We start from the raw sequence: 57,380 nt of genomic DNA, 5'->3' as shown, positions 1-57,380 counted from the left end.
CATCGATGCCATATTGCTTTAAAATTTGGCGGGTCCCTTCATGCGGCGGCTTGCCGATGTGCCAATCTCCAGTACCTGCAGAATCAACTTCGATCCGATCCGCTAACCCGGCCTCATTCACCTGGCTGCGAAATACCGCTTCTGCCATCGGAGATCTGCAAATATTGCCCAGACATACAAATAACACTTTAACCATTACGTACATTTCCTCCTCACTCGTACCATGCTATCTCTATCTAATAAATCACCACAAAATGCGCTTCTGTTAACTGTACTATTGAACGGGCACTTTTTCAATGTCCTAACTCGGCAAATACCAGCTTGGGACCGAAGTTTCGAAGCTATGATACCATTCTAGCACCTGCTCCGCCTGTTCCAGCATGTATTTCACTTCTGCTTCACCATAGGGGATCGCCCAGGGAACAGATGCTATCTGATTGCAAGCTATATATAACGCCATTAATTTAAAAAACGATTCAGGCACCTCATCTTGAAAATACCCGTGAATCCGGCCCGAAGCGAATTCCGCACTTTCCTTGGCGCACCAAGTAATGCGATTGAACTCCTCCCAGGGATCTCCATCATCTAAGCGATTAAAATCAATGATACCCAGCTCCCCGGAGCCTGAAACGACCATATTTCCGAGATGATAATCGCCATGCTGAAAGGTCACCGGCCTGCTCTCCAATAAATAACGATGCGCTTCAATATAGTTTAGAATTTGTTCCGCTCCCTTAAAATGAATCCCGCACGTCCTATAATTGGCGATATATTTATCGATTTTCAGATTATAGCGCTCAGCCCAAGATAAAGACTGAATCTGCGCCGGAATTTCATGCAGAGATCTTAATATTTCTCCCGACTTCAAGCCAAGCCGATATTGTTCTAAGGGACCAAGCCTACGAATAGCTTCTCTTGCATCCTCACCTTCAACCCAAGTAAACAGGATATAGACTGACCTGCCTTCATTGCAAATGCCAAAATCCACCGGTCGGGACATAGAGATATCCATATGTATTAGCCGACGAACCGATTCATATTCCCATTTTTTCCGTTCATACTTAGATATGTCCGCCAATCTTAGCAGCAATTCCCTGCCGTCGTTCGTCTGAATATAATACTTCTTATCATCCGACCATCCTGCGTGAATCTGCTTTATTCTCGTCCATGTTCTTGCATCCGGTATCTCTCTGTACATCAAGTTCACCTCTTCTCTACTCGCTGCAGACCCCGCCCAAAACCTAACAAACGTTCCTGCAGATGATTGGTTAAGTTTGCCCGTAATTGGATGGGCCAGTCGGACTCGTTTGGCCGCTTCTCTTCCATGGACCATAGGATGCGAACATAACTGTATACATTGGCAAAACGCCGGCATGCAGGCATCATACATGGACGCTGTTTCACCGGAAGTTCATCCTCCGCTCGGTATCCGAGAAAACATTGTTCCTTACGGCTGTATTCTTTAACTGGAACGCATTCCTGCCAGCCATCCAGCGCCTGCACCATATCCACGGCATACCAATCATCCTGACCTGGATTGTATTCCGATCAAAATTTCCCGTCACCTCAAATAGCAGCCATTATTTAAATCAAAGGTAGCTCCTGTATAATGTCTGGATTTTTCCGATAATAGGAATGTTACCGTTTCAGCTACATCTTTAGGAAGTACGGGGGAATCGATTAATTGGTGGCTGAGGTATTCCTGCTTTCTCCAATCGGGGATGACATCCATCATGGACGTGTTAACCATCGTCGGTGCAACGGCATTAACGCGTATGTATGGCGAAAAATTCATTGCACAGCTTTTCGTTAATCCGAGCAAAGCCGCTTTAGATAGCCCATAGACGGCATCTGAGCTTCCTTCGATCCCCGATACGGAAGAAATATTCACAATCGTTCCCTTCCGCCTGTTGGATTCATTTCCAATCAGCAGCTTTGCGAACATCTGAGAGAAATAAACCGCCCCCTTAATATTCACGTCCATCACCGTGCTGATCTCATCCTCCTGGTAATCCATAATGCTTTTGGCCAAATAAATGCCCGCATTATTGACTAAGCCGTTGACATCGCAATGCTTCTCTGCAACATACGCAAAAAAAGCAGCAACCTGGCTGTAATTGCTGACATCCAGATGGTAAGTTGTGAGAGTTACCGGTGCATCCATGGAAGACTCCAGTTCATGGAGCGAATGCTCGTTGATGTCACAGGCAATAATTGAAGCCCCTTCACGCAGGCAATGCTGTACAATTTCTTTTCCGATCCCCGAAGCCGCGCCTGTTACGATTACTTTTTCATTTAACAGCAAATTGAATCTCCTCCTGTACTCCCTGTCAGAAAAATAAAGCATGGCAGCGCCGCTTGCGCCAAGATGTCCCCGCCCGAAACCTTCCTCAGGCCCTGCAAATCGAATCGAGATGATAGCGAATCACGTCAATGACACGGCTTCGGTCCACCCGATCAGGATCAAGTAGGGCATGCATGGCTAACCCATCTATCAAAGCGTACAGCCGTTCAATTTCAAACTCCAGGCTCAAGCCTTCCTTCAACCACCCTGTGGAATGCAAATAGCCGACCATTTTTTGGAACGCTTCAAATAGTCCATCATTAATTAGTCCGACCGTATCCTTCCGATGCTTCACATGGGCAACAAAGACAAACCAGACGTCCATTTCAATGCGTGTTTCCTCATTAATCGGCACGATTTCAAGAAGCATTGCCATGACCATTTCCTTCGGCGGCAAACCCCGCTTCATAATGGCCTCAATGCGCGCAGTGACTCTATCTTTGACCAGCGTCATCGCATAGACAAGCAGATCATCCTGGTTTTGAAAATAATGGCGTAATGCCCCAAGCGAGAGCCCCGCCTCCTGTGCAATATTACGCACTGTCGCCCCTTCCATTCCTTTATCCAGAATAACCTGCCACATCGCCTTGGCAATGCGCTCCCGTCGTTCTTCATGATCTACGATTTTTGGCATAAATTCAGTGTAACCAAAAAAGAGAACATAAGCAATTAAATAATACACTTGTATTAAATAAACTAATTGTGATAGTATGTTTTTTAAATAACACAACTGTACTAAAAAGAGAGGGGAGAACTGTGATGTCAAATCAAAATAAAAAAAGCAGTATTCTCAAACAAAGCAAGCCATTAACAAGGCGGATGGCGTGGCTATTTTTAATCGCTGCGGGACTCATAGAAATTTACTGGGCTGCTGCTCTTAAGAACAATTCGCTGGGGATTCTTACCTTAATCGCCCTTCTTCTCAGCTTCGAGTTATTAATAAGAGCTACGAAGATGATTCCGATCGGAACAGGATATGCCATTTTCACCGGAATTGGTACGATCGGGACGATACTCGTTGACATGTTTTATTTTCAAGAACCTTTTAGATGGGTCAAAATTCTATTGATTCTTCTATTGGCGGCATTCATCATTGGTTTGAAAATTTCCGATGGCGGCATGAAAAAGGAGGGGGCATAAATGGCATGGGGCTACTTGATTATCGCAGGGCTATTTGAAATTATCGGTGTCATCGGCGTGAAGAGAGTCGCTGAACGGAGCAATTTTCTAAATAACTTGATATTAATCGCCGGATTTATCATCAGCTTTACTTTTTTAACCTATGCGATGAAGGATATCCCTCTATCGACGGCATATGCAGTTTGGACGGGAATTGGCACGCTTGGCTCTACTTTGATCGGAATATTGTTTTTTAAGGAGCCGCGAAATGCGTTAAGAGTCTTTTGTATTCTAGGCATTATCTTCACCATTATCGGTTTGAAGCTGGTGAGCTAACGGCCTTTCGCATAGTGGCTCACCATCCTAACGCTCAAGCCAGATTGGCTTGAGCGTTAGGTACTCCCGCATACTTATTCGTGGTGTAGCTGTGCTCGTTCGTGCTCACATGACTTAGTCTTACTTAGTCTGACGAATCCTGATCAGCTCCGGCGGACAGCAAGAAACCGGATAGACCGAGCAGGGCCATCTATGTCATTCGCTCCGCTGCATAGCATGGCATGACAGGAATTTGAACGACAAACGCTTTGCCGCTCCCGTTCTCTGAAACTATAAAAATGGCTCCTTCATGGAAATCCACGATTTTCTTGACGATGGACAAACCTAAGCCATTGCCATCTATATTTCGGTCTCTAGCCCGATCCGCTTTGAAAAATCGTTTAAATATTTGCTCTCTATCTTCAGGCGGCACTGGAGGGCCATTATCATAAAAACGAATTTCCGCCTGATCCTTGTCCGCCAGCAGCTCAATAATAATCCTTCCATCGGCAGGAGCGAACTTAATTGCATTTGACATAAGATTGATCCACACCTGGTTCAGAAGCTCCTCATCTGCATAAACCATCGTTCGAGCCCCTTTCATCTCCACCTCCAGCTGTTTATCCGACCAAAGCGGTTCAAAGGTGAGGACTGTTCTCCGGATCTGCTCAGCTAAGTCGAAGTATGCCGGATTAATTTCATACCTTTCCGAGTCCAGCGCAGCCAATCGGAGTAAATTGTCGCTTAGCCGCGATAAGCGTTCACTTTCCTGCATGATAATTTGGAGGGCTCGCGTTCGCTCCGAGTCTTGAAGCGACCCTTCAAGAAGCATGGCGGAGAAGCCTTTCATTAAGGTGAGCGGGGACTGGAATTCATGGGACACGTTAGCGACAAACTCCTGCCGTTCCCGGTCCAACTGCCCGAGCTCCGCAGCCATGTGATTTATAGCTTGGGACAGCGTCCCCATCTCATCGCGCTGATTCTCAGGCAGCCTCACATCGAAATCACCGGTTGCCAGCTGCTTAGCCGCAGCCGTTACCGTCTGAATAGGAGTAACCAAACGCCTCGCAAAAAATAAAATAACGAACCCGCCCACGAGCAGGACAATTAATAAGATAAGTCCGATTTCCGTGAAGCCCGAGGATTCACTGGAAGCGGCCTGTGCAAGCTCCATCTGGTACGTCCCCCCGTCTAATGGCCATGGCAGTGCGACTGATATATCGCAGTCGCAGAAATGGTCGGCAGCAGCCCAGTTATAAAATTGAATCTCCTGCGAGTTCGGAGCAGTTACCTTCATTTTGACGGATGAGAGCTGAGCCGCGCTTTCAAGGAATGTCCGCCGATCCTCCGGCTGCGTTTGACTGTACAATTGAATAAGCTGCTGGCCTTTTAGAGCAAGCTCCTGTTCTGTGTAGCGTTCGGTGGAATCCTGAAATAGGAAGATGGCCGCAGCCCAAGCGGTTACCACACCGAGGAGTACGGCAGCAAGATAATAGACAACGATGCGTACATAGAGCGTCTTAAACATACTTAACCTCCAGCCTGTATCCAAGCCCCCTGACGGTTACGATTTCAAAGCTGTCCGTCAGCCCGGAGAACCTTTCTCTTAGCCGCTTCACGTGTACGTCTACAGTTCGTTCGCCCCCTTCAAAATCACCGCCCCAAACACGCTCAATAATTTGCTCTCGGGTTAAAGTCCGATTGGGCTGCGAGGCTAGCCGATACAACAGCTCAAACTCTTTAGGAGGCAAGGATATGACTTGCTGGCCAACAGAAACCTGTCTCTCGGCATTCATGTATAATTGACCCACCTGAAGAGAGTATCCCCGGTCCAGCCGGTATCTCCGCAAAAGAGCTTTTACCCTATAGCTCAGCTCCTTCGGATCAAACGGCTTCACCACATAGTCATCCGTACCTGCCTGAAAGCCGGTGACCTTGTCGAGGTTCGTCCCCTTGGCCGTCAGCATGAGCACGGGGATATCCAGATACCGTTTGATTTCGCGGCACACTTCGAGTCCGTCCGGGCCAGGCATCATGATGTCCACGATCGCCAGCTCCAGTCTTTCATCATGGATCATGGCGATCGCCTCTGTACCATTAGCCGCTTCCAGAATGCCGTAATGATCTGACCGCAATGCAAGTCTGACCAATTCGCGAATAAAAGGATCGTCGTCCACTACCAATATTCTTATCATCCGTGTTCTCCTCTGCCATTTCATCGTTATTCTGCGGAATGAACATGTTCAGCTTTCACATAATCATCGAAAAACCGCAACAGCTTCTCATTAACCTTTTCAAGCAAAGATAGGTCGCGGTTGCCAAACAGAGGCGAATACAGCACGATATCGGAAAAGCTCATATGATCAGCCTCGGGAACCACCCACTCCATCCCGCCATTTTTTAAAATTCCTTCCTTTCGCTGGAGCAGCTCGGCCGCCTCCCTGGCATATTCAATCTTAAGGTCGAGTCCTGAGTATTCGTTAGAACCTGACCAATCCTCATCAGACAGCTCTAAATTGGCAAAATCATCACTATAGCTTGTTTGAATGTATAAGAACGGATTGGGCAGTCCGTCATCAATCTTTGCGCCAAATGGAAAACCATCCATATTTACACCAGACAATACCCGGGAATCCTGGTGCATAACCTGCGCTGCAGCTGCCCCGCCAAAAGAGTGGCCGAGCATGCCGATCCGATGGAGATCCAGTCTTCCGGCTAAAATATTATGCGGATCTTTTTCATTCAAATCATACAATCTATGGAGAACAAACTTGATATCATCCACCCATAGCTGCATATGTTCATCCATATTATCCCAGACCAATGATTCTTCCGCTATAACTACTTTTTCTTTCGTTACTCGTCCATCCGGAAACAAAGTCGGGATTTCCGTATAATACGGATGCTCTACCGCTACTACGATGTAACCGTGGCTCGCCAAATTTTCAGTCATACTCGTGTACATGAAATTAGAGGCTCCAAAACCCGGAGAGAAGAGAAGAACAGGGTACCCGGACTGGGCTGATGAGACCGGCAAATGCAGATAGGAATGTGTCTTGACGTTTTTAAAAGAATCTATGATTGCATTTACATACAATGGTTGACCTTTGCCTAATAATTTCAGCTGCCGGGCAGGATGAGCATAGGGAGCGGGCCGCATATTATCCACTAATTTTGCCGGGTACCAGACCCGGACCATAACCTCCCGGTTGTCGCCTTCCGCAGCAGTCCGCACCTCTGCACGACTGTCATCGATCCAATGGTAGTTGACCGTACCCACATGATGGGTTCCCGTTGGACTTGGCAAAACAATGAGCGGGAATGCATACAGAGGGACAGCAAGCGCAGCGGCCACCGTCACGATCCCCATACTCAGTGCGGTAATCCTTTTCCATAACTTCGGTCTTTCATTCATTTCAATCGTCTTTCTGAACAACACGCCAAATATGAAGCCTGATAAGATTACAGCGAAGAGAGCATAGAACAATATCATTTGCATCCTATAACCTTCCAGCAGCATATGTCCTCCAAGGATCAAGATGCCTGTGCCGACCACGGCAAACATTCTTTTGCCCTTCACTAGGACGCCTGACACGTATCCAAAAATAATCAACATGACGACCAGAGCCATCCCGATCTCCAACCACTTCATCTGAAATCTCTCCTTTCGATATATAAGGGAGGATAGCAGGAAGTTATGAACATTTGATGAATAAAAGGGCATTCTCGCCGAAATACAAAATCCCAACTTCAACGGGGATGTAAGTTGGGATTTGTATTTGAATTCATACATAAAAGAATGCTTTTCCGATCCACCAAGCCGCTCCAGTTACGATCACTGTTTCATTTAGCAGCAAATTGAATCTCCTTCTGCTAAGGCTCTAACTCCCACGCCGGATTCCAGACTATCTCCCACAAATGGCCGTCTGGATCAAGGAAGTGAGCCGAATATCCTCCCCAGAACGTATCATGCGGCGGATCGGTGATCGTTGCGCCTGCCTGCCTCGCCTGCTCGATCACCTGATCGACTTCCGCTTTGCTGCCTACATTGTGGCCGATCGTCATTTCCGTTGAACTGGGCGCTGCGAGCGGTACCTTGGCCTCGTAAGAAATATCCTTTCGCCTCCAAATAGCCAGCTTGAGACCTGCATGCAGATCGAAGAAGGCCACTGCCCCGTGCTCGAACTCTTGCCCAACAATGCCTTCTGTAGGAAAGCCGAGGCCATCCCGATAAAAATGCAGCGATCTTTCTAAATCATCTACACCTAATGTAAGCACGGTTATTCGCGGTTTCATATGTAAGACTCCCCTTCCTAAGCTTCAAATTTAGTGTTGTGCAAGCTCTGGACTCACTTTTATTAAAACCTTTTCCTTCCAGGATGGCAATGCCGATTTATTTTTCCAATGCATACAGTTAACAACATTATACGAAACGCTGCCGCTTTGGACTTCATCCTGAATATGAAGTGCTGGATTGGCGCGGACGCTCTTATTTTTGTGATTTTGCTTGGTTCAACCTGGCTGCAAAACTGATCATTGAGATCAAGGGATTCGGCCCCCATGTTAGAGATATGGACAGGCAAAAATACTGCAACGAGCTCAACCGTGAAACCTTCTTATCCGCCATGGGATTCCAGGTCATCTCTTTTGCATATGACGACGTGGCCCGCCGCCCTGAGTTATGCATTACGCTGCTGCGCATGGTGCTTAGCCGTTATCAGGCGGATATTTCGCCTGCCAGCCTTATCCATATAGCGGAACGTGAAGTAATCCGCCTTGCCTGTAGCCTTGCTCGTCCTCTGCGTCCTATTGATGTCGAAACTCATTTAAACGTCAATCATCGAACGGCTGTATGAACGCTGCAATCGCTATGCGCCAAAGGATACTTCACAACTGCAACAGGGCGGAATGGCAAATACATTGTAAGATACGAGATGCAGCCCAGCGATATCCAGTGACTATAAAATGATAGGGATTAAATTCCGGTTGAAATTTCGTATTCACGTACACCTTCTGGTCCACTACGGGTAAAATTTCTGCAAAAGTGCATCATTCCTGGGGGAAAACTCAAAAACCAGACATAGACTGTCCAAATTCCCGTATTATTGCAGTATCATTTCTCGATAGAGCCAAAATCTAAAAATATTGCTGCACTTTTGCATCATTTGAAGGTTAAAAACAGCTTTGTGCAGCTTTAGCAAGGGGTTATATCGAGAATGCTTTGAGCAGCTATGCAGCCTCATAATTCCAGGCAAGCTTGAATCAGACAGCCGTAACGTCAGCCGGACTCAGCTATCTTTGGAATTAAATATAGTTTTTTGGTGAAAAACAAAACATTTTTGGGGTCTATCTTCGCTGTATTTTTGCTAAAATAAAAATAGTCAGCCTATTTTTCTAGGACGCTACCAAGGAGGAATTCCAATGAGCAAACCAGTAAAGCAAAACGAGCCTTTAGTTACTCATATTTATACCGCAGACCCTTCTGCCCACGTATTTGAGGGCAAGCTGTACATCTACCCTTCGCATGACCTTGATCATGAAATGGAATCCAATGACAACGGCGACCAATACGACATGGAGGATTACCACGTCCTATCCATGGAAGATACTGATTCCCCTTGCGTCGACCATGGCGAGGTTCTGCATCTTCGCGACATTCCATGGGCCAAGCAGCAGCTGTGGGCTCCCGATGCCGCCTACAAGAACAATACATATTACTTGTTCTTCCCAGCCCGGGATCATGACGGTATTTTCAGACTCGGCGTAGCAACCAGTTCTTCTCCAGCCGGGCCGTTTACGCCGCAGCCGGACTATATCCCGGGAAGCTTCAGCATCGATCCTGCCGTTCTGGTCGATGAGGACGACAAAGCATATATTTATTTCGGCGGCCTGTGGGGCGGACAGCTGGAGAAATGGCAAACCGGCACCTTCAAGCCTGACGCAGAGGGGCCTGCTGCAGACGCGCCTGCACTTGGACCAAGGGTGGCCGAGCTCAGCGAGGATATGCTGACCTTCAAAGACACACCTGTAGAAATATCCATCGTGGACGAGGACGGAAATCCGCTGCTTGCCGGGGATGAGGATCGCAGATTTTTCGAAGGACCATGGGTTCATAAACATAACGGGTACTACTATCTGTCCTATTCAACCGGTTCTACACACAAAATCGTCTATGCGATGAGCAAAAATCCAATGGGTCCTTACGTTTACAAAGGGACGATTCTAACGCCTGTTCTCGGCTGGACCACCCACCATTCTATCGTGCAATTCAAGGACAAATGGTATTTGTTCTACCACGACAGCTCCTTGTCCGGAGGAGCCGACAACAAGCGCAGCGTGAAGTTCACGGAACTGAAATACAACGATGACGGGACGATCCAGACGATCGATCCATATAAATAAGACAATGTGACGGGATCGAGCGGCCAAGCTGTCATTGGCGAGCACGGTCCCGCATTTTGTTATTGTTAAATTTTGCTGGGTGGGGTATCATTTAGCCGTCCCGAGTCGCGTTCTTGGCGGCGGGGTTACATCACAATTTTATGGGGTTACATGACAATGCTGAACAAGAAAGCGCTCTATCTTCTCTCGGTCGTTTCACTAGCCTTTATCATTTATGTCGTCTATTATAACTTTGTCTACGACCCGCAAGCGGCGGGCTTTCTAAGCCACAAAACAAATCTTAAACGGCCTCTCCAAATACCCGTTTGGCTTAATGTCATGTATTTTCATGTCATTTTTGCCTGTCTAGCCATGGGATCGGGCATCATCAATTTTTCTAGCAGCTTATTCGAGCGCTCCCGCAAATTTCATAGGATCAACGGTTACGTCTATTTCGTATCCATGTTTCTCGTCTCCTTGACGTCCGGCTATATGGCTCCATACGCCACAGGCGGGAAGCTGACCAGCATTCCCTTCAATCTGCTGAATATGATCTGGCCCGGCATGACGGTGATCGCGCTGTATCATATCAAGAAACGGGACATGATTCGCCATCGTAACTGGATGTTCCGAAGCTACGCCTTCTGTTTTACGAATCTGTTCATTCATCTGATTTCCTTACTGTGCCATCATGCATTTGGCCTTGCTTATAAGACCAGCTACATCCTTGGGGTGTACGGCTCAATCACGCTGCTGCTTATTTTGCCATCGCTGGTGTTAGCACGCAAGAAGAGGTTATTTATCTAACTCGGAAATAGCATTGTATGTACGTTCATATATGGTCAATTTTTAAACAACGGATGACCAGGCAAGAAAAAATGCCCAAGCCGGTTAGGCTTGGGCATTGACTATGAAGATGAACACAGCGCATTAATTAGATAACAAACGCACGGGAAACAATAACCAACAGAATGAAGAGCACAAGGATTACGCCTGTGCTAGTAAACAGGCCGTGACAGCTGCCGATTCCACCCAGTTCTCCCATAGTTCATCCTCCCTTCCAGGTTTCTTCTAAATTTTATGATGAAGTACCGTTCAGGGATTGGACTGGTATCTAAGATAAAAAAACTTGATAATTTGCCTAAAAGAAGGGCTTCCGTTACAAACACTACGGGAATGGATGGGGAAAAGGGTTGAGATCTTCGGGAGTAAGCCTGCGGCTTGCGTATCCTAGCTTCATCGGAACATCCAGAACCCGGTCCAGACCATTCAGCCGGGTAAAATGATGGCCGAAGGTCATCGGCAGCATTCCTGGAATCAGCACTTTCACACAGTGCAGTCCATGACGGAGCGTCTCCTTCGACGATTGATCAACAACAATAACATCCAATTGTAAATCATGGAACACTTGAAGGACAGATTTTAAGTCCTCCGTTAAATCCTCGTTAGCCGGGAAGGGACGGAATTCTTCAGCAAAGGTCCGGAGGGGGCGCTGCCCACCCAGCAGAAACCGCAGCCTTTCCTCCGCTTGCGGCAAGCTGTACAGCAGAGAATGATCTTCCATGTGCTCGACAAGGAACGAATCATCCAGCATCGCCTCTGCCTCCTCCTCGCGCGCTCGCCGCCTCTTCTCAGCAAACGGAAGCAGGCTAGCGAGCTCGTGGACAGCGCTCTTGGCTGCCCTGACCGGGTCTAGATGTGCACCCGCCGCACATAGCAGATTTACACCCTGCTCGCTGCTTCCTTTAGCCAGGGCCCATATGCTCGGGATTCCGTTTTCCATCGTCGTATTGTACAAATGTACTTCGTATCCCATAACTGCCTGTACGCGGCTGATCATCAGGGAGAGCTCGGGGTCACCCGACGAGCTATGCTGCAGTCGCGGCACCGGAAGCCTTGCATACCAAGTCATCAGGAAGGAGTCCCGCTCGACGACCTCAAGAATCCCGTACAAAATCGCTTCCTCCAGACTCCCCCCCACGGCGCATCCGTTTGAAGTTTCGTAAACGAATCCTCCTCCGTCGCTCATGCTGTAATAAGCAAGCAGCTTAGGAATCAGAATGGGACGCTGCTCCAGGAACGAGTAACCCCAAACCCATTCCATGGGAGATTCCGGGTCAAACCGTTTGAAGGAAAAATCCGCCTGCTCATATTGCTCCTCGGCATGGAAGCCCACCCTGGCAGGGTCGATAGCGACATCCTGCAAACGAGCATAGCTGTCGAACACGACCGTTCGTTTACCCCGGGGTTCGATGCCGCAATACCGTTCCAGCCCCTCTAGCAGGGCTGCAAGCTCACTGCTCTTATAGGATTCAGAACGCCCCCCCGTCACTTCATCATAGTAGCCAACCGGCAGGTTAAAGGCAACGCTGGCAAATGGAGACGCCATATCCCAGTACTTGTCATTAAAAAAACCGGTACGGCGATCCCAATAATCTTTGGTCAAAATGTCCTGTAGATCATCCATCGATCGGCAGCGGTAACTCTGCCCTAGCTTGCGGCAGGGCTTCAGCAGTATTTCGGCCGATTCCGGCGTGTCATCCGGCATATGGCTGCAGGCCGGACATGCTCCGCGAGGGAGAATATAATGAATGGTGCACTCCAGCGTGCCGAGATGAACAAGATAGACATGCTCCTCGCAATTTGTCCTGTCGCCCCGTATCATCTTTACTACTTCCCTCGCAACGATATGTGCCATGTAAGTCAATCCTGCCGCTAGCGGCCTGCCCTGGAAGGAAGGAATATAATCGGGATCGACCAGCTTCATGAGCATTTCCTCTACTTCTTCCCGATGGCTTCCTGCCAAAGACAGCCTTGTCTCAGCACATTGAAAGCAGCCGGTTCCCCCTGGACGAACCAGCGGGCCAATTACGCCTTCTCCCAAAGATATATAAGCACATAACCAAGGGATTCCCAGCGGCTGTAGAATTCTCTCTGCTTGGCGTGATAGAGAGGAATCCTCCTGCTCCTCTTCCTGCAGCACCAAAACGAGCTTTGCTTCCGGTACGCCTTCGCTAAAATCCGGCCTCCGAATGATCGAATAACCGGACAAATACTGACACACCGTGTCCGCAAGCCTTCCCTCCCCAACGATGAACACGGAACTCACAGGATCTCCTCCTCTTCTTTGAGGATAACTCCATATAATACAAAGGGTCCTTCTCCAAGGAATGACTCGCTTCGCAAATCGAATACCTTTAAAGCAGCAGAGGACTGCTTCAAATTTTGAACCGCCTCCTGTGTCAACGACGAATAATCCATAGATTCGCCGTTAGTAATCATGGCCACCCCGTTACCTTGATCCTCCTCAATCACAGGCGCTATCTCCGCAGACTCCGCCTTTTCCAGTGCTTTCTGGAGGGAACTGCGAAGTGCCAGCGTAAAGCTGAGGTCTGCGCTAACGTACCATGAAGTGCCCGAGCAAACCCAAACTACAGAAAAGCCAAGCAGCGGCTGGCCCGCAGCAATCAGCACTTCTCCTCCCGTAATATTTAGAGCTTCCAAGTAATAACGGCAGCGGACATCTTCCGCTTCCGTCCATGCTATGCGCCTTACGTGTTGTCTCCGAGATTGCAGCCGTTCGGCCAGCTTCTGCTCCAGGCACAGCCTGAGGGCACGCCCTACCGCTTCCGCAGCCGTGCTCCCCGCTCCGACGAACACGCTCTCCTGCAAATGCTGGGGCAAGCCAGCGAGCTGCAGCGGCAGCAGCCGGACAGCGTGAGCTTCCAAGCCCGCCAGGGCCGACTCTCGCCGCGCTTCATCATGCGTCAGCCCGCTGCGGACGATCGCAGGGAGAAGCTCTGCGGGACCTTCCGTTAACGGGTCGACAGGTTGAACGAGACACTGCGCCAGCGGGATTTGAATCAAGTCGCCTTCCCCCCAGGCATGGAATATGCCTGCCACCTCTGAAGTCAAATTATTAAAATAAACGAACCACTCGTCTGAGGACACAGGCTCCGCGCTGATTTCAAGAATTCGGTCAAGCTCCGGAGTTTGGATCTGCCGTGCGAATTCATACCCGGTTACAAGAGGATGTGGAACAATCACATGCCAGCTTCCGGTTAACGTCTCCGGCTCCAGAATAAAGCATTGATTCCTGCAATCGAGCTCCTCATCTTCTCTTCTTGCTTTTTGCCATTGATGCACGACAACATTCGTTAACACGGCGGCAGCCGTGGATGAGAGTCGCTCCTGCTCCCGGCTCTTGGGAACAGCCGTGGCATGGATACGCCGCCAAGCTGATTCCCAGCTTCCGCTTCCGCCAGGTTCAGCCAGAGGTCCTATCCATCCCAATCCATGAGCGGCAACGACGGGAAGCATCGGTCTCCTTTCTGCTATACAAGCCTCCTGAAGCTGCCGAAGCTCCCCCCAATCATCTGTCTCTGCAGCATAAATAATAAATTGAAACGGCCCTATGATCCTCCTCCAATCGGGTTCCTCGTTTTCTACGGCTGCAAGGATTTTTAGCGAAACCTCCAGGTTAACGCGACGCGCATTGTCCCGGAGTTGTGTCAATTTTGCCGTGTCTGTGGCCTCCATGTCGCTTATGAATACCGTGAGCTTAGATAAACCGGATTCGTACCATGATTCGGCAAATGCCAGGAGCATGGGACCGGACCCAACTGCGAGCGTACCTTCTTCCTGAAGAGGCATTCAGCAGAACCTCCTTCCCTAGCTTTTTTGAATTTGCAGCATTTTTAAAAAAATCGACATGATCGTTTTCCCGAACGACAAAATTACTTCAAGATATGTCGCCGCCTTTTTTTCTATGACTACGTCCTCAATCGTCGCGGCAAAAATTACGATATTAAACGAAAAAAGGCTAACCAGATCATGGTTAACCTTATGAATACAAAAATAACACCGGAAAAATTCGTACTATTTTGATATATTCAAATATTACGAATTAATTACATTTAATTAAATATTTGAGTTTTATTCGACTATTTCGATAATTGCAAAATGAAGCCGAATCAATTATTATGGATATCGTAGATCCATAACTAGATAATTATTAAAAAAGGAGGGGAATCAACATGCAGTTTTCCAAAAGCACCGATTACGCCCTGCATGCTTTAATTCATTTAGCTCACTCGGATCGTCAGAACCATGTGGGGATCAAGGAATTATCCGCCATGCTCGGTGTTTCAGAGAGCTATTTATCCAAAATCATGTCCAAGCTGCGGCAGGATGGCATTGTACGCGCCGTGCCGGGAGTGAATGGCGGTTACGAGCTCGCAAGACCGGCGGGAGAAATTACGTTTCTTGATGTCATCCATGTGATCGAAGGCCGGCAGCAGCTGTTTGAATGCTCGAATTTGAATTCGCAGCAGCACCGGTTGTTATCGGAAGAGAGCACTGTTCGACAGGATCATGATGAGCACAAACATGGGGAATGCTTGGTAAAAAAGGTGATGGATGGTGCGGAACAGCATCTCTATCAATACTTGCGGGAGCATACGATCCAGTCCGTGCTGAACGCGGCAAATAAGGACTGCAGCTATGCTAAAGACAAGAAGTGATACACTTCTTGCATTTCAATTGTGGATATTATAGATCTATGGAGGGTCGAAACACACATGCAAAGCCAATTATTCGATGTAGCGATTATCGGCGGAGGTCCGGCAGGTTTGAATGCTGCCCTCGTTCTAGGAAGAGCAAGAAAGAATGTAGTAGTGATCGATGAGGGCCGCCCTCGCAATGCAGTGACTCGTGAGTCCCATGGGTTTCTTACCCGCGACGGGATACAACCGGGCGAGTTCCGGCGAATTGCACGGGAAGAGATCAGCGCCTATCCTTCCGTATCTTTTATGGATGATACAGCGGTATCGATTGCGGGAACGGATGCTCAGTTTCAAATTACGACAGCGCAAGGGACTGTCTTTACAAGCAAAAAAATTCTATTTGCTGTCGGAATGAAAGATCGGCCGCTGGACATCCCAGGACTAGCCGAAGTCTATGGAAAAAGCGCCTTCGTCTGCCCGTACTGCGATGGCTGGGAATTGCGGGATCAGCCGCTTGTCATCATTAACAAAGGGGCGGAGCTCATGCACTTCGCGCCATTGATTTCCGGATGGACGAACCAATTTACCATCTGTACGAACGGCCCCGATGAACTGAGTGATGATCAGCGCGAGGAACTCCGGCGGCAACGCGTTCCCCTATTCGAATCGCCGATTCGATCCATTGACTCTATCGACGGGGCGGTTAGGCAGGTTGTTCTCGAAGACGGGACGGCCCTTCCATGTGCGGGGATCTTTTTCAAGCCGGAGCTGGTCACAGGTTCGGATCTGCCGCGAGCCATAGGCTGCCGCCTCACGGAAACAGGAATGATTGTCGTCGATGAGTTCGGAAAAACGAATATTCCGGGCATCTATAGTGTCGGAGACGCCGCATCTCGGCTTCATCAGGCCATTGCCGCCGCTTCTATGGGTGCATTTGCCGCTGCAGCCATGAACAATGAGCTGAATCTGGAGGCTTGGAAGCAACACGGATGAAGATTTGACGATGCGGAGTTCACGTCTTGCCGCCCGGCAAGGGCGTCCCCTATCGCAAACCGCTTAATAGGCTTTATCCTATTAAGCGGTCGCTAAAGGGATCCAGCCTGACAGAAGGGCTCCCTGGTCGGGATGGTTGCCTGCGGCAATCTCACCTCCGTGCTGCTTAATAATTCTCTGTGAGATAGATAACCCTAATCCGGCTCCTCCTGTTGATCGATTTCTGGAGGCTTCTCCCCGATATAGCGGTTCAAATACATGCCCCAATTCATCTGAAGCAAAACCTTGGCCTGTATCCTGAATCGTAAAAATTACTTTATGCTCATCCTTCTCGCATTGAACGAGAATCTTACCATCGGAAGGTGTATGTCTAACCGCATTATCCATAATATTGTTTAAGGCTCTCTCCAATAAATGCGCATCGCCTATAACGCGCAAATCATCTGAAGAACAGTTCATGATTACAGAGATGTCCTTTTGCTGGGCTAGCGGCCTTAGGTTATTAACCGCTTTTTGCAAAATAAACCCAAAGTCAAGCGTACTTCTGTTCAGCTCCGCTTCCAAATATTCAACCTTCGTAAATGTGAACAGGTCCTCGACCAGCCTGTCTAACTGCGCTGATTTTTCCTTGCAGGCCGCCAAGTATTTTGCCAATTTCTCCGGGGACTCTGCAATGCCTTGTTCTATGCCGTCTAAATAACCCCGCAAAGCAAACAACGGTGTCCTTAAATCATGTGCGACGGCAGCAATTACGAATCGGCGTTCCTCTTCCATTTCCAGTTGTTTCTGAAAAGATTGCTGCAGCCCCCCCACCATGACTTCGAAACCATTGCGTACTTCGGCAATTTCCGTAATTTTGGACGAGGGCAGCTGAACATCCCAATCTCCGGAGGCCAGTTGCCGGGCAGCTCTGCTCATTCTGTCGAGGGGCTTGAGAATGAGCCTCCGCATTGCGACAGCGACTATAATAACAGCCAGTAATAGCCCCGAAACAATCGCAATCATCGAAACCGCTTTTGAACTGGGCAGATAAATGACGGCACGGCCAATCACCTGGCCATCCCCGATCACGGAAAACTGTTCGGTCGACAGCCATGCCCTTTCACGTCCCGGCTTGGATCGGTAAATTTCCTGATCAGAGGCATCCAGAATAACTGCATCTAATTTCGCTTCCCGTAAAAGAGTTTGCAGCTCGTTTTGCCAGATAGGATCCGTCCAGTTGTCCGCATTAGTTTCGATCAGACGGGTTATCTCAGACACTCTTTTTTGTATCCTCTGTTTTTGAAGCTGATTGTCGCCCAAGCTTAAAGTATTTGTTTGCAAGAAATGTGCGGTTAGGAAAAAGATCCAGGGCACTAAAAGCATGACTAACAAGCCAAGCATTGTGAATGTACGAATGTGAACAGTCCTCATATCATCCTCCCTCGAACCGGTAGCCCACGCCCCACACATTAATCAAGTATTGAGGGTGATTCGGATCAGCCTCAATCTTCTCGCGAAGCCGGCTAAGATGAACGCGAATGGTGTGCCTATCGCCCACGCCGTCCCAGAATTTCTGAAGCAATTGATCATACGAAAAAACATGCCGGGGATGCTCGGCAAACAGTCTCAACAGCTCAAATTCCTTAGGGGTGAGCGAGATGCTCTGCCCCTCTACCGATACTTCCCGCGTGGATAGATTGATTGCAAGGCGTCCATAGTCCAGGATCGCTCGGCTTGCCTCCTGCTGAGGGCCGGTACGCCGCAATACGGCTTTCACCCTGGCAACAATCTCCCCAACGGAGGCCGTCTTGACAATGTAATCGTCGCCGCCCAGCGTCAATCCTCGAATCTTGTCTATATCATCACTGCGCGCGCTCAAGAACAGGATAGGAACGCTGCTTTCCGCGCGTATTCGCCTGCATAATTCAAAACCATCCAGTCCCGGCATCATGATGTCAACAATCATGCAGTCAATCGCACTCCGCCGGAACTCGGCAAACGCTTGTGCCGCATCGCAGGCGGTCTCTACTCGAAAGTTATCATGCTCCAAAAAATCCTTCAAAAGCTCGACAATGCTCTCATCGTCATCCACGACCAAAATCGTTTTTCTTTCATTCATTGAGTATTCCACCTTTAAGCTTGTGATCTATCCTATAGATGATAAAAATAGAATCGTTCTCATGGAATTCGAAATAAGTTTATCATTTTTTTGATTCAAAAAACCAAACCTTTCGTTTTGTGATGAATTGTTTATTGTTTTGTGACTTTTTCATAGCCGGGTTCGAGATATCTGCTTGGTATGATCCTGTTATGTTACGGCCGATACAAACTAAACTGATGTGGTAAAAGGAGAATGGTTTATGCTATCCGTTCAAATTGTTTTATTTGATGGTTTTGATCTTTTAGATGCGATAGCGCCTTACGAGGTGTTTTGTGCTGCCGAAATGTTTGCAGGCGGAGCACTTAACGTTGAATTCGTTACGGCCGAAGGGCCAAGACCCGTGCCTAGCGGCACAAACGGGTTAATCATTGAAGCTAGCGGACAGCTGAAGCCGGATAGGGCAGGGATCATTCTGGTCCCTGGCGCATCTGGAGATGTGGCCGGGGATGGATCTGATTCCGTGCCGGCTATTTTGGTCCGGGCAATGAATACGGCATTAAGCGGACTGATCCGGCAGGCGCTTCTGCAGCAAGATGTCGTAGTTGCTACCGTATGCGGCGGCTCCCTGCTGCTGGCCATGATAGGTTTATTGGAAGGCAGACGGGCTGTGACCCATCATTTGGGCATGGATCTTCTCGGATCGACCGGCGCTATTCCCATCCAGGCGCGCGTTGTCGATGACGGCAATCTGGTTACAGGCGGAGGCGTAACATCCGGGCTCGATGTGGCCCTGCATCTGGTAGAACGCGAGCTTGGACCGCGTATCGCTCATGCAGTAGAGGAGCTGTTTGAGTTCGAACGGAGAGGAACCGTTTGGCGAGAGAAAGGCATGGCGCCAAGGACGCAAAAGGAATTAAGCAGCAACGATCCGAACGCTTCGGACACGGTGACAACGCCAGGGGCACCTACAGAGACAGCGGCATTGGAGAATCGGCATAATACTACCGAGGCATCTGCTTTTGACGGAGATTGGGATACAACTATCGCAACGCCTGTCGGGAAAATGCAGGTCAGGCTTTCGATTTCAACCCGGAATGGGATCACTCAGGGGACAGCCACGCAGGGAGATGAAACGGTAGCGTTTATGAATCCCTTGCTTCAGGGCGACAAGCTTGCCTGGTCGCTCCAAATCTCCAAACCGATGAGATTGAATCTGCGATTTGAAGTGGCTGCCGAAGGAAATCTAATGACCGGGTTCGCCAAAGCTGGCGTACTGCCGGGATCTAAATTAACGGGAAAACGGGTTTCCTGAACCGATGGGGGATTTTAAGTTACATGAAGAAACGTAATACTCTTTTTATTATTTTGTCCGTGATCAGCATTATTGTCATCCTGTACGCCTTAGTAAAAAACTACTTGATTGATCCAGAAGCGACGCAATTTTTGAGCCACAAAACCGGATTGCGCCGCGAGTTAAAACTTCGGACATGGTTAAACGTAATGTATGTGCATGTTGCCTTTGCCTGTATCGCCACAGCTGCGGGGCTGATCAATTTTTCGAATCGGCTTTTGGCAAGAAACCGCAAAATCCACCGCATGAATGGCTACATTTATGTTGTGTCAGTATTTCTTGTGGTGCTGACTTCTGGATTTATGGCGCCCTACGCTACCGGCGGAAAAATCAGCAGCATGGGATTCAATGCGATGAATATGATATGGATGGCTTTCACCATCACCGCGCTTGTCCAAATCAAAAGGAAACGGATCGCCCAGCACCGGAGCTGGATGATGCGAAGCTACGCTTTTTGTTTTACGAATATGCTGATTCATCTTACGACCTCCCTTGTTCAACAGGGCTTCGGTTTCGATTACGCTGCCAGCTACTCCATTGGCGTCTATGCCTCTCTGGTGCTGCTGCTGATCCTTCCTAACTTTTTCATATATAGAAGCCAGCCAATCCCAACATCCATTAAAAAAGGCTAGCCAGAATGGCTAACCTTTTTCTTTCGTTGAAGAGTGGATAACACTACTCCCCCGACAATCAGGAGAGATCCTAATATCTCAACTCCCGTGATTGGCTTGTACAGCAGAACAAATCCCATCACCATAGCAACAAATGGCTCTAAATTAGATAAAATCGACGCTTTTGACGCATCCACATGCCGGATGTTTTGATTCCAAATCAGCGTGGCTATCCCATGCACAACCACGGCTGTCCCAATTAAAAAAGCCCAATCATGGATTTGGAGACTTATCCGAATGGGATGATCTAATGCAGATATGAAAGGCAGCCCAACTATAAAGCCGACGATATTTGAATAGAGAGTGATTGTCAGAGGATTGATTCTTTGAGAAAGTACTCTCGTCATAATAATCATTATGGCAAATGTCACCATGGTGAGCACGATCCATAACAGCCCTTGATCTACATGTATTGTTGAAAAGTTCCCTTTCGTCACTACAAAGAAAATGCCTAATATTGCAATGATGGATCCCAGCAGCATCCGAACCGTTAATTTCTCCTTTAAAAATACCGCTGCCAATACCCCTGCCAAAATAGGCGTCATTGCTAAAATTAATGCCGACGTTGTAGGGTCGGCAGTTTGAAGGCCCGCAAAAAAGGACCATTGATTAATAAACACGCCGATCACACCAAGAACAAACAGCAATATAAAATCTGTTTTATTGATACTCGCAAAAGCTTTTTTAAAAGCAGCTAGTCCAACTAAAAACATCACAATAAACAATAGTCTCAATTCGGTAAGCACCGTTGGCGAGAAATGTTGAATTAGCATCTTTCCAAACACAAAATTGCTCCCCCAAACGATGACACAAAAAATGAGCCATGAATAAGCCTTGACCATAATACCATCCGCTCCTAATCTAAGATCAACTACTCTATTCTATAGACAAAAGCTTCTCGTGTATACGTTTGCCAGAATCATCCACATGGGGGGTCCCATATTTATCCTACACACTTCCAAAAATTCGAATATATGAATGTTATTTGTCCGCTTCATCCACTTTATGATGTAGATAGCTATTTCCCATTATCACCTTCGTATAGATTTGACATAAGCGACTGACTTGAACAAATTACCATATTTTGTTATAGTAAATATTAATTAATCGGTGTAAAGCATATACCGCTTTGATGCTCATGTTCTCGAACATGGAGTGTTGGGGCGGTTTTTGTTTTATTGGGGATGGAAGTGAACTAAAATGAGCATGTTTGAAGATGTTTATGCGAAATGGCTGGATCAGCAAATGGCTGAGGAGATAAGTCCGCGAAGAAGAGAGCTGCTTCGAAAGGGACTAAGCTGGGGAACGGTCGATTTTTTGCGCAGGATTTGGTATCCCGCCATAGGCAACTTTGATTACTTATACCCTGAATATGAGATTAGGGACTATAATAACGGCTATCGTTATCTCGACCTCGCTTATTTACCGGGAAATGCCAAGGGCTGTATTGAAATTCAAGATTATCGGAGCCACGCCAGGGACATTGAAGTCAATCGATTTAAGGATTTGTGCATGAAGCAGTCTTTACTGGCTCTTGATGATTGGCTGTTCCTCCCGATCGCCTACTTATCTATCCGCGACGATCCGGGCGTCTGCAAGCAGCTTACCCTTTCCTTTATAGGAAAGTTTCTCTCAAGTTCGGTACCTTCCGGACTCCATTGGGCGGAGGCAGAAACCTTACGGTTTGCCCGTAGACTGCTGCGCCCTTTTACACCCGGTGAAATTTCTGCTCATCTACAGCTTTCGGAGCAACATTCGCGCAAAATCCTCCGTCAACTCGCTAGCAAACAATTGCTGTTGATCGCAAGCGGCAAACTACGGTACCGAACCTACCGGCTCCCCGAGACCGAGGTTTAGAGCGAGGCTTTGACCGAGACGGGACCTGGAGCGAGAAGGAACGATAACGTGACCAAGACTACGACTTAGGAGCGAAAATGTGACCGAGAACGTGATCAAAATTTTTCAAAATTTTTTTAACGAATCTCACAATCGCTATTTGTACAAAAACAACCTCGGGCAAAATGTAACGAAGCTGGGTAACGTTATTTCCTTCTTTTCTGCTCCAGACAGAACATAAACGGCAAATAGAGTGTCTGAGATTCGTTAGATTTAAAATCATAGCTAATATGTACAAATAACGTGGATGAGATTCGTTAGACTCGGGCTAACAGACGGATGTCTCCTAAGGCGTGGGTGGTGTACTCGCCCGCCTTCGTTCCCTATGCAAAGTCTGAACCCAGGGGTTCGACCGGCCCCATTTTCATAACAGAACAAAAAAAGGTTAGCCAATAGGGCTAACCTTTTATTCGTATGTTACCTAAGGGATCAATCCCCTGACCTCATCTCTTTTATCATGATTAATGACTTGTCTTTTCCTTTATCGCGGCTAGCACCTCTTCCCAATAAATCTTCATTTGTTCGCGTGTATTTGCATGATCCAAGTTCTCTTGATGAAAGCTAATCGTTGTTCTGTCTGGTTTATCGGATATCAGCCGGATTTGCAGTGTGGATGGTTTGTCCCACCCCGTCTTTCCCCACTTTAAGCGGATCTGTTTCAAAGGTTTAACCACCCTGAATTGCCCTGTAATTCCCTCATCGGATTTAAAGGTCTCCCCTTCTTTCAATGAAAGGGTCGGAGTAGTTCCAAGCCATAGCTTCAATCCTTCAGAGGAGGTAAGAAACGCCCATGACTGTTCCGGTGAAATCGGCAGCGTCCTCCGAACCCCAACTTGAAAGCCGGCAGATGCGGTTTGACCAACTATTTTGACGTTTTCGCTTTTCTTCATCTCTAACCTCTCCAGTTACAGTGTTTTGGCAAGACGGAAACCAAGATCATCGATACGAAAAGAGGGATGACTCCGCCGACGGCAAGTTGCTCCACATCCCGGTGCTTCTTCAGCCCAACTGCCACCGCGAAATACCTGGTAAGATCCGTATACCTCGATATCATACAGATCCCAGCACCATTCCCAGACATTGCCCAACATATCATAGAGTTTCCAATCGTTCGGCAATTTTTGTGCGACTCCGTGCAATCGTCCATCCGAATTGTCACGATACCAGGCAATCCCATCAAACCATGAGACATTGACCTTAGGTATTTCAGGCAATGCCTTCGGTTCCAATGTTCCTTGCATGATCGCAGCATATAGCGATTGTGTTACTGGCACGGGCGCGAGCAAAAATGACTCTACCGATGCCGTCCAAGTCTCCTTTATTCGATCATCCCTTAAAGCAACAACGCCCGCAGGAATAGTGTTCATGCGATAATCTGCAAACATATCACCATAGCCTGACATCTTCACCTGAAATGACCCGGTTTTATATTGCTTAGCTTTTCGATCGCTTGCTGCTCCGTAGAAACGAAGAAAATATCGTTTCCATTGTTGCATTCATATATAAAATCCTTCAGACTCTGACTCGAATACATCGAAAAGTCTCCTACAATCGCCATCTGCACTTGATAATTAATGAATTTTTGCAAAATTTCGCCCGCAAGACGCGTTTTAAGGTCAAAAAAACTCTCGCTGATTAGCGACTTTTCGATAACAATACGATCACAGTCCGTTTCATATCTTACGGTTGCCATAAAATCCAATGCGGATTGTACATCGTTGATAACTGGCGCGACGCCGTTTACTACGGCGATAGTTGTTCCACCCGCCTCGATTTTTACAATATTCATAGAATCCTCCTCCAGAAGTCTATAGGTAGTGCTATCAGGATCAGCATTTTCATCTGACCAGACTTGTTGGGCATAAATTCCATATTTGCTGATACACTACTAGACGCCAATCATTTTGTCAATCTGGACTTCATCGTTCCGAGCGCAACAGCCCGACTGAAGCGATGCCGATCCAGCAGAGGCTCATGAAGAAAAACAATCTTTCCGTCAGTCCAAAATAGAGCGGCGACCCGTGGGAGACAAAAATGGACACAATGGAGATAATGATTAGGATAAAGGAAATAGCCGTCAGGGCCGTAACCGGGACAATCCATTTTTGAACCGGCTTCCAGCGCCCGTCTTTTATGAAGGCATGGGCAATAAACAGGGCGGCCAACGTGATAGCCGATAAAAGCAAGGATGGCTGCTGCAAAATGGATCATACCACTCGTCGATGGTGGCTGATTCCAGCTTCCTTTGGGATCCGTCGGAAAAATAGCCGCAATCAATAAACCCGTGCCCCATATACCCGCACATAGTATGCCAACTCTCGCATATGCTCCTTGCTGTATACGCCAAAAACCCGCAGCAAGCGCCAACGATCCGAGTCCAAGACCGAGAAGACCCGCCCAGAGCAGCCACCCCAGTTGTCCGTATACATAATAACTCATGGCATCATAACGAATTGAAATTTCTGGTTGCCATCCGTGCAGCAGTAAAATGGAAATCGCAAAAATGAAGATACCCGAAAAACCTGCATAGCCGAGCAAATGTGTTTTTCTCATATTGTCTGACCTCCGTCATACATTTTTTGTTCTTCATCATTGTATAGAAACAATGTGTAGAACTTGTGGAGGACTTCCGTATATGCTGTGGATTTGTCCGATACGCAAATCAGGATGGTATAATGAAGCCAATAAACATACGAAAGGACACATTGTATGGAAACCACATTGCTGATCGTGGAAGACGAACATCAATTGCTGGCATCAATGACGCAGTATTTGGAACAGGAAGGCTATCATGTCCTTACCGCAATGGACGGACTTGAAGCAATTCGCCTCGCTCAGACGGCGAAACCGGCCATTGTCTTGCTCGACTGGATGCTGCCAGGCAAAAGCGGTATCGACGTATGCCGTGAATTGAGACAGAACTCCTCCTGCGGGATCATCATGGTTACAGCCAAAACGGAAGAAACCGATAAAATCATCGGACTGGAGCTCGGAGCCGACGATTATATCACGAAACCGTTCAGCTTACGCGAGCTGTTGCCGAAGTTAAAAATTGCAGCTCATCCACCAAGTGAATGACACGAAGCACCTCATCGTGAAGCGGAAGCAGTGTCTCTGGTTTAACATCCACGGCAGATTGCTGCACCAACTCCAATTTGGTCAGTACGATCGATAGCGGAGTCCGAAGCTCATGCGCTACATCCTCAACCAATCGTTTACGCCTGTTTTCAGAGTCGCGCAGCTGATGTGTCATTTTGTTAAAAGCCCTGCTTACCTGTCCGTATTCATCCGGCCCTTGAACGGGGATTGCCGTATCCAGTTGCCGATCGGCTACTTTATCCATTTCGGTAATCAATCTTCTCAAAGGGCGGGTCATTATGCCCGACAACCAATAGCCAATCAGCAGCGCAATTCCGGCTGTGAACAAGGTGACTGTGACTGCTTTCATTCCCATTCGACTCATGATATAGTCCCGAATTCCCTCTAATTGATCCGGTTCAATATCACTCGGCACATTTTCTGTAAAGTATTGTGCGAGCAGACTGCCCAGATATCCTTGCGTCGTCCCGACGTAAGCGGCGCCTACCAGCAACACCAACAAGGCCATCCCGTCGAATATTTTGGAACGAAGCGTCATGACGGATCACCAAACCGATAGCCGAACCCGTAGACGGTCTGGATGTATCTTGGATTGCTCGAGTCCGGTTCCAGTTTCTTTCTAAGCTTGCTGATGTGCGAATCCAGCGTCCTTTCGTAGTTCATCAGCTCTTCACCCATCGCTGCTCTCATCAGTTGCAATCTGCTGTAGACAACGCCTGGCCGGGTTGCTAACGTCAGTAGAAGTTGAAATTCCGTTGGTGTAAGTGTGACGGATTCCCCGTCACGGGGGGCTGGCGAGCTGCATTTACAGCGGAAAGTGACCGATCTGTCTGGACTGCTGGCTGACTTGGCGGAACTTGTCCGTCCTGAAGCCGAAGCTCGAGGCATTCGGTTAATCAATCCAAACCGCCCCGTCCCCATCGAAGCGGATATCGACGCTAAGCGGGTCAAACAAGTGATCCTGAACCTGTTGGCCAACGCGCTGCGGCATACTCCTTCGGGAGGTGATATTTCGATTCGTGTTTCTCTAGCGGAAGATCCGGCATTTGTTGTCGTGACCGTGCAGGATACGGGACGGGGGATTCCGGCAGACACGATGCCGTATTTGTTCGATCGCTTTTACAAGGTCGATAAGTCAGAGCGCAGCGGAGGATCAGGTCTTGGGCTGGCGATCGCACGGCAAATCGTTGTCGCGCACGGCGGAAGGATTGAGGTACGGAACCATATGCATGGAGGGGCAGAATTTGATGTTCATTTGCCTAGATGAATCAAGTTCACGATGGCCATTCGGACGAGGACATGATGAGATATCACTACCATCACTCCGTTCTATAAAACCCTTTAATGATCAGCCATACAGGAAAAATAATTTCAAATATCCCCCCAGGAATAAACAGAACGAACCCCGGCTCGAATCCTATTATCGTTAAGCAACTGCTCGCCATGAGCGCAATATAACCGGCAATCCCCAGCAAGGAAAGCGATTTTGGAATCAGCTTCTTGCGATACAACAAGCAGCAGAACATCACACTGCCAATACCGAGCATGAGCATCGCCAGTTCAAAGGTCATCTCTTGTCCTTTAATGATCAGATTTCCTAACTCGGTGTGAGAGGCATGGCTAATGCCGCCTCCGGCGATATAGGCTTCGCTTAGTGTGATTAGAACAAGCGGGCTAATCGTGCCCAAGACGAGCAGTACGGATTCGATGATCCTCGAGCTGAAGTATCCAAGAGCGGTAAATTCACTGTGATGCTTCAAGAGCGGGAATAACAGCACGGAAATACCTACTACTGCAGCAGAATTGACGAGCTCTAGAAATAGGCCAGTTACTACTTGCATGCGATTCGGAAAAATATGCGCAAGATAATCCGTTTGAGCTAGATTAGATTCGATAAGCGCACTGCCGATCATGAAGACTGCTGTTGCCAGCAGAAATAATGTACCGATTATTTTTTCATTAGTTCTAGTTATCATGATGCTAATCTCCTTCTCTACTATGGATTTGCTCTAAGCATATCCGGAGTGGAGATGGATGAATAGACACTTAAGTGTTGAGTTGATCATGAGTTGATCATGATTCAATCCAGCCCAGCTTGCGTGCGATAGCAACCGCCTCTGTACGTCTTCCTACCTGAAGCTTAGCAAATATACGTCGGTTATGCCCTTTCACTGTATCCACAGCTAGAAAAAGCTTTTTCCCAATCTCTTGATTCGAGTACCCATGAGCGATTAATTGTAAAACCTCCAACTCACGCTGTGTCAGAGGCTCTACATGCGCAGTTGATACTACCTGAAACTGCTTCCCCATCGCTTGCACTTCTTCAATTTCAGGCAATCGATTCAAGAGTCGAAGGTCACGAGCATACTTCTTTGCATCAGCAAGCATTGCAGACGCCTCTTTCCAATGATGCTGAGATAGCTTAATGCGGGCAATCATGATATTACATGACAAAATGGTATCTTTGCTATCAACTAGCTTCGCTAATTGTACACTCTTCTGCACATGCTGCATTGAATTCTCAAGATCATTCCACATATAGCATATACGAGCCAAGCCCAAATACGCTTCACATATAGCAGGCAAAGGTAAATCACCGTTTGACAACACCGCTCTCCGATAAAACTCCTCTGCTTCGTATAACCGATTTTCTTTTTCCTTAAGACTGCCTAGCCCAACATTCGCCATGACTTCAATGATATTCGCGCCCATCTTCCGACTAAGCGTCAAAACCTCGATGTAAGCCTTGTGTGCCTTTGAACGATTGTCGCGGAGCTGATACGCCACCCCCAGCATCCATAGAGCAGTAATGCGTACAGGGAGAAGCTCAGGATCAAGATACTTAAGTGCAAGGCTGCACTGCGCAATCACGATGTCTGCTTGATGTGAGTCCAGTTCACTCCGCGCATGCGCTGGAGCAATCTGGCCAACTAGTTCATTCGTTTTATCCATTGTATTCGTCGTTTGCAGTGCGTCTTCTATGGCTTGCAGCCTCAATTCAGCGGATTCTGATGGACCAGAAACTGTAAATGCAGCTACTGCGGCACGTGTAGTGGCGATCATACCGAGCAGGTTATTCGGTGTGGCTTCCCATGCGGTCTCCGGTAGAGCAGCCTCTGCAGCCAGCAGCTTGGATTCAACATCCGTTGGTCTGCCAGACATCAACAATGCCGAAGCATACATCACCCATAACGAGGGTCGTTCATCCAATTCGGATCTCGGCAGGGACTCCAACCAGTTCAACACAGGAGCAACTTCGCCTTGAAGATGCAGAGGGATGTCGTTGCCTTCGACCTGCCGGGAGGCGATCTCAATATCATTAGCAGCAACGGCATGACGAAAAGCCTCTAAACTTAAGCCTTGTTTCTCATACCACACGCTTGCACGATGATGTAATACAGTCATGTCCTCTATCTCGCCAATATGGATGATCCGTTGCTGTAATTGATGTCGCAGAAATTCTGCAAATAGATGGTGATAGCGATACCAGCGTTGTTCATGGTCCAAGGAGACGATAAATAGATTGGCGCGCTCGAGAGTTTGAAGAACTTGATCTCCAGGAATGGAGGGATCGTCAAGCAGCACGGCATTGCAAAGTGAGCCGCATAGCCGATCAAGGATCGAAGTATAGCATAAGAATTTCTGTACAGAATCTGGAAGTTTAAGTAAAACTTCATGAACTAGATAATCAAACAATACGCGTTGATTGATTGAGAAAAGTGAGGGGAAAAGTTCAGCTGCTTGTTGTCCTTGCATGGATAAGGCAGCTATCTGAAGACCGGCAATCCATCCTTCTGTACGTTCTGCAAGCATGAATGCTGCTTCCAGTGACAGCCCTAAATTCATCGTTTGGTTCAAAAATAATGCCGACTCCTCATCACTGAATCGCAAGTCCTTGACGCCCACTTCGGTGATTTCATCCCTTACCCGTAATTCAGTCAAATACAATTCCGGCTCTTCGCGCGCCAGAATAACCATATGTAAATTCGGGGGCATATGCTCGAGCAGCATGGAAACTGCGTCATGCACAGACTTGGAGTGGATCACATGATAATCGTCGAGTACAAATATAATGGGTTCAGCTAGCCTCGTAAGATCATTGATCAGAACAGATATTATAGAAGAGATTGAAGGTGACTGTGGAGATTGGAGCAGGTCAGAAACATTCAATTCCTGATGCGCTGCAATTGTTCGCAATGCTGCGATAAAATAAGCTAGGAAGCGACTTATGTCATTATCCCCTTCATCCAGCGACAGCCATGCCACAGGACGATCACTACTGGAGAGCCATTCACTTACTAGTGTAGTTTTCCCATAACCGGCAGAACCTAAGATCAAAGATAACTTCCGATGCATACCTTGGTCGAGCCGCTCCTTCAACCGCTGACGTACTACTGCGCCAGGTCGAGGTTTCGGGATATAGAGCTTCGTTGTAATTAGGGGTGGTACCATCATGCTCACCTATTCCTGGGAGATAACTAGAATACTTCAACGTCTGAGGCGATTATATCATAATAGAAGAATCTGAATGACCGTTGTCAGTTACACTCCCCCAACTGAATTTTAGCGTGCGGATTGTTGCTTTTACTAACGTTAATATATTGCTCTCCCCATTTGCCCAATTGGTCTAATATCGGCTTCAGCGACTTCCCTAATTCACTGATTTCGTAAACAACTTTCGGCGGCACCTCATTATAAATTGTTCGGTTAATGATTCCGGCTTCCTCCAATTCCCGAAGCTGCTGCGTCAGCATTTTTTGGGATAGATTAGGAATCACTTTTCTGAACTGGCTCGATCTCATAGGCCCGCAATTTAGATAGCACAGGATCAATAGCTTCCATTTTCCCCCTATTACATCCAAAGTCGCTTCTGCAGAGATATTATAGAACTGAATCGAATGATTTCCCATAGATATCCACCCTCTACATCGTGTTTTAGTTACTTTTCCGTATCTATAGCACTTTTCGGTTCCATAAGAACAAAAAAGTGCGTTATTCCTAAATTTAACAATATCATACATAATGCAATTGGAACATATCGAAAAAGGAAGGTGACAAAATGTGAACATTTTAACTGTTGTATCACATCCCAGACTGCAATCTCTTACGTTTGCTGTTGCAGACAGATTTACTCAAGGCCTTATTGATGCAGGTCATCAGACAGAGCTTCTGGACTTGCACCGCAGCGGATTTAATCCTGTGCTGTGGGAAACAGATGAACCTGATTGGTCATCGGATCAAAAGAGCTATTCACTTGAAGTAGAGGCAGAAATGGAACGCATGCGAAAACATGATGCTCTTGCCTATATCTTTCCCGTATGGTGGTACAATTTGCCCGCTATGCTCAAGGGGTATATTGATCGGGTATGGAATAATGGTTTTGCGTATGGCTCCAATAAGCTGCACCATCGACAGGTATTGTGGATTGGTCTCGCAGCCGATTCAAAAGAAAGCATGGCAAAGAGACAATATGATACAATGATGAACCATCAATTGAACGTTGCCATAGCTGGTTACTGCGGGATTGAAAACAGCAGGGTTGAAATTTTGTACAACACCTTGGATACAAACACGGAAGTACACAAACAGTTGCTCATGCAAGCATATGAGCTCGGATTCACTTATGATCATGCACAGGTAACGGGGATATAACGGTAACTCAGGCCAGCATCCCATAACATCTATTATCGTAAATATTGTTGCTTTTTGGGATGTTATGGAATAAAATAGGAACATAAGTTCCTATTTTACTTTATAACCTGGAGGTTCCCGATATGATTAGTTTAGGCAAAGAAACGATTCATCGGTATAAAGATTTTATAGAATGGACGGATACATTACATGAATTAGACGATAACATTTGGTTAGCTCCAATCGCTGAAGGGAAGGCAACAGTCGCGGAAATTGTTTCGCATCTTATGAATTGGGATAATTACCTCATCAATACGATTATCCCTGCGATTAAAAATGGCGAAGGAATGGTCTTTCCAAATTTCGATTCGTTCAATCAACAAGCTTATGAATATGCCCGTTCGGGTATTCCCAAAAGTAGGTTACTTGGCGAATTCAAGCAAACCCGTCTTCAATTGATTGAGATCATGCTAACTGAGCCGGATGTCGCCTCTAAAAATGTGACTGCAAACGGCGTAGAAAATTGTCCACATACAGGCACTCCCTACTCATTGCTTTATATCATCCACGAATTTATAGAACATGACATTCATCATAAGAATCAAATTCTATCCGTAATCTAACCGTCCCCTTGTGGGGCGGTTTTCCTCATCTTCCCATTAGAACGTACTGAGCCTTAATTTATAAAAATATTGCACAACCGGATGCTTCAGCTTGATTTTTTCGGACATGTTTAAAATTCGCTTTTTCCCGACTCGCCTGTCCACCAATGCCAAGATATTCAATAATATATCCTTGCTTTCGATGCTCTCCTCAATAGACGTGGACAAAAATTGATTAGCTACAGCTATAAAATTGGACTTACTAAGTGAGGATTGTGCTGTCATAAGCTCTTTTGCCAATTCGGATATTTTTCTGCCTCGCGCAATGACGACTAAACGATCTTCCGGAATCTTGCCATGACTATCATTTCTGACAGCTTCTATTTGTTCATGGCTGATCGGAATATCGATACTCGCATCATTTTTAATGTCCTGCTCCGATTGATACCATTTGATTAAGGTAGTCGTATCGTTCATATTCAGTATATTTTTCTTATTAACCGTGATATAACAAATCCCTGCTTTATCGGGCAAATAACGATAACCAGTTGCACGGTATTCCACTTTCCCCTGTAACGAAGGACTGAGAAAACTCTCTAATTGCTGCTTTAATTTGCTCCAGGACATGATATTCTCCTATGTTTGATTTTTATGCTTGATCAAGAATAGTCGGAAATTATACTTACTTGCTTTGAGCAAGTCTACAAAGTTAGATGAAACCGCCCAGTATGATCAGGGCGACATAGATTACGATCGCAATCGAAGCATCTGTGAAACCTCTTGTATAGAATAAAGTTTTTCCATAAATTCAGAATAACATTGGAGTTGACTCCAATCTCAAGTCGCTTTTGACTTTTTTCTCAATCCATGTCCCCCAACGTGGGACGATTGTTGCACCCTCCCAAGATGGATAGTTTCACTGCTCCAAGAGCCCAAGTTCAGTCAATCGTCCATTTATATTGAACCAGAAATAAAAGTCCACGACGAGATCGTGAACTTCATTGCGAAACATATTATTTATGTAGATAAGCACTTAACGCACAATACCGTCTTCTAAGTTTCTCCATAGGTGATGCGCTTCCCTAGCGATATGTTCCAACAAGTCGGGCGGGGAAGTCGTCGCAGCCGCACATTCTTTAATTAAAGCATCCAATTCCAATTTAAATGCTTCTAGTTCCTTAGCTTCTTTAATGATGGTTTGGTTGAAGGCATTTAATATGGGTGAATTTTCATGGCGAGGGCGGCGAAACATGGTTTGATGAGCAGTTGCTTGCATCAGTAATCGTTCAAATTTTTGCATCATATTCGTCACTTTAAAATTCAGGTCGTAATTAGATATATCTAAATAATGTCGTATATAGCCAAGATGATCCGCCATTTGCCTCAACCAAAAGACATTTTCATGAATGGTTGCGTCAGCGGGTGATAATTGGGCGCCGCTCTCGATTAATTGAAATACTCTTTGCGACTCCTCCGCCTCGCGCACCATATGATCAAGCAAAGATACCGGAGTTGAAATGATTACACTACAATTCAAAGACCGATCCATTGTGTGAGTTAATAAACTATGAAATTCGTGGGTAACATGCTGTGCCTCATGCAATAAACTGCCGATTTCGGCATTTTTTGATTCGGCTTTCTTCCAAACTTCCCCTAAGCGCTGAATCATATGCTGGTTTGCGCGGGCCAATTCTAATTCATAATGACTAATTTCACGATCCAAAAATCGGCCATGGTCATAATCATTGCGCAACCAAAAGGCAAGGATCCCGTAAACATCTCTCTCGTAATTATCTGTATAGGGCATAGTACACCTCATCCTTAAAGTTATATCTTCCTGTTATTTATTATTTGATGATCAATATATGTGGATGCACTTGTCTGGGTTCTTGCCTAGACGTAACGCCTTATTCCATTCACCTTGAAATAGAAGATACTTCAATGCTATACTCGAACCAACGGACATGAAGCACTTGCCGCTTTGATACTTAGATGTATCGAAGCGGCTTTTTCATTTTTTAGGTTACAAGGAGGGGATTGTACATATTTAAGAATAAATATGAGTCGTGGATGCACAAGCAAATCGAGCAGGAAAAGAATCATCGAAGAAGCGAATTGTTGCAAAAAGGGTTGAGCCACGGGACGGTGGAAATGTTACGTTCCATCTGGTATCCAGTCGTCGGTAACTTCGATTATTTATATCCCGAATGGGAGGTCCGTGATTTTAATAACGGGTACAGGTATCTCGACTTGGCTTTTTTACCGGGAAATATGAAGGGAGATATTGAAATTCATGATTACCGGTCGCATGCCCGAGATTTGGACACACGCAGGTTTAAGGATCTGTGCCGCAGACAAAGTTTATTGTCTCTCGATGATTGGATCTTTTTGCCGATTGCGTACTTGTCGATTCGTGAAGAACCGGAATTTTGCAAGCAGCTGATCTTATCGTTCATGGGAAAATTTCTGTCGTTCGAGGTGGATGCCCGATTGAATTGGATGGAAGCAGAAGCGGTTCGATATGCACGCAGACTACTCAAGCCTTTTACGCCGAATGAACTTGCTGCACATCTTCGAGTTACAGATCGATACGCTCGAAGTGTATTACGTAGTCTGGTAGATGCCAATCATTTAGTAGTTGTAGGCGGAAATATAAGATATCGGACATATCAGTTGAATGTTGGCGAGAGTTTGCGGAACTTGGATGAGTCTAACGGAACTAGAAAGCGTTATGTGGACCAAAATGGCCGAGAATAAATTCTAACGGAACTCAATTGCGTTATTAATGCAAACTGCTTGTTTCTCACCTCAAATTGCTCAAATAGTGGCGCTGAGTTCCGTTACTTTGCAATTTGGCTCTTGTTCATAGAGATAAGGTCGCTCTGTTCCGTTACGGTGGAGGTTTTTGATACGCTGATCCATCATGGGATCTTCGAATCTTGGTCATATACTGACGAAGTTAACCCAACGATGACTTTTAGCGGTAGATTCCGACGCCGTGCTCGTCCGTTCGGAGTTTTCATTCGGAGCAACATCCACTCCCAGCACGCGGTCTGAATCCCAGGGTTCGGCCCAACCGAACTCCATACAAACAAAAAAAAGGCTAGCCAATATGGCTAACCTTCTTCTTCGTATGGAGTCTAGGGGGATCGAACCCCTGACCTCTTCGCTGCCAGCGAAGCGCTCTCCCAGCTGAGCTAAGACCCCGCAAACGACTATTTCATTATATGAAATTGCTAGTTAGAAGTCAAGCTCTTTTTTTCAGTTTACTCCTTTCGACATATTCCGATAAAAAAATAATTTTAAACATGACCTTCTGCTCATGCCTGAAGTAATCCCTCTTCCTCTGTCCCATTTCATCCTCCTCCCAAAGTTTCATAACCTAACGATCTACCATAAAAGAAAAATAATTACATATTCATAGGAATATATGCTCTTTGTGGGATTAATTGTATTCTGTTTTATCTTCATAATGTACATACCTTGTTTTTCAAAAATGAGAGGAGTGGAATAATTGTTGAAATCTCTAATCCGCAGCTCAAGCTTATGTTTTACTGTCCTGGTCATGTTATTGTCCGTCGTAGGCGGGCTCCCCGGCTTCACACAGCATAGTTATGCAGCATCCGGTACGGAGCAGACCGTTATGGAGTGGTCCAGAGACTACGGAGCCCAGTCTTCCGGCAAAGGAGTCATCGCCACATCCGACGGGGGATATTTGTTGTTGGGCGATATTTCGGAGCCTGGCTCATGGGGGTATCTGGAAACTCTGGCTTACATCGTGAAGACCGATTCGGAAGGCAGCACGGAATGGGAGACGAAAATTAACTACTCCTCGAATGATCAGGCAAGAAATGCCATAGAAACACAAGACGGCGGTTACTTGGTAGCAGGAACGATTACGGATTACAGCGGCAAGCCTTACAGCGTAATTTACTTAGTAAAGCTTGATGCCCATGGCACCATTCAATGGGAGAGCACCTATGACGACTTTTACTACTATAACAACCCGCTCTCGGTCATAGAGACAGCGGACGGCGGGTATGCCGTTACCGGGTTTGGCGCAACCAGTGCCGGCATTTATTCCGCCTTTGTCCTTAGAACCACTGCCGAGGGCGAGCAGCTGTGGTATAAGAAATATTGGTTCGGGGACGACCAGGATTTATATGATCTCGTTCAGACTTCGGACGGCGGCTTTCTCGCGGTAGGCAGCATAACAAGACAGAGCTATGAAACCGGGGATGTCCAGAATGCGCTGCTCATCATCAAGCTGGATCCCCAAGGAAATATGGAATGGAACAAGCAATACCAGGATAAGACGGCAACCTTTCTCGCCCATACACTTATCCCCGCCAAAGACGGCGGTTATCTGATCGGATATCGCAAAACATCATCCGGTAAGGCCGCAAATATGCTGGCCAAAATCGACGCTAATGGCAGCATGTTATGGGAAAAAGCTTATCCCTCGGAATATTCCTCGGGGATCAGGACGTACAGCAAGCTGGTTCACGCCGAGTACGGCTACGCCCTGCTCGGGGCTAATACCAAAGGGGACTACCCGAACGTTAGGAGGCAATATGCCATATTAACGGTCGACCATGAAGGGCAGGTGCTGGGTGATTATCTTTACGAGGGACCAACGCTCTCTAGTCATGGCGAAGGAGCGGCAGCTCTGGACGGCGGGTTCATCGTAACGGGCACGATCAAACGCGGCGACATTTACAAAGCCCAGCTGAGCAAGCTGCCTGAGCCGCAGGAAAACGCTTCGCCCGGAGAGCGGACGCTGACAAAGATCTCTTTTGTGGAATCCGAGAAAAAAGTGCTCGCAGGCCATACTGCCCCTACCGTTATTCAAGCAGTCTATTCGGATGGATATACGAATACACTCTCGGCTGCCGCGCAATATCAGATCGAAGATCCGTCGATTGCGTCGGTTGACGGCCTGGGCCGGGTTACGGGAATCGAACCGGGCAGTACGCGTCTTGTAGCAAGCTATCAAGGCCTTCAAGCGACCCTGCCGGTGATCGTACTGCCCGAGGATTCGGATGAACTCGAACCAACTGGCTTCAATCTGGATTCCACCGAATATTCACTGTCTATCGGAGACAAACTGGACACAAGGACGTATATTTACGACTATTCGACCTCCAAGAGAACAGACATCACCCATCTGACCACGTTCAGAAGTGATAACCCGGAAATTGCCGACTACGACGAGAATGGCGATCTCGTTGGACTCAAAGCCGGAACAACCAAAATTTACGCTTATTACAAAGGAAGCTATAGATCCGCAAACGTTCAAGTCGTGCGCTCCTTCGTCCCATAAGTTAGAATGGCCAAACAGCCTATAGCGCAAAAAATGGCCAAGACATGTAAAAAATATCTTGATTCCCTCGCAGCGTTGTAGTAAACTAACGTCAATATTCAAATACGTTGAAGAGGAATAGTAGGATTGACGCAAGCGCCCAGAGAGCTGTTGGCCGGTGCAAAACAGTCGCAAGCCAAATCTGAACTCACCTTGAAGTAGCTCGCTGAAATTGTATTAAAGTAGGTGGAGCCGGAGCCTAACCGTTACAGTAGGAGGATATAAGGCCGTGTCTCATTCGAGTGCGCAGCCCGTATCCGGCAGAGTGCATACCGCAAGGTATGAATCAGAGTGGTACCGCGTAAGCTGACAACAGCCTTTCGTCTCTAAGTATTTATGGAGATGGAAGGCTTTTTTATATTCCAAACACAAATAAGTTGTAAATTAATGAAGATCCGATACGAGGGAAAGGTGGTCATTGTTATGAAAAATTTCGAAAAATACACCAGAGGTTATTTTATGCCTCCGCAAACGAGCCTGAAATGGACGCAAAAAGAGTACATTACTGAAGCCCCTACCTGGTGCAGCGTCGACCTGCGCGACGGAAACCAAGCTTTGGTTGTGCCGATGAATCTGGAGGAGAAGCTGGAGTTTTTCCAAGTGCTCGTCAAGCTGGGCTTTAAAGAAATCGAGGTTGGCTTCCCGGCAGCCTCCGAGACGGAGTACACCTTCCTGCGTACGCTGATCGAGCAGGATCTCATTCCCGACGATGTAACAATTCAAGTGCTGACCCAGTCCAGAGAGCATATCATTCAGAAAACGTTCGAATCCCTAAAAGGCGCAAAACAAGCGGTCGTACATCTGTACAATTCCACCTCCGTAGCCCAGCGCGAGCAGGTATTCCGGAAATCCAAGCAGGAAATTATCGATATCGCGGTAACCGGAGCCGAGCTTCTGAAAAAATATGCGGCAGAAACCGAAGGCAATTTCAAATTCCAGTACTCGCCGGAGAGCTTCACCGGCACCGAGATTGATTTTGCGCTTGAGATCTGTAATGCCGTGCTAGACGTATGGCAGCCGACCGCAGACAGCAAGGTCATCATCAACCTGCCGGCGACAGTCTCCATGTCGATGTCACACGTCTATGCCAGCCAAATTGAATACATGAGCGATCATTTGAAATACCGGGATAACGTCATCCTGTCCTTACATCCTCATAACGACCGTGGAACCGGAATCGCTGATACGGAACTGGCCCTGCTTGCTGGCGGCCAGCGCGTTGAAGGAACGCTGTTCGGCAACGGAGAGCGGACAGGGAACGTGGATATTGTAACCCTGGCTTTGAACATGTACTCCCACGGGGTTGATCCGAAGCTGAATTTCGAGAACATCCCGGAAATCATCGAAGTTTACGAGCGCATGACCAAAATGAAAGTGAACGAAAGACAGCCGTATGCGGGCAAGCTCGTGTTCGCCGCCTTCTCCGGATCCCACCAGGACGCGATCGCCAAAGGCATGAAATGGCGCGAGGAGCATGACTGCGAGCATTGGACGGTTCCTTATCTGCCGATCGATCCGAAGGATATCGGGCGCGAATACGAAGGAGATGTCATCCGCATCAACAGCCAGTCCGGCAAGGGCGGCATCGGTTATCTACTGGAGCAGCATTACGGCCTGGATCTCCCGCCAAAAATGCGTGAGGATTTCGGCTACCGGGTCAAGAACGTCTCCGACCGGCTGGCGAAGGAACTGGTGGCGAACGAAATTTACGATATTTTCAAAGAGGTCTACGTCAACATCCAATCGCCTGTGGAATTCCTGAATTACCGCTTCTCGCAGCACGATGATTACGAAACGACGATTACAGTCAAGCAAAATGGTGAAGTCCAGGAAATCAACGGTGCCGGCAACGGGCGGCTAGACGCGATCAGCAACGCCCTGCAATCGAAACTTGGCGTCAGCTACAGCAACCTGGTCTACAAGGAGCATGCGCTTGAAGTGGGCTCCAGCTCCCAAGCGGTATCCTATGTTGGCATTACGGCGCCGGATGGCAAAGTCCATTGGGGCTGCGGCATCGATGTCGATATTATGACTTCCTCGGTCAAAGCACTGTTCAGCGCCGTGAACAATATGACTCAGGAGCAAAGCGAGCTGGTCGCTGCCAGTGAAGCCATATCCAAGAAATAACCTGAACTAAGCAAACAACCATGCTCCCTCGCGGGTGCATGGTTGTTTTATTTTCGCTAAATCATCAGAATCTCGCGGATTTCTTCCTCCGTCAACGAGGACAGCGTCTCCTGCCCCGGCTGAACGACCTCATCGATTAGATTTTTCTTCTTCTGCTGCAGCTCGTACATTTTATCCTCAACGGTACCCTGCGTGACCAGGCGAATGACGTGAACCACTTTCTTCTGCCCCATCCGGTACGCCCGGTCGGCAGCCTGCTCCTCCACTGCAGGGTTCCACCACAGATCGTACAAAATAACAGTATCCGCCCCGGTCAGATTGAGCCCTGTACCGCCGGCCTTTAGGGAAATCAGGAACACATCCTTCTCCCCGTCGTTGAATCGGTTGCAGAGCTCTACGCGTTCTGCTGCCGGCGTACTGCCATCCAGGTAAAAGAACGGCACGCCTTCATATCCCAGTTCCCGGCCGATCATGCCCAGCATTTCCGTGAACTGCGAGAAGATCAGCATCCGTTTGCCCGCGCTCCGGCATTCCTCTACGATTTCGAGCAGCTGCTCAAATTTCGCTGAGCTCCCGTTATAGTCCTCCACGAACAACCCGGGATGGCAGCAGAGCTGGCGCAGCCGGGTCAGGCCGGCCAAAATTTTTATCCGGTTCCGCTTGAAATCATCCTGATCCAGATGCTTCAGTGTCTCCTGCTGCAGCTTGGCCAAATAGGCCAGGTACAGCTTCTTCTGCTCGGGAAGCAGCTCGGAGGCCTGCAGCGTCTCGATCTTCTCCGGCAGTTCCTTCAACACATCGCTTTTTAGGCGACGGAGCAGAAACGGACGTATCCGGCGGGCTATCGTCTCCCGGGACAATTCATTAAATTCCTTCCGCCCCGGGAACAGATCCGGAAACACCGCCTCAAAAATCGACCATAGCTCCTCCAGCGAATTCTCGATCGGGGTTCCGGTCAACGCAAACCGGTATTTGGCGTAAATCGACTTTACGGCCTGCGCCGTCTGGGTCGTGTGGTTTTTAAAGGCCTGCGCCTCATCCATTACGAGCGTATGGAACGACTTTCCTTCGTACAGATCAACGTCTCTCCTCAATAGCGGGTAGGACGTAATGATAACGTCGACTTCAGAGGAATTTCGCATCGCCCGTCCCCGTTCCGTCCGGCTGCCGTCCACGATGACTGCCTTGATCTCCGGAGCGAATTTTCTGAGCTCATTCTCCCAATTGTACATAAGGGAAGCCGGCGCAACAATCAGAGCCGGGAGATCCTGCTGGCGGATTTCCGGGAGTACTGAGACAATGAAGGCGATACTTTGCAGCGTTTTGCCCAGCCCCATATCATCGGCCAATATCCCGCCGAACCGGTAATGCGCCAGTGTCTTCATCCATTGGTAGCCGTATTTCTGATAATCCCGCAGAACGGCATCGAGCTGCTCTGGTACGGGAAAATCCAAATGATCCGGATTCCGCATATGATCCAGCAGGCGCCGCAGCGACTTGCCCAGCTTCACATTATTGCCCGTTCCCGCATAATTCATGAAATGCAGTCCCCGGACAGCTGGCAACCGGATTTCTGTACCATTTAAATCGAACCGGTGGATACCCACCTCGTTCATGAGCTTAACCATTTCCTGGAATTCACTGCTCTCCAGCGGCAGCAGAGCGCCGTCCGGCATCCGGTAATATTTGCGTTTCTCCTCGAGGGCATTGAGAATATTTTTGATCTCCACCTCAGGGATGCCCTGCATCTCGAACTTGAATTCGAGCCAGTCCGTTCGCTCATCCACATCGATGCGAATTTGCGGCGGCTCATGCTCCGTGTACAGCCTGGCCTTGACCGCCGAGGTCGCATATACATGGACCAGCTTCTCCAGCTCCGGCAGGACACGGTACAGAAATTCGTATTCGTCATCCTCATCGTCCAGAAAATAGCCGCTCTCCGTTTGCGCGAACAACCCGGTCTCCATCAGGCTTAAAATCTGCGCTTCCTTGTCGCCGTCCCGCATAATGATGCGGCTCTCGCCGCGCCGCTCGTCATGAGGCGCTAACGGATTAAAGACGATGTCCCCGTATTGGAACTCGAGTCCAGCCAGCAGCCGATCTCTCACCCGGTCCAAATAAAGCCGGGCCGTCAGCGCTGCATGGACGATTTGTCCCGAAATTGCATCGCTCATCTGAACGGTGCCCAGCTTCCTGAGGCCGGGAACGACCTTCTCGATAAATGGCTCCATCTGCTCTGCCGCAATATATATTTCCTGGCTTCGCGAGTAATACAGCATATGCTTCAGCTCGGACAAACGGCTGCATTGCTCGGCAGGCAGCGGGATCAGCTTATCGCCGGCCAGCACAAGCCCATACGCCTCCAAGACGATCAGCTCATCCAGCCCTTCGATCCGCAGCTGGTATCCTCCCGATTCATACGCATCGAACTCGAAATGAAGCGGAATCCTGTCGCTTGAAATTTCGAACGCATGCGTCCTTTGCTGCTCTCGCATAATGTGTACCGCGGAATTCCCCGACAGCAAGGGCTGCAGCGCATCCCAGGCGAACGGCGGAACAAGCAGCAGCCGGTCATCGCTGATCAGTCTGTCGTACGCCGAATAGGTGCCCAGCTTGGAATTCGTCTCCTGATACATCCGCTCGTTGCGGCAGATTTGCTGCAGCTGACGGATGACGACATCGTCCTGTGGCCGAAAGTAATGAAGCTCCGGCACATAAGTAAAATGCTTGGAAAATTCATAGGGCTCTCCGCGTTCAACGCAATCGAGGAATTCGCGGATCTTTTGCACGATATATAACCGTTTCGTACCAACCTTGAGTTCTATGCCGAATAAATACTTCTGAGAGCGGTAAGGATGCAGTTTACAAATAATTTCAACCTCAAGCGGTGTCTTTAAATCCGCCAAATGAGTAGTACGGACAAATCGTCCCTGCTGCCTATCATCAAATATCTTCAATATGCCCTTGGTCATACCCGTATCACGCGCAGCCATCGAATCACGTCGGAATCTTGGCGTCATATTTGCCATCCCTGATATTCTCGCGCCAGCAGCATTTCCTGCCCGCAGTCCGCGTCCGCCGGCCTCGTCCATTTCCGCGGTTAAGCTGTAGGTACGGACGGGCTTTGCCCCATCATGCTTAAGATCGTGAACTGCAATTAATACCGCGGCAACATGGCCGCAATAATGATCGCTATTCCCGTACACAGGACATGAACAGTCAGCCTTCACATCGCCGTCGCTATCGATGGCAATACTGACGCTATAGCTCTCATTGCCCCGTACCGTCGCAGTATACGCTGCAGCTTCAGGATCGGTATGGTTTAAATACACCCGTCCAGCTTGAACGTAGATATTCCCTTGCTCAAAACTAGCCTTGCCGCAAAGCAATTTGATGACCCTGGTCGTCAACTGAAAGCTCATTCCCCTATTCCTTCCTATTAAAATCAAGTTAAATTTTATTCCGTCCAACTACGAATATCTTTATATGATAACAGAGTGCCCGGCTTGGAATCAAAGAAACTTGTCCATAAGAAAAAAAAGGCGCCAAAGTAAATTTTACCTTGCACCTTTATTTGCCTGGGCTTGGATGACAATAGCCTGCTATAACCGTTCCCCGAAATTCCGGCGGGACGGAACTACCCTGTTTCTTTCTCGGGCTTTGTCTCCCTTAAACGCAGCCTCCGCCACTTCCATATGAACCAGAAAATAAGCAGAGCCCCAGCGCCCGTGCATATGTACTTCAAGTAATTTTCCACCAAAGTGAATATGTGCTGCCACTGCTCGCCGAATATATAACCGATGCTTACAAAGACAAATACCCAGACCGCTGCCCCAGTGTAAGCGTATATCGCGAATGTCGGAAAGGGAATCCGGATAATTCCCACGAAATAACCGAAAAATTGCCGGACCCCCGGGACAAAAAAGCTAATCAGCAGCATTTTATTGCCATACCGGTCGTAGGTACGTCTCGTTTTCTCAATTTGAGAAGGCTTAAGAAATATCCATTTTCCGTAGCGTTCTACCAGCGGCGCCCCTACCTTGTATCCAATCCAATAGGTAATCGTGATTCCGATAGCCGCTCCAGTAAAAGCCACCGCCATCGCCGGAATCCATCCGAACACGCCTTTATAGGCTAAATACCCCGTAAAGGTTAGCGTCGTCTGACCTGGCGGCAGCGGCAAAGCGATAAAATCTATAGGAAGTCCAATCAGCAATACCAAATATCCGTACTGCTTGAACATGAGCTCAATCCACTCTAGCACATTCATTAGAAAGTCTCCTCAATTCAAACCAATGCTTCCATTCCATATCGAACGATAAATATGTTACCAAGCCATTGCATCCGTTTCAAGAAAAATAGTCACGCACCCCCGATTGGGCTATAGCATAGGATGTCAGCAGAAAGCACTTTGCATGATTAGTGGAGGTTAAAACGATGTCGTCAAGTGAAACGAAGCAAGTGGTCTATCAAGCCAATCCGAGTGCCGTCCAAACGATTAAAAGCATGAAGGATCATCTGCATAAAATCTGCAAGCAGCATGCGAATCGTCCCGTTCGCGTCCAGACGGTTGAAGGGATCACATACGAAGGCGTATTGTCCCACACGGACGGCGGCCTGTTATTCCTCGTCATCCCTGGCCAGCAGACCGGCAAGGACCCGGATCCGCCGCCATACGGACCGTATAACTACGGCCAAGGCCAGTTCGGAGGCTACTCCCAGCAAGGCTATCCGGGCCAATTTTGGAATTATGGCCAACAACCAGGCTATCCAGGTCCCCCTGTCCCAACCCCTTATGGTTCACCTGGATATCCGCCCCCAACTCCTTACGGATCTGGAGAATACGGTTATACACCATATAGCCGCGGATTGTTCGGCTCCTCTTACTACAACAATGTCATACTTCCGTTAGTTCTGTATGAACTGCTCGTGATCAGCCTGCTCGCATAGCAAGCACCGAAATAACGATCCAGAAAGAACCGGACAGAAATGAGACGGCCTGTCCGGTTCTCGCTCATAAGGATATCTCCGTTATTTAGTCTATCCTACAAATTGATGAATATTAGACCTTATATATCTATTGTACTCGAACAACTCGGGATCCGCCAATTTATGTTAATGAACACCGGGCAGGCAAGGAAATTGACATGAATCATTTGCTTCAAAAAAGACAGGCCGGAATACTTTTCCCGCCTGCCTTTACGTTTTATTTGTTTTTTCGGTCATTATCCGAATCTTCCGGAAATGTAGTCGTCTGTTCTCTTTTCCTTCGGATTCGTGAAAATTTTATCCGTGTCATCAAACTCGACGACTTCTCCCATGAGGAAAAATGCCGTCTTCTCCGAGACCCGTGCCGCTTGGTGCATGTTATGGGTTACGATAATAATGCAATATTCCTGCTTCAAATCGGCGATCAGCTCTTCGATCTTGGAGCTGGATACCGGGTCAAGCGCGGAGGCCGGCTCATCCATCAGAATGATGCTCGGGCTGACCGCAATCGATCTGGCGATGCACAGCCGCTGCTGCTGCCCGCCGGACAACGAAAGGGCAGAACGGTGCAGCCTGTCCTTCGTCTCGTCCCAAAGAGCAGCTTTTGTCAAAGATTCCTCGACGATCTGATCCAGCTTCTTCTTATCCTTGATCCCGTGATAGCGTGGACCAAAAGCAATATTCTCGTAGATCGATTTATGGAACGGGTTCGGCTTTTGCCAGACCATCCCAATTTTTTGGCGCAGCAGCACCACGTCGGTTTTGGGATCATTGATATTCTCGTCGCCAATCCATATTTCCCCGGTAATTCTCGCACCGCTAATGAGGTCGTTCATCCGGTTCAAACTGCGGAGAAATGTCGATTTTCCGCAGCCGGACGGGCCGATTAACGCCGTTACTTGTTTAGCTTCAAAGTCTAGAGAGACACTTTTTACCGCTTGCTTCTCCCCATAGTATACGCTCAAATCCTTAACGGACAGTTCGATATTGCTCATAGAGGCTCCTCCCTATTTCGTTGCTGTAAATTTCTTGTGCATGACGCGCCCCAGCCAGCGAGCCAGAAGATTGAACGCCAGCACGGTTAATATGAGTACAGCTGAGGCGCCAGCTGCAATTTCCGGAGCATCCGGAGCCAATCCTTCCGAATTGATCTTCCAGATATGAACGGCCAGCGTCTCGGCAGAACGGAACGGATTTAAGGGAGACATCGGGCTGAACGGATTCCAATCCGTGAAGTCAAGTCTCGGACTGCTCATCCCCGCGGTAAACAATAGGGCAGCCGCTTCGCCAAACACGCGGCCCGCAGCGAGAATCGTCCCCGTCAAAATAATCGGCATCGCAATCGGCAGCATAATTGAACGAATCGTCTTCCATTTTGACAGACCCAGAGCCAGACTCGCCTCCTTCTGTGCTACCGGAACACTTCTCATGCCCTGCTCCGTAATCCGCACCATTAGCGGAAGGTTGAACACGGTCAATGCGAGAGCGCCAGAGAACAGTGAGAAGCCGAAGCCGAATACGTTAACGATAACCAGCAAGCCGAACAAACCAACCACAATGGAAGGAAAGGAGGACAGCACCTCAACGATCAAGCGTATAAAATCCGTCACTTTTCCCGGCTTGGCGTACTCGCTCATATAGATTCCTGCGCCAAGTCCCAGCGGAACTGTGATCAGCAGGGTCAGGACGAGCAGAAACAGGGAGTTAAACAGCTGCGGCCCAATCCCGCCGCCTTCCTTAATCGTTTCCGGAGGGGAAGTCAGGAAGTCGAAGCTGATATGCCCAAGTCCTCTGACCAGAATGAAGCCAAGCAGTCCTGCCAAGATGAGAACGATAAAGCCGGCTAAGGTTATAATGACCGCGGTTGCGATTTTATCTGCTGTTTTTGCGCTCATCGATTAGCTCTCCTTTCCAGCCACCGTACTACGAAGACGAAAACAAAGGTCATCATCATCAGGATGAGAGCCAGTGTCCACAGAACATTGTTCTGCATCGTGCCCATAACGGTATTGCCCATGCTCAGTGTAATGACGCTTGTCAAAGTCGATGTGGATTCAAACAGCGAACCGGGGATATGCGGAGCATTCCCGATAACCATCTGTACGGCCAACGCTTCCCCGAAGGCACGCGCCATCCCGAGCACAACGCCCGTCATCAAAGCCGGCAGCGTCGTAGGAAGTACCGTGCGGTACAGTGTTTGCCATCTCGTTGCCCCAAGCGCATAAGAGCCTTCCTTCAGGCCTGAAGGAAGTGCTGCCAGCGCATCGGTAGCAATAGAAGTGATCGTCGGGAGAATCATGATCGACAGCACGGTAGCACCGGCCGCGATCCCAAGCCCTTGACCCGGAAAGACGTCGCGATAAAAGGGCACGATGACACTCAGGCCCACAAATCCGTAGACAACGGAGGGAATTCCCGCCAAAAGCTCGATGACGGGCTGCAAATATTTTCTGCCGATTTTCGGCATGATTTCAATCATGAAGAGAGCCGCGCAAATACCTAATGGTGCGGAAATCAGGGCAGCGAGCAGGGATGTGCTGAACGACCCGATAATAAATGGCAAAGCGCCGAAGAACGGGGGCTCCCCATCCGGCTTCCACTGTGTGCTGCCAAATATTTCGGCTACGCTGATTCCGTCCTTAAAAAACGAGCTCAATCCTTTGGTCGCCACGAAATACACCATAGAGAAAATAGTGACGACCAGAAGGACGATACATAGCGATGTAAATATTTTACCTGTCCATTCTTCGATTACGTGTTGTTTTGGTTTTTGTCTTCTGCCGGCATGAGCCATAAGACCTCTCCCTTTACACAGCACAGAGAGAGGCAGAAGAATCCGCCTCTCGTCTTGCCGAAATGATGTCGTATATTATTTCGTAATATTGCCGTCAGCGTCGCGTTTCACTTGCATTTTTCCGGCTGGAATGTAGCCAAGCTCAACGACATCGTTATTTTGCACATCATCGGAAACCATATATTCGAGGAATGCTTTCACAACTTCGTTTGGCTCGCCCTTGGTGTACATGTGCTCATACGCCCATACAGGGTAGCTGCCGTTAGCAACATTCTCTTCGTTCGCTTCAACGCCGTCGTATTTCACAACTTTGATGGAATCATCCAGGTAGGACAGAGCCAGGTAGCCGATCGCGCCAGGCGTTTCTTTTACCAGTTTTTTGACTGTACCCGAGGAATCCTCTTGAATGGAGCCTTGAAGATCTTCCGTTTTCGTGCCTAGTGCATATTTCTCAAACGTCGCGCGCGTACCCGAGCTGGACGGTCTGTTTACGATTTGAATTTTTTGATCCTGTCCGCCAACTTCTTTCCAGTTGGTGATCTTGCCTGTGAAAATGCCTACCAATTGATCCTTCGTCAGGTTATCAACTGTAATCTCAGGGTTAATGACTGCTGCCATAGCTACGACCGCTACTTGATGGTCGACCAGTTCGCCAGCTTGAGCTGCATCCAGCTTCTCTTCGGCGAAAACGTCGGAGTTGCCGATGTCAGCTTGTCCGCCGGAGACTTGAGTCAAGCCCGTGCCGCTGCCGCCGCCTTGTACTTGGATAGAAACCTTCGGATGCTGATCCATGAATTTTTTGGACGCTTGATCCACGAGAGGTTGAAGTGCAGAAGAGCCAACAGCAAGGATTGAACCGGACAGCTCGGATGCTGGCGTTTCATTTGCCGGAGTTTCGTTAGCAGCGCCTGGAGCTTCTGCTGAATTATTGGACTTTGCCGCGTTATTTGGTCCGCATGCGGCCAACGTGAAAGTCAGTACCAAAGTTAAAATTAACATCAAACTCTTTTTCATTGTTAAGGTTTCCCCCTCATTTGTTTGTATAGTCTGATTATAGAAACCGAATATCAAACCCATGTATGAGTTTTGTAAACTCTGTGTAAAAAATAATAATAAATACCCGCTTCTATCACTTAACGTGAATGAAACGGGTATTTATTATTCCAATTTTCTTAAATTTTTCTGTCGCTCTTCACAATTTGTTAGCATTTGGGGTGCCGCGAACAATTCTACGCACCGTCCACGCCCCTGCGGCTGTGCCGATAACGCCGCAGGCGCTCACGATCGCAACCAGATCATAAGAATGCCAATGAAGCAGAAAGCCTATCCCGCTGCCAAATGTCGTGCCGGCTAGAAACCCAAGCGCCATCCCGGCCTGGCTGTTCCATTTCATAAATCCAAGCCTCCAGCGTATTCAAAGTCTACCTGCGGATTACATCGAATCCGACGGGCCGCTGCTCTTCGAGAGCAGTCCCTTTAACTCCTTCATGAACATATTGATGTCCTTGAATTGGCGATAGACCGAAGCAAACCTTACGTATGCGACCTCATCTACAGGATACAATTGCTCCATAATAAGCTCTCCGATTTCCCGGCTCTCTACTTCCGCGTTAGCGGTATGACGCAGCGATCTTTCCGCTGCCGACACGATCGATTCCAGCTGTTCCACGGACACCGGCCGTTTCTCGCAAGCGCGAATCAAACCCCGGAGCAACTTCTCCCGATTAAATTCCTCTCGGCTGCCGTCCTTCTTGATAACGATCAGCGGCATTTCCTCCACCATCTCAAAGGTAGTGAACCGGCGGCTGCATTTCTCGCACTCCCGCCTGCGGCGGATGGAACGATTCTCGTTTGCCGGTCTGGAGTCCAGCACCTTTGTTCCGGAATAGTCACAATATGGACATTTCAACGTGCTTTTACCCCCTTTTTATTAGGAATTTTGATTTAACTAAGATCTCTGTTGTCGGATGCATCAACGAATGCCAATAAATAACTAAAATATTCGTAATGAAGTCGTCTATTTCAGCACATAATACTTTTACCACAAGGAGGTGAACATATCATGGCTCAAAATAATAATTCTTCGAACGACCTGGTGGTTAGACAAGCTTCCGGCGCTCTGGAGCAAATGAAATATGAAGTAGCTCAGGAGCTTGGCATCTCTTTCCCACAAGACGGATATGCTGGTAACCTGACTTCTTACGAAAACGGTTCGATTGGTGGTTTCATCACCAAACGTCTGGTAACAATTGCCGAGCAGCAGCTGGCAGGTCAATTCCAATAATTTGACCAACCAAGCTCAGGAAGCATTGGCGCAGGCCCCAGCCTGTCCAATGCTTCTCTATCATACGGGAATAGGCCCGGTAATTTACAAATGCTCATAAATGTCAGAGTATTGATCGTAGTAATGAGTAACTCTTTGTACATAATGCCTCGTTTCGCCAAAAGGGATATTTTTGACCGATTCGAGCTTTCCATCCCACCTGCCGCTGCGCAACCAATTCCGGACATTCGTCGGCCCTGCGTTATATGCAGCGATCATGGCGATCTCATTACCGTCGAATTGTTCGTGCAGCGATTTCAAATACCAGGTTCCGATCGCGATATTCGTATCGCTCTCTTCCTTCACCTTATCTAAAGACACGTCCGGCAGCTTCGACTGTTCGATAACCCATTTCGCGGTATCCGGCATGATCTGCATGATGCCAAGCGCGCCCTTCTTGGATTCGGACCCTGTCTTGTAATTGCTCTCCACCCGAATGATCGCTGCCACCATCAAAGGATCGAGATTGTATTTCTGAGCATGAACTTTTATTTCCTCTTTGAAATGAATCGGATAAAATAAGGCTAACCATTTGGAATTAAAAAATAAAATGACAGTAAAACCGAGAAACAACAAAAGCAGCACTCTTTTTTTACGCAGCCATTTCATAGCAAAACCTTGTTCCGCCAAAATTCCGCGATCTGCAACTCCGTCTTATCCATTCCGAGGCTGTTATCAATCAAAATATCCGCCCTCTCCTTCTTTTTCTCGATATCCATTTGGGCTCGTATTCTCGCCTCTGCCTGCTCTAAGGTCAGTTCGTCTCTCTGCATCAGCCTCTTAAGCTGCAATTCACGTGGCACGTAGACCACCATCACTTGTTCAAACATCGTTTCCAAACCGGATTCATACAGCAGCGGTATATCCACGACGACAAGCCGTCCAGGGTCCGCTGCCTCATAAGCGGCCATCCGTTTCCTCATTTCGGCGCGAATAGCGGGATGGGTAAGGCCATTCAGCGTTTTAAGCTTCTCTGGATCGGAAAAGACGATTTCGCCCAGCCTTTTACGGTTTAATGTACCGTCATCGTAGAGAACGTCTGGCCCGAACCGCTCCCGTACCGCCTGCAGCACCGGATGCCCGGGCTCCATCACCTCTCTGGCGATGACATCGGCATCAATTAATATGGCCCCCCGCTTAACCAGCATTTGGGAGACCGTGCTTTTGCCCGTGGCGATTCCGCCCGTCAGCCCGATATTCATGGATTCACCTCGCTATCTTTATAAACTTTGCGCTTCGGGCTTCCAGCTCCGGAACCGAATTCCTGCCCTGGGTCAACCATGGAGGAAATTACGATCCGATTCTCTTCAGGGACTGCTTGTCCAGAACGCGAACCTGGCATATCGGGCAATAATGCGTCCCCCGGCCGCCAACGACGCTCTTCTCGATCGGGTGTCCGCATTTTACGCACGATTCGCCTTTGCGCCCATAAATTTGCAGCGAGTGCTGGAACATCCCCATCTCGCCTTGGCCGTTAACATACGATTTAATGGAGGAACCTCCGGCTTGTACTGCATCGGTTAAGGTAAAGACGATCGCTTCATGAAGCGTTGTCCATTCTTGGGCGGACAAGGTGTTCGCCGCACGCTCCGGATGAATCCCGGCCCGAAACAGTGCTTCATCCACATAAATATTGCCGATCCCCACCACATATTCCTGATTTAACAGAGCAACCTTGATCTTTGTCGATCGCTTGAACAGTAGCTCCCGTAGAACTTCTGCTGTAAAAGTATCTTCCAGCGGCTCTAGCCCAAGCTTCATGAGCGGTTTCTCCTTGAATTCCTCGCCTGGAAGGAACAGGTGCATCGTGCCGAATTGCCGTACATCCTTATATCTAAGCTCCGTGCCATCGGTAAACCGGAAAATGACATGGGTGTGCTTCTCTACTTCCTCATTTTGATCGTACACGCCATACCGGCCTTCCATCCGCAGATGGGAGACCAGGACAAGCTGATCCATAATAATCCTCAAAAACTTGCCGCGCCGGCCAACATCTACAATAGTATGACCCGCCAGCTCCGTCTCAAACCGCTTAATATCGTCGGGACGCTGAATAATTCGCGGCAGCAGCACCTTCACCGACTTGATCGTCTTCCCGACGATTAGAGCCGACAATGTCCGCCGAACGGTCTCCACTTCCGGTAGCTCCGGCATGTTCTTTCACCTCAAACTTTAAATTTGTCGCTGCTTCATTTCGTGATTAACGACCTTCTTGAACTTCCTCCTCAATAAAGGTTCAAAAAGTCGCTTTTCAGCACCGAAGCATACTCTCCCGGGGTGCGTTTCTTCGAAACGCTTCGGTTGCACAAACCCTTTGCCTATGCTTCCGATGCGAGTTTTGCCCTGCAAAACTTTCAGGAGGAGCGGAGTTCCACGTTTTCAAAGAAAACGTTCTTCGAAAGGAAAACCTGGAGAAACCTACATGAGCACCTGCAATGTTTCTGCAAGAAACATGCTTCGGAAGCATAAGCTTTCGAGGGTGAGTGCAAGATTCGACGCCGAATTCACTACCCGAAATACTTCGTGATAAGAAAAACTTCAATCGATGTAACCTCACAGTAGATAGACCGCCTTAAGCTGATGTTTTTCTTGCGATATAAAGTAGTCATCCCCGGTCGTCTAATCAATTTTATATCTTCAAAAGCGATCTTTTTGAACTACCTCTTCAATAAAGGTTCAAAAAGTCGCTTTTTAGCACCGAGAAGGTTGCACGAACCCGAAGAAGGAGGAGCGGAGTGTAGGAGAAAACTACATGAGCACCGGACTTCGAGGGTGAGTACAAGATTCGACGCCGAATTCACTTCTCAGAACCTACTTCGTGAATAAAAGTGACTTTTTGAACTACCTCTAAACTATTTGGCTTCGTACCAGTTGGAGCCGCTGCTTACCTCCGCCTTCAACGGAACCGACAGCTGCAGAGCCTTTTCCATCGTCTCAGGCACAAGCTTGCTCATCGTCTCCAACTCTTGCGGCGGCACCTCAAATACCAGCTCGTCATGGACCTGAAGCAGCATCCGGCTTTTCAGCCCATGCTTGCGCAGCGTCTCGTCCATCATCACCATCGCCAGCTTAATGATATCCGCAGCGGTGCCTTGGATCGGCGTATTCATCGCCGTTCGCTCGGCGAAGGAGCGCAGGTTGAAGTTGGAGGCGTTGATTTCCGGAAGATATCGTCTTCGCTCAAGCAGCGTGGTAACGTAACCGTTGCGCTTTGCCTCCTGAACGATCTCATCCATATACCGGCGTACGCCCTTAAAAGCCTCGAAATACTGCTCAATGAACTGCGCAGCTTCCTTTCGGGTAATATGCAGGTTCTGTGATAAACCATAATCGCTAATTCCATAGACGATTCCGAAATTCACAGCCTTGGCTGAACGGCGCATATTGGCATCCACCTGGTCCTGGGATACACCGAAGACATCCATAGCTGTTTTCGTATGAATATCCATATCATGCAGGAAGGCTTCCTGCAATCCCTTATCATCTGAAATATGCGCAAGCACCCGCAGCTCAATCTGTGAATAGTCCGCGGCAAGAATGGACCAGCCCTCTTCGGACGGCACGAACACTTGGCGAATTTTGCGCCCTTCCTCCAAACGGATTGGAATATTCTGCAAATTCGGATATTGGCTGCTAAGTCTGCCCGTTGCGGCAATCGTCTGTCGGTAAAACGTATGAACCTTGCCAGTGTCCTGGCGGATCTCCTTCAGCAAACCTTCTACATAAGTCGATTGCAGCTTCGCCAGCTGGCGGTATTCCAGAATGAACTGGACAATTTCGTTGTACGGCGCCAGCTTTTCCAGTACCTCTGCATCGGTGGAATATCCCGTCTTCGTTTTCTTGACCACGGGCAGCTCCAGTTTATCGAACAGAACCTCACCGAGCTGCTTTGGCGAATTCAAATTGAATTCCAGACCGGCAATTTCATAAATCCGCTTCTCCAGTTTGCTGATCTGCGCCTCGAACTCTTTGCCGAGCTCCGCCAGCGCGTCGCGATTGACCGAGATCCCCTGCTTCTCCATATCCGCCAAAATGCGGGACAGCGGCATTTCCAGCTCATAAAACAACCGGTTCATTTCATTTTTCTCAAGCTCTTCCTTCTGCAGCGGAATCAGACGCAGCATCGCCAGCGCCTTGCGGGCCAGATGGCGGCTGAGTGTTTCCGGATCAGGCGCCTTAAATTTGGCCCCTTTGCCGTATACCTCATCATCCGAAGGCAATTGCGGCAAATGATATTTGGCTGCAAGCCCGCTGATCGTCTGGTTATTATCCGTTGGATCCAGCAAGTACGCGGCCAGCTCGATATCAAATTCAGCTCCCGCAAACGTAATTCCTTGCCAGTACAACGCCAAATCAGCCCGATGAAGATCATAACCGCGTTTTGGTATTTGCGGGTCCGCAAGCCAATCCTTGACGGGCTTCGCCGCCGCGCTTAGCAAAAATTCGCAGGACACAAAGAAATGACGCTCCTTCGAAGAGAAGATCAGCCCCATAACCTCGGACTGATGCGGATTATCGCCGCGAGATTCCACATACATAACCTCGATCCCCGGAAGTTCGTTCACAAGTTCTTGCAGCGAGGTTTCATCCACGATCACTACCTCAACTTCATCCTGCGCTCTGGCGGTCGCTTCCCCTGCTTCGGCCGTTCCAGCCCCTTCACCGAATGACAAGCGTTCAAGCAATGATTTGAACTCTAGTTTGCGAAGCACCGGCCCTGCCTTCTCTTCCTGCAGTCCCCGAAAAACCATATCATCAAAAGACCGGTCAACCGGCACCTCGCGGTGAATCGTTGCAAGCCTTTTACTCAGCCTTGCATCCTCAGCATGCTGAATGAGATTTTCCTTCATCTTGCCCTTCAGCTCGTCCGTCCGGGCAAGCACTTCCTCCACGGAGCCGAACTGGTGCAGCAGCTTTAATGCTGTCTTCTCGCCGATTCCCGGAACGCCGGGAATATTATCCGAAGCATCGCCCATCAGACCCTTCAAATCAATGATCTGATCCGGGGTAAGCCCATATCTCTCTTGGATCTCCTTCGGCCCATAAGGCTCCACTTCGCTGATTCCCTTCCGCGTCAAGGCCACCTTAACCTTATCGCTGACTACTTGCAGCATGTCCTTGTCTCCCGTGACGACAAGCACGTCCTTGCCAGCAGCTTCAGCCTGCTTGCTGATCGTTCCAATAATATCGTCAGCCTCATAGCCAGGCAGCTCGAACCAGCATATTCCAAAGCTCTCCAACAACTCGCGGGTAAGCGGAAACTGCTCGCTCAATTCCGGAGGCGTCTTCTCCCGTCCCCCTTTATAATCTTCGTAACCTTCGTGGCGGAACGTCACTTTGCCCGCATCAAACGCTACCATAATATGAGTCGGCTTCTCATCCTGAATGAGTCTTAGCAGCATATTCGTAAATCCGTACACAGCGTTCGTATGCAGGCCGCTTGAATTGTTCAGCGGCGGCATGGCGAAGAACGCCCGGTAAATAATACTGTTTCCGTCAATAAGAATTAATTTTTCCATACAGCACCTCGTTCCCTGAACATACTCCTGATTATTATTCTAACACATGCTCCGCCGATATATAAAAAACAATCGCGATTTAACGATATTCAAAACAGGCAGCCCGCACAAACAGCAAAGCGCCGGAGCATTCCGGCGCTTTGACTGTTTTAAATAACGATATTTAATTAACTATTGATTAAGATCCGGCCGATGTCCGGTAACAAGATAAACGGCGCTTTCCCCGATATTCGTCGCATGGTCGGCGATACGTTCAATGTATCTGCCCACCAGCGTAAGCAGCATCACCTGCTGCAGGGAGTCGGGGTGATTAATGACGATCGAATACAGCTCGCTGATCGTTTGACTGTAAAGATGGTCGACCTCATCGTCATCCTTTGCCATCTTATAGGCCAGATCTGTATTTTCATCCAAATAGGATTGGAGAGATTCCTCCACCATGACCTCGACCAGCTCCGCCATTTTTGGAATGTCAATAAGCGGCTTCAGCAGCGTCTGTCCCTCCAAACGAAGCGTCACCTTGGCGATGTCGACCGCAAGGTCGCCCATGCGCTCCAAATCGCTGGAAATTTTAAAAGCGACGATAATCCGGCGAAGATCCTTGGCAACAGGCTGCTGCGTAACGATCAATCTGGAGCCGATGTCCATTACTTCTTCTTCCATTTCGTTCAGCTTCAAATCCTGGGCAATAACCCCTTTGGCTCTGCTAACGTCCAAGTTCTGCAGCGATATAATGGATTCTTTGAGGGCATGCTCCACGTGCTCGCCCATTTCCCTCAGCAACTGCCGCAGTTCCTCCAAATTTTGATCGAACTCTCTTCTTTGGATCATACCTCACTGCTCCCTTCTGTTAACCAAAACGTCCTGAAATATAATCTTCGGTACGCGAATCCTGCGGTGTTGAGAACAGTTTGTTAGTATCGTCTGCTTCTACAATTTCACCATTCAGGAAAAATACAGTGCGGTCCGAAATACGAGCCGCTTGATGCATGTTATGAGTAACCATCACGATGGTATACCTATCTTTTAATTCCTGGGCCAGTTCCTCGATCTTTAGCGTCGATATCGGGTCCAGAGCAGATGTCGCTTCATCCATGAGCAGGATGTCAGGCTGGACAGCAATCGCCCGGGCAATGCAAAGCCGCTGCTGCTGGCCGCCGGATAGGCTGAGCGCCGAACGCCTCAGGAAATCCTTGACCTCATCCCACAATACAGCCTGGCGCAGGCTCTGCTCCACGATTTGATCCAGCGTGGCTTTATCTTTGATGCCGTGGAGCCTCGGCCCGTATGCAACATTATCATAAATCGATTTCGGAAAAGGGTTCGGCTGTTGGAATACCATCCCCACCTGCTTGCGTAGCGTTTCTACCTCCACGCCGTCGCTGTATATATCCTTTCCTCCGATTCGCACGGAGCCTTCAATCCGTGTGCCAGGGATCATGTCGTTCATCCGGTTCAGAGTTCGCAGCAATGTGGATTTGCCGCAGCCTGAAGGACCGATAAATGCGGTGATCGCCTTCTCGGGAATATCAAGGGACATATTTTTCAGCGCTTGAAACTGGTCGTAATATAAATTCAATTTATCAATATGGATGATCGGTTCCATGTCATTTCTCCTTCATATCTCAGCAGCATCCTGACAATAACCTGTAGGTCAGTGTTAGTGTGTGTCGAACTTTAGACATAAAACCATTTTACCTTCCCTATGTAAAAGATATTGCGCAGGAATGTTAACGCAGTGTAAAATGTTTTCCGGACATTAACATTTAGTTCCCCTAATCTGCGCCAGCTTCATTTCTTTGATGACAGTTGCTCAAGCTCCTGCAGCACGATCTCTGTCTGCTTTGCTGCATTTCCGGCGGTCTGGAACATATCCCTTCCCCTGGCTTCTACGGTCCGCACTGATTCGACGAGCCTTTGGAAAGTATGGTCTGCGCTGTTCACCCTGTCGTGACTATGCTGCATTTCTATCGTTGTCAGAGAGGATGCGTCCGCCGTTTGTTTGACCAGCCCGCTGACGATATCCAGGGTGGATCCGATATCATCCGAGAACATTTTCGTTTGCAGCGCCAGCTTTCTGATTTCGCTCGCCACGACCGCAAAACCTCTGCCATGCTCCCCGGCGTGGGCGGCTTCAATCGAGGCATTCATCGCAAGCAGGCCGCTCTGATCCGCAAGCTCCCGAATTGAAGCCGCGATGGACGAGATATTACTAGCATGCCCCAGTAAAGCCGCAACTTGCTCTTCCTGGGACTTTGTCATCTTCAGAACGCGGTT

General features: G+C 48.2%; 58 protein-coding genes, 1 tRNA gene, 2 pseudogenes and 1 other annotated feature (2 of these 62 only partly in view). Of the genes and pseudogenes, 19 read left to right on the top strand and 42 right to left on the bottom strand.

Annotated features, from left to right (window positions below; translation table 11 throughout):
* The 5 genes from MKX50_RS08890 to MKX50_RS08870 all read right to left on the bottom strand — a co-directional run.
* Positions 1-196, bottom strand: partial view of a low molecular weight protein-tyrosine-phosphatase gene (locus MKX50_RS08890; RefSeq protein WP_213588919.1) — the 5' end (the start) only. The gene continues 278 nt to the left of window position 1, outside the view; only the first 196 of its 474 coding nucleotides appear in the window; its start codon is at positions 194-196; the stop codon falls past the left edge of the window.
* Positions 197-301: 105 nt separating this feature from the next.
* Positions 302-1,207, bottom strand: a complete 906-nt coding sequence (locus tag MKX50_RS08885; RefSeq protein WP_213588920.1) for a phosphotransferase family protein — start codon at positions 1,205-1,207, stop codon at positions 302-304.
* Complete coding sequence (locus tag MKX50_RS08880; protein ID WP_213588921.1) at positions 1,204-1,512, bottom strand: hypothetical protein; 309 nt, start codon at positions 1,510-1,512, stop codon at positions 1,204-1,206. The genes MKX50_RS08885 and MKX50_RS08880 overlap by 4 nt, the downstream gene beginning before the upstream one ends.
* Positions 1,513-1,561: 49 nt before the next feature.
* Entirely contained in the window at positions 1,562-2,305 is a 744-nt protein-coding gene (locus tag MKX50_RS08875) for an SDR family oxidoreductase (protein WP_213588922.1), read from the bottom strand.
* 85 nt (positions 2,306-2,390) lie between these two features.
* Positions 2,391-2,978, bottom strand: coding sequence for a TetR/AcrR family transcriptional regulator (locus MKX50_RS08870; protein ID WP_213588923.1), 588 nt, complete (start codon positions 2,976-2,978; stop codon positions 2,391-2,393).
* Between the two features lie 125 nt (positions 2,979-3,103).
* Between MKX50_RS08870 and MKX50_RS08865 the strand changes: the two genes are divergently transcribed.
* Both MKX50_RS08865 and MKX50_RS08860 read left to right on the top strand, forming a co-directional pair.
* A complete protein-coding gene (locus tag MKX50_RS08865) occupies positions 3,104-3,484 on the top strand; it encodes a multidrug efflux SMR transporter (protein ID WP_244996321.1) in 381 nt (126 codons plus the stop codon).
* Positions 3,485-3,799 carry a multidrug efflux SMR transporter gene (locus MKX50_RS08860; RefSeq protein WP_213588924.1) on the top strand — a complete coding sequence of 105 codons (315 nt, stop codon included), beginning with the start codon at positions 3,485-3,487 and terminating at the stop codon, positions 3,797-3,799. It abuts the gene before it with no gap.
* A gap of 190 nt (positions 3,800-3,989) precedes the next feature.
* Here the strand turns inward: MKX50_RS08860 and MKX50_RS08855 are convergent, their stop codons facing one another.
* From MKX50_RS08855 to MKX50_RS08840, 4 genes are all read right to left on the bottom strand, one after another.
* On the bottom strand, positions 3,990-5,306 hold the full coding sequence (locus tag MKX50_RS08855; protein WP_339159209.1) for a HAMP domain-containing sensor histidine kinase: 1,317 nt from the start codon (positions 5,304-5,306) through the stop codon (positions 3,990-3,992).
* Positions 5,299-5,973, bottom strand: a complete 675-nt coding sequence (locus tag MKX50_RS08850; protein WP_213588926.1) for a response regulator transcription factor — start codon at positions 5,971-5,973, stop codon at positions 5,299-5,301. Before MKX50_RS08850 ends, MKX50_RS08855 begins: the two co-directional genes overlap by 8 nt.
* Positions 5,974-5,999: 26 nt before the next feature.
* On the bottom strand, positions 6,000-7,430 hold the full coding sequence (locus MKX50_RS08845) for a hypothetical protein (RefSeq protein WP_339159207.1): 1,431 nt from the start codon (positions 7,428-7,430) through the stop codon (positions 6,000-6,002).
* 221 nt (positions 7,431-7,651) lie between these two features.
* Entirely contained in the window at positions 7,652-8,074 is a 423-nt protein-coding gene (locus tag MKX50_RS08840) for a VOC family protein (RefSeq protein WP_339159205.1), read from the bottom strand.
* Between the two features lie 170 nt (positions 8,075-8,244).
* Here MKX50_RS08840 and MKX50_RS08835 point away from each other — a divergent pair, with 170 nt between their 5' ends.
* From MKX50_RS08835 to MKX50_RS08825, 3 genes are all read left to right on the top strand, one after another.
* Positions 8,245-8,634 carry a DUF559 domain-containing protein gene (locus MKX50_RS08835; protein ID WP_339159203.1) on the top strand — a complete coding sequence of 130 codons (390 nt, stop codon included), beginning with the start codon at positions 8,245-8,247 and terminating at the stop codon, positions 8,632-8,634.
* A 565-nt stretch (positions 8,635-9,199) separates the two neighbouring features.
* Positions 9,200-10,180 (top strand): glycoside hydrolase family 43 protein, encoded by a 981-nt coding sequence (locus MKX50_RS08830; RefSeq protein ID WP_213588930.1) that lies wholly within the window; start codon positions 9,200-9,202, stop codon positions 10,178-10,180.
* A gap of 156 nt (positions 10,181-10,336) precedes the next feature.
* Positions 10,337-10,966, top strand: coding sequence for a DUF2306 domain-containing protein (locus MKX50_RS08825; protein WP_339159200.1), 630 nt, complete (start codon positions 10,337-10,339; stop codon positions 10,964-10,966).
* A 127-nt stretch (positions 10,967-11,093) separates the two neighbouring features.
* Here MKX50_RS08825 and MKX50_RS08820 read toward each other — a convergent pair whose 3' ends face one another.
* From MKX50_RS08820 to MKX50_RS08810, 3 genes are all read right to left on the bottom strand, one after another.
* Positions 11,094-11,204 carry a YjcZ family sporulation protein gene (locus MKX50_RS08820; RefSeq protein WP_213588932.1) on the bottom strand — a complete coding sequence of 37 codons (111 nt, stop codon included), beginning with the start codon at positions 11,202-11,204 and terminating at the stop codon, positions 11,094-11,096.
* A 123-nt stretch (positions 11,205-11,327) separates the two neighbouring features.
* On the bottom strand, positions 11,328-13,268 hold the full coding sequence (locus tag MKX50_RS08815) for a TOMM precursor leader peptide-binding protein (RefSeq protein ID WP_339159198.1): 1,941 nt from the start codon (positions 13,266-13,268) through the stop codon (positions 11,328-11,330).
* Entirely contained in the window at positions 13,265-14,812 is a 1,548-nt protein-coding gene (locus tag MKX50_RS08810; protein WP_339159195.1) for a hypothetical protein, read from the bottom strand. Before MKX50_RS08810 ends, MKX50_RS08815 begins: the two co-directional genes overlap by 4 nt.
* Positions 14,813-15,195: 383 nt before the next feature.
* On the opposite strand from MKX50_RS08810, the gene MKX50_RS08805 reads away from it, so the two are divergent.
* Both MKX50_RS08805 and MKX50_RS08800 read left to right on the top strand, forming a co-directional pair.
* Positions 15,196-15,681: an Rrf2 family transcriptional regulator gene (locus MKX50_RS08805; protein WP_213588935.1), complete on the top strand. Its 486-nt coding sequence runs from the start codon at positions 15,196-15,198 to the stop codon at positions 15,679-15,681.
* Between the two features lie 57 nt (positions 15,682-15,738).
* Positions 15,739-16,656: an NAD(P)/FAD-dependent oxidoreductase gene (locus tag MKX50_RS08800; protein ID WP_339159193.1), complete on the top strand. Its 918-nt coding sequence runs from the start codon at positions 15,739-15,741 to the stop codon at positions 16,654-16,656.
* A gap of 81 nt (positions 16,657-16,737) precedes the next feature.
* Here MKX50_RS08800 and MKX50_RS08795 read toward each other — a convergent pair whose 3' ends face one another.
* Positions 16,738-18,069: a HAMP domain-containing sensor histidine kinase gene (locus tag MKX50_RS08795; RefSeq protein ID WP_339159192.1), complete on the bottom strand. Its 1,332-nt coding sequence runs from the start codon at positions 18,067-18,069 to the stop codon at positions 16,738-16,740.
* 1 nt (position 18,070) lies between these two features.
* On the bottom strand, positions 18,071-18,757 hold the full coding sequence (locus MKX50_RS08790) for a response regulator transcription factor (protein WP_339159191.1): 687 nt from the start codon (positions 18,755-18,757) through the stop codon (positions 18,071-18,073).
* Positions 18,758-18,998: 241 nt separating this feature from the next.
* Between MKX50_RS08790 and MKX50_RS08785 the strand changes: the two genes are divergently transcribed.
* Entirely contained in the window at positions 18,999-20,051 is a 1,053-nt protein-coding gene (locus MKX50_RS08785) for a DJ-1/PfpI family protein (RefSeq protein WP_213588939.1), read from the top strand.
* Positions 20,052-20,074: 23 nt separating this feature from the next.
* Positions 20,075-20,722, top strand: coding sequence for a DUF2306 domain-containing protein (locus MKX50_RS08780; protein ID WP_339159189.1), 648 nt, complete (start codon positions 20,075-20,077; stop codon positions 20,720-20,722).
* Here MKX50_RS08780 and MKX50_RS08775 read toward each other — a convergent pair.
* Positions 20,719-21,603, bottom strand: a complete 885-nt coding sequence (locus MKX50_RS08775; RefSeq protein ID WP_213588941.1) for a DMT family transporter — start codon at positions 21,601-21,603, stop codon at positions 20,719-20,721. The two genes, MKX50_RS08780 and MKX50_RS08775, sit on opposite strands and share 4 nt — an antisense overlap.
* Before the next feature lie 358 nt (positions 21,604-21,961).
* On the opposite strand from MKX50_RS08775, the gene MKX50_RS08770 reads away from it, so the two are divergent.
* The gene (locus MKX50_RS08770) at positions 21,962-22,618 is read left to right on the top strand and encodes a transcriptional regulator (RefSeq protein ID WP_339159187.1); all 657 of its coding nucleotides are present in this window, start codon (positions 21,962-21,964) and stop codon (positions 22,616-22,618) included.
* A gap of 500 nt (positions 22,619-23,118) precedes the next feature.
* Here the strand turns inward: MKX50_RS08770 and MKX50_RS08765 are convergent, their stop codons facing one another.
* From MKX50_RS08765 to MKX50_RS08750, 4 genes are all read right to left on the bottom strand, one after another.
* The gene (locus tag MKX50_RS08765) at positions 23,119-23,547 is read right to left on the bottom strand and encodes an SRPBCC domain-containing protein (protein ID WP_155609194.1); all 429 of its coding nucleotides are present in this window, start codon (positions 23,545-23,547) and stop codon (positions 23,119-23,121) included.
* Between the two features lie 15 nt (positions 23,548-23,562).
* Positions 23,563-24,042: an SUMF1/EgtB/PvdO family nonheme iron enzyme gene (locus MKX50_RS08760; RefSeq protein ID WP_339160054.1), complete on the bottom strand. Its 480-nt coding sequence runs from the start codon at positions 24,040-24,042 to the stop codon at positions 23,563-23,565.
* 20 nt (positions 24,043-24,062) lie between these two features.
* Entirely contained in the window at positions 24,063-24,446 is a 384-nt protein-coding gene (locus MKX50_RS08755; protein ID WP_155609195.1) for a DUF4180 domain-containing protein, read from the bottom strand.
* Between the two features lie 110 nt (positions 24,447-24,556).
* Positions 24,557-25,210 carry a DUF998 domain-containing protein gene (locus MKX50_RS08750; RefSeq protein WP_339159186.1) on the bottom strand — a complete coding sequence of 218 codons (654 nt, stop codon included), beginning with the start codon at positions 25,208-25,210 and terminating at the stop codon, positions 24,557-24,559.
* 156 nt (positions 25,211-25,366) lie between these two features.
* Here MKX50_RS08750 and MKX50_RS08745 point away from each other — a divergent pair.
* A pseudogene (locus MKX50_RS08745) lies at positions 25,367-25,708 on the top strand (response regulator); the annotation flags it as partial.
* On the opposite strand, the gene MKX50_RS08740 reads toward MKX50_RS08745, so the two are convergent.
* Together MKX50_RS08740 and MKX50_RS08735 are read right to left on the bottom strand one after the other, a co-directional pair.
* Positions 25,677-26,105 (bottom strand): HAMP domain-containing protein, encoded by a 429-nt coding sequence (locus tag MKX50_RS08740; RefSeq protein ID WP_269058940.1) that lies wholly within the window; start codon positions 26,103-26,105, stop codon positions 25,677-25,679. The pseudogene MKX50_RS08745 and the gene MKX50_RS08740 sit on opposite strands and share 32 nt — an antisense overlap.
* Before the next feature lie 185 nt (positions 26,106-26,290).
* A pseudogene (locus MKX50_RS08735) lies at positions 26,291-26,542 on the bottom strand (winged helix-turn-helix domain-containing protein); the annotation flags it as partial.
* On the opposite strand from MKX50_RS08735, the gene MKX50_RS08730 reads away from it, so the two are divergent.
* Complete coding sequence (locus tag MKX50_RS08730; RefSeq protein ID WP_339159185.1) at positions 26,523-27,023, top strand: sensor histidine kinase; 501 nt, start codon at positions 26,523-26,525, stop codon at positions 27,021-27,023. The pseudogene MKX50_RS08735 and the gene MKX50_RS08730 overlap by 20 nt on opposite strands.
* 52 nt (positions 27,024-27,075) lie before the next feature.
* Here the strand turns inward: MKX50_RS08730 and MKX50_RS08725 are convergent, their stop codons facing one another.
* The 3 genes from MKX50_RS08725 to MKX50_RS08715 form a co-directional block, all read right to left on the bottom strand.
* Entirely contained in the window at positions 27,076-27,732 is a 657-nt protein-coding gene (locus MKX50_RS08725; protein WP_339159184.1) for a DUF4386 domain-containing protein, read from the bottom strand.
* A gap of 97 nt (positions 27,733-27,829) precedes the next feature.
* On the bottom strand, positions 27,830-30,112 hold the full coding sequence (locus tag MKX50_RS08720) for a LuxR C-terminal-related transcriptional regulator (RefSeq protein WP_339159182.1): 2,283 nt from the start codon (positions 30,110-30,112) through the stop codon (positions 27,830-27,832).
* Between the two features lie 182 nt (positions 30,113-30,294).
* On the bottom strand, positions 30,295-30,666 hold the full coding sequence (locus MKX50_RS08715; RefSeq protein ID WP_339159180.1) for a helix-turn-helix domain-containing protein: 372 nt from the start codon (positions 30,664-30,666) through the stop codon (positions 30,295-30,297).
* 151 nt (positions 30,667-30,817) lie between these two features.
* Here MKX50_RS08715 and MKX50_RS08710 point away from each other — a divergent pair, with 151 nt between their 5' ends.
* Both MKX50_RS08710 and MKX50_RS08705 read left to right on the top strand, forming a co-directional pair.
* Positions 30,818-31,408 (top strand): NAD(P)H oxidoreductase, encoded by a 591-nt coding sequence (locus MKX50_RS08710; protein WP_339159178.1) that lies wholly within the window; start codon positions 30,818-30,820, stop codon positions 31,406-31,408.
* 122 nt (positions 31,409-31,530) lie between these two features.
* Positions 31,531-32,010 carry a DinB family protein gene (locus tag MKX50_RS08705; protein ID WP_339159176.1) on the top strand — a complete coding sequence of 160 codons (480 nt, stop codon included), beginning with the start codon at positions 31,531-31,533 and terminating at the stop codon, positions 32,008-32,010.
* 36 nt (positions 32,011-32,046) lie between these two features.
* On the opposite strand, the gene MKX50_RS08700 is transcribed toward MKX50_RS08705, so the two are convergent.
* Positions 32,047-32,616, bottom strand: coding sequence for a hypothetical protein (locus tag MKX50_RS08700; protein ID WP_339159174.1), 570 nt, complete (start codon positions 32,614-32,616; stop codon positions 32,047-32,049).
* Positions 32,617-33,022: 406 nt separating this feature from the next.
* On the bottom strand, positions 33,023-33,796 hold the full coding sequence (locus MKX50_RS08695) for a DUF2935 domain-containing protein (RefSeq protein ID WP_213588945.1): 774 nt from the start codon (positions 33,794-33,796) through the stop codon (positions 33,023-33,025).
* A 230-nt stretch (positions 33,797-34,026) separates the two neighbouring features.
* Between MKX50_RS08695 and MKX50_RS08690 the strand changes: the two genes are divergently transcribed.
* A complete protein-coding gene (locus MKX50_RS08690) occupies positions 34,027-34,746 on the top strand; it encodes a transcriptional regulator (RefSeq protein ID WP_339159172.1) in 720 nt (239 codons plus the stop codon).
* Positions 34,747-35,123: 377 nt separating this feature from the next.
* On the opposite strand, the gene MKX50_RS08685 is transcribed toward MKX50_RS08690, so the two are convergent.
* Positions 35,124-35,196: transfer RNA gene (locus MKX50_RS08685), tRNA-Ala, on the bottom strand.
* A gap of 307 nt (positions 35,197-35,503) precedes the next feature.
* Here MKX50_RS08685 and MKX50_RS08680 point away from each other — a divergent pair.
* Positions 35,504-37,312, top strand: coding sequence for a hypothetical protein (locus MKX50_RS08680; protein WP_213588946.1), 1,809 nt, complete (start codon positions 35,504-35,506; stop codon positions 37,310-37,312).
* A 98-nt stretch (positions 37,313-37,410) separates the two neighbouring features.
* Positions 37,411-37,682 (top strand) — a binding site (T-box leader).
* A gap of 92 nt (positions 37,683-37,774) precedes the next feature.
* Entirely contained in the window at positions 37,775-39,478 is a 1,704-nt protein-coding gene (locus MKX50_RS08675) for a 2-isopropylmalate synthase (RefSeq protein ID WP_213588947.1), read from the top strand.
* Positions 39,479-39,534: 56 nt separating this feature from the next.
* On the opposite strand, the gene MKX50_RS08670 is transcribed toward MKX50_RS08675, so the two are convergent.
* Complete coding sequence (locus MKX50_RS08670; protein ID WP_339159170.1) at positions 39,535-42,900, bottom strand: DEAD/DEAH box helicase; 3,366 nt, start codon at positions 42,898-42,900, stop codon at positions 39,535-39,537.
* A 215-nt stretch (positions 42,901-43,115) separates the two neighbouring features.
* A complete protein-coding gene (locus MKX50_RS08665; protein ID WP_213588949.1) occupies positions 43,116-43,748 on the bottom strand; it encodes a DedA family protein in 633 nt (210 codons plus the stop codon).
* A gap of 167 nt (positions 43,749-43,915) precedes the next feature.
* Here MKX50_RS08665 and MKX50_RS08660 point away from each other — a divergent pair, with 167 nt between their 5' ends.
* Positions 43,916-44,428 (top strand): hypothetical protein, encoded by a 513-nt coding sequence (locus MKX50_RS08660; RefSeq protein ID WP_244996325.1) that lies wholly within the window; start codon positions 43,916-43,918, stop codon positions 44,426-44,428.
* A gap of 275 nt (positions 44,429-44,703) precedes the next feature.
* Here MKX50_RS08660 and pstB (MKX50_RS08655) read toward each other — a convergent pair whose 3' ends face one another.
* The 6 genes from pstB (MKX50_RS08655) to nrdR all read right to left on the bottom strand — a co-directional run bounded on the left by pstB (MKX50_RS08655) (position 44,704) and on the right by nrdR (position 49,170).
* Positions 44,704-45,462 (bottom strand): phosphate ABC transporter ATP-binding protein PstB, encoded by a 759-nt coding sequence (pstB, locus tag MKX50_RS08655; protein WP_213588950.1) that lies wholly within the window; start codon positions 45,460-45,462, stop codon positions 44,704-44,706.
* Between the two features lie 12 nt (positions 45,463-45,474).
* Positions 45,475-46,362 (bottom strand): phosphate ABC transporter permease PstA, encoded by an 888-nt coding sequence (gene pstA, locus MKX50_RS08650; protein WP_339159167.1) that lies wholly within the window; start codon positions 46,360-46,362, stop codon positions 45,475-45,477.
* The gene (gene pstC, locus MKX50_RS08645) at positions 46,359-47,261 is read right to left on the bottom strand and encodes a phosphate ABC transporter permease subunit PstC (protein ID WP_213588952.1); all 903 of its coding nucleotides are present in this window, start codon (positions 47,259-47,261) and stop codon (positions 46,359-46,361) included. Before pstC ends, pstA begins: the two co-directional genes overlap by 4 nt.
* 75 nt (positions 47,262-47,336) lie before the next feature.
* On the bottom strand, positions 47,337-48,275 hold the full coding sequence (locus MKX50_RS08640; protein ID WP_213588953.1) for a phosphate ABC transporter substrate-binding protein: 939 nt from the start codon (positions 48,273-48,275) through the stop codon (positions 47,337-47,339).
* A gap of 178 nt (positions 48,276-48,453) precedes the next feature.
* Entirely contained in the window at positions 48,454-48,654 is a 201-nt protein-coding gene (locus MKX50_RS08635) for a hypothetical protein (RefSeq protein ID WP_339159165.1), read from the bottom strand.
* Between the two features lie 39 nt (positions 48,655-48,693).
* A complete protein-coding gene (nrdR, locus tag MKX50_RS08630; protein WP_155609212.1) occupies positions 48,694-49,170 on the bottom strand; it encodes a transcriptional regulator NrdR in 477 nt (158 codons plus the stop codon).
* Positions 49,171-49,323: 153 nt separating this feature from the next.
* On the opposite strand from nrdR, the gene MKX50_RS08625 reads away from it, so the two are divergent.
* Entirely contained in the window at positions 49,324-49,545 is a 222-nt protein-coding gene (locus MKX50_RS08625) for an alpha/beta-type small acid-soluble spore protein (protein ID WP_055108788.1), read from the top strand.
* Positions 49,546-49,629: 84 nt separating this feature from the next.
* On the opposite strand, the gene MKX50_RS08620 is transcribed toward MKX50_RS08625, so the two are convergent.
* The 7 genes from MKX50_RS08620 to MKX50_RS08590 form a co-directional block, all read right to left on the bottom strand.
* Complete coding sequence (locus MKX50_RS08620; protein ID WP_213588955.1) at positions 49,630-50,193, bottom strand: lytic transglycosylase domain-containing protein; 564 nt, start codon at positions 50,191-50,193, stop codon at positions 49,630-49,632.
* Positions 50,190-50,786 carry a dephospho-CoA kinase gene (gene coaE / locus MKX50_RS08615; RefSeq protein WP_339159163.1) on the bottom strand — a complete coding sequence of 199 codons (597 nt, stop codon included), beginning with the start codon at positions 50,784-50,786 and terminating at the stop codon, positions 50,190-50,192. The genes MKX50_RS08620 and coaE overlap by 4 nt, the downstream gene beginning before the upstream one ends.
* 88 nt (positions 50,787-50,874) lie before the next feature.
* Entirely contained in the window at positions 50,875-51,738 is an 864-nt protein-coding gene (gene mutM / locus MKX50_RS08610) for a DNA-formamidopyrimidine glycosylase (protein ID WP_339159159.1), read from the bottom strand.
* A gap of 698 nt (positions 51,739-52,436) precedes the next feature.
* Positions 52,437-55,103 (bottom strand): DNA polymerase I, encoded by a 2,667-nt coding sequence (gene polA / locus MKX50_RS08605; protein ID WP_213588958.1) that lies wholly within the window; start codon positions 55,101-55,103, stop codon positions 52,437-52,439.
* Between the two features lie 171 nt (positions 55,104-55,274).
* Positions 55,275-55,934 carry a phosphate signaling complex protein PhoU gene (gene phoU, locus MKX50_RS08600; RefSeq protein WP_213588959.1) on the bottom strand — a complete coding sequence of 220 codons (660 nt, stop codon included), beginning with the start codon at positions 55,932-55,934 and terminating at the stop codon, positions 55,275-55,277.
* A gap of 19 nt (positions 55,935-55,953) precedes the next feature.
* Positions 55,954-56,709: a phosphate ABC transporter ATP-binding protein PstB gene (gene pstB / locus MKX50_RS08595; protein ID WP_155609217.1), complete on the bottom strand. Its 756-nt coding sequence runs from the start codon at positions 56,707-56,709 to the stop codon at positions 55,954-55,956.
* Positions 56,710-56,894: 185 nt separating this feature from the next.
* Positions 56,895-57,380, bottom strand: the 3' end of a protein-coding gene (locus MKX50_RS08590) for a methyl-accepting chemotaxis protein (RefSeq protein WP_213588960.1). The gene runs 708 nt beyond the window's last position; 486 of the gene's 1,194 nt are visible here — the last part of the coding sequence; its start codon lies off the right edge, out of view; it ends in the stop codon at positions 56,895-56,897.

The sequence above is a fragment of the Paenibacillus sp. FSL W8-0186 genome (assembly GCF_037969765.1).
In the GTDB taxonomy this organism is placed as follows: domain Bacteria; phylum Bacillota; class Bacilli; order Paenibacillales; family Paenibacillaceae; genus Fontibacillus; species Fontibacillus woosongensis.
Note: the sequence above shows the minus strand (reverse complement) of the source record. Positions and strands in the feature narration are given on the sequence as shown.

Excerpts from the sequence above, each read along its gene's own strand:
- MKX50_RS08870 (WP_213588923.1), bottom strand. The coding sequence starts at position 2,978 with ATGCCAAAAATCGTAGATCATGAAGAACGACGGGAGCGCATTGCCAAG.
- MKX50_RS08865 (WP_244996321.1), top strand. The coding sequence starts at position 3,104 with ATGTCAAATCAAAATAAAAAAAGCAGTATTCTCAAACAAAGCAAGCCA.
- MKX50_RS08860 (WP_213588924.1), top strand. The coding sequence starts at position 3,485 with ATGGCATGGGGCTACTTGATTATCGCAGGGCTATTTGAAATTATCGGT.
- MKX50_RS08855 (WP_339159209.1), bottom strand. The coding sequence starts at position 5,306 with ATGTTTAAGACGCTCTATGTACGCATCGTTGTCTATTATCTTGCTGCC.
- MKX50_RS08850 (WP_213588926.1), bottom strand. The coding sequence starts at position 5,973 with ATGATAAGAATATTGGTAGTGGACGACGATCCTTTTATTCGCGAATTG.
- MKX50_RS08845 (WP_339159207.1), bottom strand. The coding sequence starts at position 7,430 with ATGAAGTGGTTGGAGATCGGGATGGCTCTGGTCGTCATGTTGATTATT.
- MKX50_RS08840 (WP_339159205.1), bottom strand. The coding sequence starts at position 8,074 with ATGAAACCGCGAATAACCGTGCTTACATTAGGTGTAGATGATTTAGAA.
- MKX50_RS08830 (WP_213588930.1), top strand. The coding sequence starts at position 9,200 with ATGAGCAAACCAGTAAAGCAAAACGAGCCTTTAGTTACTCATATTTAT.
- MKX50_RS08825 (WP_339159200.1), top strand. The coding sequence starts at position 10,337 with ATGCTGAACAAGAAAGCGCTCTATCTTCTCTCGGTCGTTTCACTAGCC.
- MKX50_RS08820 (WP_213588932.1), bottom strand. The coding sequence starts at position 11,204 with ATGGGAGAACTGGGTGGAATCGGCAGCTGTCACGGCCTGTTTACTAGC.
- MKX50_RS08810 (WP_339159195.1), bottom strand. The coding sequence starts at position 14,812 with ATGCCTCTTCAGGAAGAAGGTACGCTCGCAGTTGGGTCCGGTCCCATG.
- MKX50_RS08805 (WP_213588935.1), top strand. The coding sequence starts at position 15,196 with ATGCAGTTTTCCAAAAGCACCGATTACGCCCTGCATGCTTTAATTCAT.
- MKX50_RS08800 (WP_339159193.1), top strand. The coding sequence starts at position 15,739 with ATGCAAAGCCAATTATTCGATGTAGCGATTATCGGCGGAGGTCCGGCA.
- MKX50_RS08795 (WP_339159192.1), bottom strand. The coding sequence starts at position 18,069 with ATGAGGACTGTTCACATTCGTACATTCACAATGCTTGGCTTGTTAGTC.
- MKX50_RS08790 (WP_339159191.1), bottom strand. The coding sequence starts at position 18,757 with ATGAATGAAAGAAAAACGATTTTGGTCGTGGATGACGATGAGAGCATT.
- MKX50_RS08785 (WP_213588939.1), top strand. The coding sequence starts at position 18,999 with ATGCTATCCGTTCAAATTGTTTTATTTGATGGTTTTGATCTTTTAGAT.
- MKX50_RS08780 (WP_339159189.1), top strand. The coding sequence starts at position 20,075 with ATGAAGAAACGTAATACTCTTTTTATTATTTTGTCCGTGATCAGCATT.
- MKX50_RS08775 (WP_213588941.1), bottom strand. The coding sequence starts at position 21,603 with ATGGTCAAGGCTTATTCATGGCTCATTTTTTGTGTCATCGTTTGGGGG.
- MKX50_RS08770 (WP_339159187.1), top strand. The coding sequence starts at position 21,962 with ATGAGCATGTTTGAAGATGTTTATGCGAAATGGCTGGATCAGCAAATG.
- MKX50_RS08765 (WP_155609194.1), bottom strand. The coding sequence starts at position 23,547 with ATGAAGAAAAGCGAAAACGTCAAAATAGTTGGTCAAACCGCATCTGCC.
- MKX50_RS08760 (WP_339160054.1), bottom strand. The coding sequence starts at position 24,042 with ATGTTTGCAGATTATCGCATGAACACTATTCCTGCGGGCGTTGTTGCT.
- MKX50_RS08755 (WP_155609195.1), bottom strand. The coding sequence starts at position 24,446 with ATGAATATTGTAAAAATCGAGGCGGGTGGAACAACTATCGCCGTAGTA.
- MKX50_RS08750 (WP_339159186.1), bottom strand. The coding sequence starts at position 25,210 with ATGAGAAAAACACATTTGCTCGGCTATGCAGGTTTTTCGGGTATCTTC.
- MKX50_RS08740 (WP_269058940.1), bottom strand. The coding sequence starts at position 26,105 with ATGAAAGCAGTCACAGTCACCTTGTTCACAGCCGGAATTGCGCTGCTG.
- MKX50_RS08725 (WP_339159184.1), bottom strand. The coding sequence starts at position 27,732 with ATGATAACTAGAACTAATGAAAAAATAATCGGTACATTATTTCTGCTG.
- MKX50_RS08720 (WP_339159182.1), bottom strand. The coding sequence starts at position 30,112 with ATGCATCGGAAGTTATCTTTGATCTTAGGTTCTGCCGGTTATGGGAAA.
- MKX50_RS08715 (WP_339159180.1), bottom strand. The coding sequence starts at position 30,666 with ATGGGAAATCATTCGATTCAGTTCTATAATATCTCTGCAGAAGCGACT.
- MKX50_RS08705 (WP_339159176.1), top strand. The coding sequence starts at position 31,531 with ATGATTAGTTTAGGCAAAGAAACGATTCATCGGTATAAAGATTTTATA.
- MKX50_RS08700 (WP_339159174.1), bottom strand. The coding sequence starts at position 32,616 with ATGTCCTGGAGCAAATTAAAGCAGCAATTAGAGAGTTTTCTCAGTCCT.
- MKX50_RS08695 (WP_213588945.1), bottom strand. The coding sequence starts at position 33,796 with ATGCCCTATACAGATAATTACGAGAGAGATGTTTACGGGATCCTTGCC.
- MKX50_RS08675 (WP_213588947.1), top strand. The coding sequence starts at position 37,775 with ATGAAAAATTTCGAAAAATACACCAGAGGTTATTTTATGCCTCCGCAA.
- MKX50_RS08670 (WP_339159170.1), bottom strand. The coding sequence starts at position 42,900 with ATGAGCTTTCAGTTGACGACCAGGGTCATCAAATTGCTTTGCGGCAAG.
- MKX50_RS08665 (WP_213588949.1), bottom strand. The coding sequence starts at position 43,748 with ATGAATGTGCTAGAGTGGATTGAGCTCATGTTCAAGCAGTACGGATAT.
- MKX50_RS08660 (WP_244996325.1), top strand. The coding sequence starts at position 43,916 with ATGTCGTCAAGTGAAACGAAGCAAGTGGTCTATCAAGCCAATCCGAGT.
- pstB (WP_213588950.1), bottom strand. The coding sequence starts at position 45,462 with ATGAGCAATATCGAACTGTCCGTTAAGGATTTGAGCGTATACTATGGG.
- pstA (WP_339159167.1), bottom strand. The coding sequence starts at position 46,362 with ATGAGCGCAAAAACAGCAGATAAAATCGCAACCGCGGTCATTATAACC.
- pstC (WP_213588952.1), bottom strand. The coding sequence starts at position 47,261 with ATGGCTCATGCCGGCAGAAGACAAAAACCAAAACAACACGTAATCGAA.
- MKX50_RS08640 (WP_213588953.1), bottom strand. The coding sequence starts at position 48,275 with ATGAAAAAGAGTTTGATGTTAATTTTAACTTTGGTACTGACTTTCACG.
- MKX50_RS08635 (WP_339159165.1), bottom strand. The coding sequence starts at position 48,654 with ATGAAATGGAACAGCCAGGCCGGGATGGCGCTTGGGTTTCTAGCCGGC.
- MKX50_RS08625 (WP_055108788.1), top strand. The coding sequence starts at position 49,324 with ATGGCTCAAAATAATAATTCTTCGAACGACCTGGTGGTTAGACAAGCT.
- MKX50_RS08620 (WP_213588955.1), bottom strand. The coding sequence starts at position 50,193 with ATGAAATGGCTGCGTAAAAAAAGAGTGCTGCTTTTGTTGTTTCTCGGT.
- coaE (WP_339159163.1), bottom strand. The coding sequence starts at position 50,786 with ATGAATATCGGGCTGACGGGCGGAATCGCCACGGGCAAAAGCACGGTC.
- mutM (WP_339159159.1), bottom strand. The coding sequence starts at position 51,738 with ATGCCGGAGCTACCGGAAGTGGAGACCGTTCGGCGGACATTGTCGGCT.
- polA (WP_213588958.1), bottom strand. The coding sequence starts at position 55,103 with ATGGAAAAATTAATTCTTATTGACGGAAACAGTATTATTTACCGGGCG.
- phoU (WP_213588959.1), bottom strand. The coding sequence starts at position 55,934 with ATGATCCAAAGAAGAGAGTTCGATCAAAATTTGGAGGAACTGCGGCAG.
- pstB (WP_155609217.1), bottom strand. The coding sequence starts at position 56,709 with ATGGAACCGATCATCCATATTGATAAATTGAATTTATATTACGACCAG.